At 43.5% G+C, this 54,104-nt stretch carries 54 protein-coding genes, 1 riboswitch and 1 other annotated feature; of the genes, 13 read left to right on the top strand and 41 right to left on the bottom strand.

Annotated features, from left to right (window positions below; translation table 11 throughout):
* Positions 1-113 precede the first annotated feature (113 nt).
* Positions 114-1,550, bottom strand: a complete 1,437-nt coding sequence (gene gndA / locus ACG95_RS05335) for an NADP-dependent phosphogluconate dehydrogenase (protein ID WP_047999526.1) — start codon at positions 1,548-1,550, stop codon at positions 114-116.
* A 295-nt stretch (positions 1,551-1,845) separates the two neighbouring features.
* On the opposite strand from gndA, the gene ACG95_RS05330 reads away from it, so the two are divergent.
* Positions 1,846-2,835: a cation diffusion facilitator family transporter gene (locus tag ACG95_RS05330; protein WP_047999525.1), complete on the top strand. Its 990-nt coding sequence runs from the start codon at positions 1,846-1,848 to the stop codon at positions 2,833-2,835.
* 80 nt (positions 2,836-2,915) lie between these two features.
* Here the strand turns inward: ACG95_RS05330 and rpmF are convergent, their stop codons facing one another.
* From rpmF to ACG95_RS05285, 10 genes are all read right to left on the bottom strand, one after another.
* A complete protein-coding gene (rpmF, locus tag ACG95_RS14175; RefSeq protein ID WP_082137307.1) occupies positions 2,916-3,095 on the bottom strand; it encodes a 50S ribosomal protein L32 in 180 nt (59 codons plus the stop codon).
* A 61-nt stretch (positions 3,096-3,156) separates the two neighbouring features.
* Positions 3,157-3,711, bottom strand: a complete 555-nt coding sequence (locus ACG95_RS05325; protein ID WP_047999524.1) for a YceD family protein — start codon at positions 3,709-3,711, stop codon at positions 3,157-3,159.
* Positions 3,712-3,839: 128 nt separating this feature from the next.
* Positions 3,840-4,988, bottom strand: coding sequence for a nucleotidyltransferase (locus ACG95_RS05320; protein ID WP_047999523.1), 1,149 nt, complete (start codon positions 4,986-4,988; stop codon positions 3,840-3,842).
* A 14-nt stretch (positions 4,989-5,002) separates the two neighbouring features.
* Complete coding sequence (locus ACG95_RS05315; protein WP_047999522.1) at positions 5,003-5,737, bottom strand: class I SAM-dependent DNA methyltransferase; 735 nt, start codon at positions 5,735-5,737, stop codon at positions 5,003-5,005.
* On the bottom strand, positions 5,734-6,090 hold the full coding sequence (gene rsfS, locus ACG95_RS05310; protein ID WP_047999521.1) for a ribosome silencing factor: 357 nt from the start codon (positions 6,088-6,090) through the stop codon (positions 5,734-5,736). The genes ACG95_RS05315 and rsfS overlap by 4 nt, the downstream gene beginning before the upstream one ends.
* Positions 6,091-6,107: 17 nt before the next feature.
* Positions 6,108-6,725 (bottom strand): bis(5'-nucleosyl)-tetraphosphatase (symmetrical) YqeK, encoded by a 618-nt coding sequence (gene yqeK / locus ACG95_RS05305; protein WP_047999520.1) that lies wholly within the window; start codon positions 6,723-6,725, stop codon positions 6,108-6,110.
* Positions 6,709-7,344 carry a nicotinate-nucleotide adenylyltransferase gene (locus ACG95_RS05300; RefSeq protein ID WP_047999519.1) on the bottom strand — a complete coding sequence of 212 codons (636 nt, stop codon included), beginning with the start codon at positions 7,342-7,344 and terminating at the stop codon, positions 6,709-6,711. Before ACG95_RS05300 ends, yqeK begins: the two co-directional genes overlap by 17 nt.
* Before the next feature lie 12 nt (positions 7,345-7,356).
* Positions 7,357-7,671: a ribosome assembly RNA-binding protein YhbY gene (yhbY, locus tag ACG95_RS05295; RefSeq protein ID WP_047999518.1), complete on the bottom strand. Its 315-nt coding sequence runs from the start codon at positions 7,669-7,671 to the stop codon at positions 7,357-7,359.
* A gap of 43 nt (positions 7,672-7,714) precedes the next feature.
* The gene (gene yqeH, locus ACG95_RS05290) at positions 7,715-8,848 is read right to left on the bottom strand and encodes a ribosome biogenesis GTPase YqeH (RefSeq protein ID WP_047999517.1); all 1,134 of its coding nucleotides are present in this window, start codon (positions 8,846-8,848) and stop codon (positions 7,715-7,717) included.
* Positions 8,848-9,375, bottom strand: coding sequence for a YqeG family HAD IIIA-type phosphatase (locus ACG95_RS05285; RefSeq protein WP_047999516.1), 528 nt, complete (start codon positions 9,373-9,375; stop codon positions 8,848-8,850). Before ACG95_RS05285 ends, yqeH begins: the two co-directional genes overlap by 1 nt.
* A 427-nt stretch (positions 9,376-9,802) precedes the next feature.
* Here ACG95_RS05285 and ACG95_RS05280 point away from each other — a divergent pair, with 427 nt between their 5' ends.
* The 3 genes from ACG95_RS05280 to ACG95_RS05270 all read left to right on the top strand — a co-directional run bounded on the left by ACG95_RS05280 (position 9,803) and on the right by ACG95_RS05270 (position 12,194).
* Entirely contained in the window at positions 9,803-10,294 is a 492-nt protein-coding gene (locus ACG95_RS05280) for a hypothetical protein (protein ID WP_237756459.1), read from the top strand.
* Positions 10,295-10,297: 3 nt separating this feature from the next.
* Positions 10,298-11,611 (top strand): glycosyltransferase family 2 protein, encoded by a 1,314-nt coding sequence (locus ACG95_RS05275; protein ID WP_047999515.1) that lies wholly within the window; start codon positions 10,298-10,300, stop codon positions 11,609-11,611.
* Between the two features lie 238 nt (positions 11,612-11,849).
* Entirely contained in the window at positions 11,850-12,194 is a 345-nt protein-coding gene (locus ACG95_RS05270) for a hypothetical protein (protein ID WP_047999514.1), read from the top strand.
* Positions 12,195-12,405: 211 nt separating this feature from the next.
* Here the strand turns inward: ACG95_RS05270 and ACG95_RS05265 are convergent, their stop codons facing one another.
* From ACG95_RS05265 to msrA, 18 genes are all read right to left on the bottom strand, one after another.
* Positions 12,406-14,166: a hypothetical protein gene (locus ACG95_RS05265; protein ID WP_047999513.1), complete on the bottom strand. Its 1,761-nt coding sequence runs from the start codon at positions 14,164-14,166 to the stop codon at positions 12,406-12,408.
* A 343-nt stretch (positions 14,167-14,509) separates the two neighbouring features.
* The gene (gene rplT / locus ACG95_RS05260; protein ID WP_047999512.1) at positions 14,510-14,866 is read right to left on the bottom strand and encodes a 50S ribosomal protein L20; all 357 of its coding nucleotides are present in this window, start codon (positions 14,864-14,866) and stop codon (positions 14,510-14,512) included.
* Positions 14,867-14,902: 36 nt separating this feature from the next.
* On the bottom strand, positions 14,903-15,097 hold the full coding sequence (gene rpmI, locus ACG95_RS05255) for a 50S ribosomal protein L35 (RefSeq protein WP_047999511.1): 195 nt from the start codon (positions 15,095-15,097) through the stop codon (positions 14,903-14,905).
* 22 nt (positions 15,098-15,119) lie between these two features.
* Positions 15,120-15,641, bottom strand: coding sequence for a translation initiation factor IF-3 (infC, locus tag ACG95_RS05250; RefSeq protein ID WP_152668289.1), 522 nt, complete (start codon positions 15,639-15,641; stop codon positions 15,120-15,122).
* Positions 15,642-15,666: 25 nt separating this feature from the next.
* Positions 15,667-15,790, bottom strand: a sequence feature (ribosomal protein L20 leader region).
* A gap of 56 nt (positions 15,791-15,846) precedes the next feature.
* Positions 15,847-17,811 (bottom strand): threonine--tRNA ligase, encoded by a 1,965-nt coding sequence (thrS, locus tag ACG95_RS05245; RefSeq protein ID WP_047999509.1) that lies wholly within the window; start codon positions 17,809-17,811, stop codon positions 15,847-15,849.
* A gap of 334 nt (positions 17,812-18,145) precedes the next feature.
* Complete coding sequence (gene dnaI, locus ACG95_RS05240) at positions 18,146-19,081, bottom strand: primosomal protein DnaI (protein ID WP_047999508.1); 936 nt, start codon at positions 19,079-19,081, stop codon at positions 18,146-18,148.
* A gap of 3 nt (positions 19,082-19,084) precedes the next feature.
* Positions 19,085-20,482: a replication initiation and membrane attachment family protein gene (locus ACG95_RS05235; RefSeq protein WP_047999507.1), complete on the bottom strand. Its 1,398-nt coding sequence runs from the start codon at positions 20,480-20,482 to the stop codon at positions 19,085-19,087.
* Between the two features lie 21 nt (positions 20,483-20,503).
* The gene (nrdR, locus tag ACG95_RS05230; RefSeq protein WP_047999506.1) at positions 20,504-21,016 is read right to left on the bottom strand and encodes a transcriptional regulator NrdR; all 513 of its coding nucleotides are present in this window, start codon (positions 21,014-21,016) and stop codon (positions 20,504-20,506) included.
* Between the two features lie 37 nt (positions 21,017-21,053).
* Positions 21,054-21,647, bottom strand: coding sequence for a dephospho-CoA kinase (coaE, locus tag ACG95_RS05225; RefSeq protein ID WP_047999505.1), 594 nt, complete (start codon positions 21,645-21,647; stop codon positions 21,054-21,056).
* Between the two features lie 8 nt (positions 21,648-21,655).
* The gene (gene mutM, locus ACG95_RS05220) at positions 21,656-22,480 is read right to left on the bottom strand and encodes a bifunctional DNA-formamidopyrimidine glycosylase/DNA-(apurinic or apyrimidinic site) lyase (protein WP_047999504.1); all 825 of its coding nucleotides are present in this window, start codon (positions 22,478-22,480) and stop codon (positions 21,656-21,658) included.
* An 11-nt stretch (positions 22,481-22,491) separates the two neighbouring features.
* The gene (gene polA, locus ACG95_RS05215; protein WP_047999503.1) at positions 22,492-25,140 is read right to left on the bottom strand and encodes a DNA polymerase I; all 2,649 of its coding nucleotides are present in this window, start codon (positions 25,138-25,140) and stop codon (positions 22,492-22,494) included.
* A 242-nt stretch (positions 25,141-25,382) separates the two neighbouring features.
* Positions 25,383-26,099 (bottom strand): Bax inhibitor-1/YccA family protein, encoded by a 717-nt coding sequence (locus ACG95_RS05210; RefSeq protein ID WP_047999502.1) that lies wholly within the window; start codon positions 26,097-26,099, stop codon positions 25,383-25,385.
* A gap of 271 nt (positions 26,100-26,370) precedes the next feature.
* Positions 26,371-26,583 (bottom strand): helix-turn-helix domain-containing protein, encoded by a 213-nt coding sequence (locus tag ACG95_RS05205; RefSeq protein ID WP_152668288.1) that lies wholly within the window; start codon positions 26,581-26,583, stop codon positions 26,371-26,373.
* Between the two features lie 19 nt (positions 26,584-26,602).
* Entirely contained in the window at positions 26,603-27,178 is a 576-nt protein-coding gene (locus tag ACG95_RS05200) for a DUF2975 domain-containing protein (RefSeq protein WP_047999500.1), read from the bottom strand.
* Positions 27,179-27,368: 190 nt separating this feature from the next.
* On the bottom strand, positions 27,369-28,679 hold the full coding sequence (gene murC / locus ACG95_RS05195; protein ID WP_047999499.1) for a UDP-N-acetylmuramate--L-alanine ligase: 1,311 nt from the start codon (positions 28,677-28,679) through the stop codon (positions 27,369-27,371).
* Between the two features lie 62 nt (positions 28,680-28,741).
* The gene (locus tag ACG95_RS05190; RefSeq protein ID WP_047999498.1) at positions 28,742-31,525 is read right to left on the bottom strand and encodes a DNA translocase FtsK; all 2,784 of its coding nucleotides are present in this window, start codon (positions 31,523-31,525) and stop codon (positions 28,742-28,744) included.
* A gap of 30 nt (positions 31,526-31,555) precedes the next feature.
* A complete protein-coding gene (ytpR, locus tag ACG95_RS05185) occupies positions 31,556-32,197 on the bottom strand; it encodes a YtpR family tRNA-binding protein (RefSeq protein ID WP_047999497.1) in 642 nt (213 codons plus the stop codon).
* Positions 32,198-32,607: 410 nt separating this feature from the next.
* A complete protein-coding gene (msrA, locus tag ACG95_RS05180) occupies positions 32,608-33,423 on the bottom strand; it encodes a peptide-methionine (S)-S-oxide reductase MsrA (protein ID WP_047999496.1) in 816 nt (271 codons plus the stop codon).
* 269 nt (positions 33,424-33,692) lie between these two features.
* On the opposite strand from msrA, the gene ACG95_RS05175 reads away from it, so the two are divergent.
* Positions 33,693-34,016, top strand: coding sequence for a PepSY domain-containing protein (locus tag ACG95_RS05175; protein WP_047999495.1), 324 nt, complete (start codon positions 33,693-33,695; stop codon positions 34,014-34,016).
* Positions 34,017-34,182: 166 nt separating this feature from the next.
* Here ACG95_RS05175 and trmB read toward each other — a convergent pair whose 3' ends face one another.
* The 4 genes from trmB to ACG95_RS05155 all read right to left on the bottom strand — a co-directional run bounded on the left by trmB (position 34,183) and on the right by ACG95_RS05155 (position 37,884).
* Positions 34,183-34,827: a tRNA (guanosine(46)-N7)-methyltransferase TrmB gene (gene trmB, locus ACG95_RS05170; protein ID WP_047999494.1), complete on the bottom strand. Its 645-nt coding sequence runs from the start codon at positions 34,825-34,827 to the stop codon at positions 34,183-34,185.
* A 216-nt stretch (positions 34,828-35,043) separates the two neighbouring features.
* Positions 35,044-35,829 (bottom strand): phosphotransferase family protein, encoded by a 786-nt coding sequence (locus ACG95_RS05165; protein WP_047999493.1) that lies wholly within the window; start codon positions 35,827-35,829, stop codon positions 35,044-35,046.
* A 119-nt stretch (positions 35,830-35,948) separates the two neighbouring features.
* Complete coding sequence (locus ACG95_RS05160) at positions 35,949-37,154, bottom strand: ABC transporter permease (protein ID WP_047999492.1); 1,206 nt, start codon at positions 37,152-37,154, stop codon at positions 35,949-35,951.
* Positions 37,147-37,884, bottom strand: a complete 738-nt coding sequence (locus ACG95_RS05155) for an ABC transporter ATP-binding protein (RefSeq protein ID WP_047999491.1) — start codon at positions 37,882-37,884, stop codon at positions 37,147-37,149. The genes ACG95_RS05160 and ACG95_RS05155 overlap by 8 nt, the downstream gene beginning before the upstream one ends.
* 193 nt (positions 37,885-38,077) lie before the next feature.
* On the opposite strand from ACG95_RS05155, the gene ACG95_RS05150 reads away from it, so the two are divergent.
* From ACG95_RS05150 to ACG95_RS05140, 3 genes are all read left to right on the top strand, one after another.
* Positions 38,078-38,530 carry an HIT family protein gene (locus ACG95_RS05150; protein WP_047999490.1) on the top strand — a complete coding sequence of 151 codons (453 nt, stop codon included), beginning with the start codon at positions 38,078-38,080 and terminating at the stop codon, positions 38,528-38,530.
* Positions 38,531-38,539: 9 nt separating this feature from the next.
* Positions 38,540-38,881, top strand: coding sequence for a hypothetical protein (locus tag ACG95_RS05145; RefSeq protein ID WP_047999489.1), 342 nt, complete (start codon positions 38,540-38,542; stop codon positions 38,879-38,881).
* Between the two features lie 232 nt (positions 38,882-39,113).
* Complete coding sequence (locus ACG95_RS05140; protein ID WP_047999488.1) at positions 39,114-40,013, top strand: peptidylprolyl isomerase PrsA; 900 nt, start codon at positions 39,114-39,116, stop codon at positions 40,011-40,013.
* A gap of 96 nt (positions 40,014-40,109) precedes the next feature.
* On the opposite strand, the gene ACG95_RS05135 is transcribed toward ACG95_RS05140, so the two are convergent.
* Entirely contained in the window at positions 40,110-40,958 is an 849-nt protein-coding gene (locus ACG95_RS05135) for an alpha/beta fold hydrolase (protein WP_047999487.1), read from the bottom strand.
* Between the two features lie 125 nt (positions 40,959-41,083).
* Between ACG95_RS05135 and ACG95_RS05130 the strand changes: the two genes are divergently transcribed.
* Together ACG95_RS05130 and ACG95_RS05125 are read left to right on the top strand one after the other, a co-directional pair.
* Positions 41,084-41,956 carry a LysR family transcriptional regulator gene (locus ACG95_RS05130; RefSeq protein WP_047999486.1) on the top strand — a complete coding sequence of 291 codons (873 nt, stop codon included), beginning with the start codon at positions 41,084-41,086 and terminating at the stop codon, positions 41,954-41,956.
* A gap of 76 nt (positions 41,957-42,032) precedes the next feature.
* The gene (locus tag ACG95_RS05125) at positions 42,033-42,425 is read left to right on the top strand and encodes a tautomerase family protein (protein ID WP_047999485.1); all 393 of its coding nucleotides are present in this window, start codon (positions 42,033-42,035) and stop codon (positions 42,423-42,425) included.
* Positions 42,426-42,500: 75 nt separating this feature from the next.
* Here the strand turns inward: ACG95_RS05125 and ribH are convergent, their stop codons facing one another.
* The 5 genes from ribH to ACG95_RS14735 are packed head-to-tail and all read right to left on the bottom strand — an operon-like array spanning position 42,501 to position 45,850.
* Positions 42,501-42,965: a 6,7-dimethyl-8-ribityllumazine synthase gene (gene ribH / locus ACG95_RS05120; protein ID WP_047999484.1), complete on the bottom strand. Its 465-nt coding sequence runs from the start codon at positions 42,963-42,965 to the stop codon at positions 42,501-42,503.
* A complete protein-coding gene (locus ACG95_RS05115) occupies positions 42,965-44,179 on the bottom strand; it encodes a bifunctional 3,4-dihydroxy-2-butanone-4-phosphate synthase/GTP cyclohydrolase II (protein ID WP_047999483.1) in 1,215 nt (404 codons plus the stop codon). Before ACG95_RS05115 ends, ribH begins: the two co-directional genes overlap by 1 nt.
* The gene (locus ACG95_RS05110) at positions 44,179-44,781 is read right to left on the bottom strand and encodes a riboflavin synthase (protein WP_047999482.1); all 603 of its coding nucleotides are present in this window, start codon (positions 44,779-44,781) and stop codon (positions 44,179-44,181) included. Before ACG95_RS05110 ends, ACG95_RS05115 begins: the two co-directional genes overlap by 1 nt.
* On the bottom strand, positions 44,782-45,618 hold the full coding sequence (ribD, locus tag ACG95_RS05105) for a bifunctional diaminohydroxyphosphoribosylaminopyrimidine deaminase/5-amino-6-(5-phosphoribosylamino)uracil reductase RibD (RefSeq protein WP_237756458.1): 837 nt from the start codon (positions 45,616-45,618) through the stop codon (positions 44,782-44,784). It lies immediately after the preceding gene.
* Positions 45,566-45,850 carry a bifunctional diaminohydroxyphosphoribosylaminopyrimidine deaminase/5-amino-6-(5-phosphoribosylamino)uracil reductase RibD gene (locus ACG95_RS14735; protein WP_237756457.1) on the bottom strand — a complete coding sequence of 95 codons (285 nt, stop codon included), beginning with the start codon at positions 45,848-45,850 and terminating at the stop codon, positions 45,566-45,568. The genes ribD and ACG95_RS14735 overlap by 53 nt, the downstream gene beginning before the upstream one ends.
* 152 nt (positions 45,851-46,002) lie before the next feature.
* Positions 46,003-46,133: riboswitch (FMN riboswitch) on the bottom strand.
* Positions 46,134-46,384: 251 nt separating this feature from the next.
* Between ACG95_RS14735 and ACG95_RS05100 the strand changes: the two genes are divergently transcribed.
* Complete coding sequence (locus tag ACG95_RS05100; RefSeq protein WP_047999481.1) at positions 46,385-48,946, top strand: YfhO family protein; 2,562 nt, start codon at positions 46,385-46,387, stop codon at positions 48,944-48,946.
* 845 nt (positions 48,947-49,791) lie between these two features.
* On the opposite strand, the gene ACG95_RS05095 is transcribed toward ACG95_RS05100, so the two are convergent.
* Both ACG95_RS05095 and ACG95_RS05090 read right to left on the bottom strand, forming a co-directional pair.
* Positions 49,792-51,777, bottom strand: coding sequence for a hypothetical protein (locus ACG95_RS05095; RefSeq protein ID WP_082137306.1), 1,986 nt, complete (start codon positions 51,775-51,777; stop codon positions 49,792-49,794).
* Entirely contained in the window at positions 51,774-52,772 is a 999-nt protein-coding gene (locus tag ACG95_RS05090) for a glycosyltransferase family 2 protein (RefSeq protein WP_047999480.1), read from the bottom strand. The genes ACG95_RS05095 and ACG95_RS05090 overlap by 4 nt, the downstream gene beginning before the upstream one ends.
* Positions 52,773-53,028: 256 nt before the next feature.
* Here ACG95_RS05090 and ACG95_RS14520 point away from each other — a divergent pair, with 256 nt between their 5' ends.
* Both ACG95_RS14520 and ACG95_RS05080 read left to right on the top strand, forming a co-directional pair.
* Positions 53,029-53,376 (top strand): hypothetical protein, encoded by a 348-nt coding sequence (locus ACG95_RS14520; RefSeq protein ID WP_047999479.1) that lies wholly within the window; start codon positions 53,029-53,031, stop codon positions 53,374-53,376.
* A gap of 31 nt (positions 53,377-53,407) precedes the next feature.
* Positions 53,408-54,104, top strand: a 697-nt coding sequence (locus ACG95_RS05080) for a YhgE/Pip family protein (RefSeq protein ID WP_202812189.1), incomplete at its 3' end; no start/stop codon positions are given.

The raw sequence follows: 54,104 nt of genomic DNA, 5'->3' as shown, positions 1-54,104 counted from the left end.
GAGCTAGTACTGCCCACTGGAGGCGAAAGTTTGAACTTTTATCTTTAATGAAAAAAATCCGCCGCCAACGATCGAAGTGATCGTCAGCAGCGGATTCATCATTTAATTAATCTTTATTGTTCTTCGTACCAGCTGTAGTGGTATAACCCTTCGCGGTCAGTCCGTTCGTAGGTATGTGCACCAAAGTAGTCACGTTGTGCTTGTAATAAGTTAGCAGGCAAGACTTCGGCCCGGTATGAGTCGTAGTATGACAATGCCGCACTGAATGATGGTACTGGCACGCCAGCTTGGATTGCTAAGCTTAGAACTTCACGAGTTGATTGTTGGTACTTAGCTGCTATATCAGTAAAGTAGTCATCCATCAACAAGTTGTTTAAGTCTGGTTTCTTGTCAAAAGCATCGGTGATATTTTGTAAGAATTGGGCCCGGATGATACATCCAGCACGCCAGATTTGGGCTAATTCGCCGAACTTCAAGTCCCAGTCGTAGTGCTTAGAAGCAAAACGAAGTTGTTCGAAGCCTTGCGCGTAACTCATAATCTTACTGAAGTACAATGCTTGGCGAATCTTTTCAACTAATTCTTCTTTAGCAGGTAATTCTAAGTCACCCTTAGGACCAGCTAATTTCTTAGAAGCAGCAACCCGTTCGTTCTTCATCATTGAGATGTAACGAGCGTAAACGGCTTCGGTGATAACAGATTGTGGTACTTGGACGTTCAAGGCATCTTCTGAACTCCACTTACCAGTACCCTTGTTGTTCCCACGATCTAAGATCATGTCAACGATAGGCTTCGTCTTGTCGTCGCCTAAGTCATCTTTACGTGACAAGATGTCAGCAGTGATTTCGATCAAGTAACTACTTAATTCACCCTTGTTCCAGTCAGTGAAGATCGTTGACATTTCATCAACAGATAAACCAGCAACGTTACGCATAATGTTGTATGATTCGTCGATTAATTCTTCATCACCGTATTCGATACCATTGTGAACCATCTTAACGTAGTGACCAGCACCGTTAGGGCCGATGTACGTTACACATGGTGCGCCGTCTTGAGGAGCCTTAGCAGAAATCTTTTCTAAGATTGGTGCAACGAGGTCGTAAGCTTCCTTTTGACCACCTGGCATTAGTGATGGGCCTTGTAAGGCACCTAATTCACCACCGGAAACTCCCATACCAATAAAGTTGATACCGGATTTGTCTAAACGAGCATTCCGAGCCATCGTATCGTTAAAGTTGGTGTTACCACCATCAATTAAGACGTCACCCTTATCTAATAATGGTAACAATTCATCAATAACAGCGTCAGTTGGCTTGCCAGCTTTGACCATCATGATGATCCGACGTGGTGTTTCAAGTGAAGCAACGAAGTCTTCAATCTTGTAACTTGGAACTAATTGCTTGTCGGCGTGGTCAGCAACGACCTTTTCCGTCTTAGCAGCAGTTCGGTTGAAGATAGCGACATTGTAGCCGCGACTTTCAATATTCAACGCCAGGTTTTTACCCATGACGGCCATACCAATAACACCAATTTGTGGTTTTTCATTACTCATTAGTTGATTGCCTCCCAAATTTTATTACGCCCCTATCGTACCAAAAAACGATTCAAGATTAAAGTATCTTGAGTCAATATTTAAAATTAATTTCATTTCCATTCATCATTTAAGAAATTAATTTTCATAACCATTGCTTTAGGTAAAAGTTACCTTACCATACGAACGAATTCGGCTGACAAGCGCTTCAGTCTCGTGCTAACCTTGCCGTAGTTTTAGTCACTATCAACTTAACACTGCCTATCAGCGATTCCGTTAATCATGATACTCATCTATATAGAAAGAAGACAGACATATGAGCTCATCGTCTCAGCCTCAGCCAGATTGGCAACAGATCCAACAACCGGTCGTTATTCAGCTCAAAAACGCGCGTCACCACCTTTGGGGTAACGTCGCAGTATACTTGGGTCTTTTCGTCGTTGAATTTGTTACATCGCGATTAGGCCACTCACAGACCCTACGCGCAGACGCCTTCAATAACCTATCCGGTATTTTCTCAACCAGTTTACTGATGACGGGTCTCTTTATCGCTAGCCGAACCCATGATGATGACCTTATGGGTGCACCAATTGCACTGGCTGAACAACGTCAATTAGGACCGCGTATCCAGCAATCACGTTTCCGGTTTGAAACCATCTATACGTTACTTGCTGGCGCCATTATGGCAGCCATTGCCTCAAACATTATTATCCAAGGTAGTTTTAAACTCCTAGTCCGAACCAAGCAACCATTACCCACATCGATCGCCGGCATTGCCGCCACCTTTTCATTCACAACCTTACTTATCCTATGGTACTTTAATCACCACTGGAGTCGCAAACTCAAGAACGCCGCACTTATGGCTGCTAGTCGCGACTCCTTCACCGATGCACTGACCAGCCTGACGACCATTATAACCATTATTGTGACCACTATTTTCAAAGTAACATGGTTCGACAGCACTATTAGTATTGTTTTAGGACTTTATATTCTCAACACCGGCATCAAGATTTTCCGTGAAAGCAGTTTGAACCTCGTTGACTACTTTGACCCCGTCCTAGAAGCTCGGTACCAGGAACGACTCATGAAACTACCCGCAGTCCATGCCGTACCATTTTTAAAAGCCCATTACGACGGCAACCTGATTATGTTGCGCGTCTTAATCAGGGTGCGTCCACAAATGACGGCTGAAGCAATCACTGACCTGACTCGCACCATCAACCAAATTATGTGGGCGGAATACGGCATTATGGAAACTGACGTCATGATCACAACGATAAAAGTAAACACAAAAAAACCCGCCTAAGCGAGTTTTTTAAGATCGTATTATTGTAAGGAAAAATTCCATGCGCCATGGCCGCTATGCAATTTTTCATCAACTAACAATTAGTTGTTTACTGCAACGACCTGCTTACCATTGTAAAATCCACAACTTGGACAAACATGGTGTGATACACGTAATTCGCCGCAATTTGGACATGCTGACAAATTAGGTGTAGCTAATTTGATATGACCACGACGGTTGCGTTTACGCATCTTTGAAGTTCTTCTCTTAGGAACAGCCATTTCTACGTACACCTCCTTCAAATGAATTCACATAATGTGTTTTTTGATACGCTCAGCTAACTTAATCCTTATCTTCCTGATCAGGGAACAGGTTTTTTAACTTAGCTAAACGCGGATCAACAGTTTTAAGTTCTGCAGCTTGCAACGCTAGGTCGTCCTCACTAAGGACTTCCCACCCCTTACCAGTTGGTAGTGGGCTTCCGTCTTTTTCAGCTTCAGAAAGAATCTGCATGGGGATATGAATTAAAATATTATCCTCCACAGCGACATCAAAATCTAAAATATCATCCTCTGGTATGAAAACGACTGTATCAGTCTCCTCGTCAAAACGACTGAGGTCCGTACCTTCGGGAACATGATATTCTGTCATTTGAAAGGCCAGCGGAACATCCACTGGCGTCAGCGAACGACTGGATGGCAATGTTAACAGTGCCTCAATCTTCGCCGTGATTAGCACATTATCCTTACTGTAACTAGCTAAACCCTTCACGTGGACGGACTTAACATCAATTATTTCAGGATAACGCGTCATCAGGGAGTGTTTTACATCCAATGCTTCATCAAACTGAAGTGGCGTTTCACGGTAACTTTTAAGCTGTGAAAGGGACCATTTCATTTAAAAACCTCCTAATGCAACGTGATAAATTATACCTGTGTAAAAAACCTTTGTCAATGTTTTTTCCTTGACAGGCGTAAAAGCCCGCCACTGTTCATAACCATACCAAGAAAATCATCGTTGGTCAATCAATCGTCACTAGTTATCCGCCAAGGTTTGCGATACAAGTCTTGTGATTGACCATTTAATAACTGATAGACACGCCCTGCCCGATAATCCAAATTCAAGGCGTGCTGCCGCAACTTCTGATCAATCTTCGTGTAAAGCGGTAATGGCAATTGTTTCTTAACTTGATGTAGATAGGCTTGTCCAGTTGGATTAAATCCGAGCACCCGCACGTAATTATTAGCTTGTGCCGTCTTAATCTCTGCCTTGGTTAGTTGTAACAACGCTGCCGTTGCCACTCGTTGTAAGCGTGTGTACGTATAGCGTTTAGATTTAACTCGTTGAATAAAGTCATCAAAACTAGTCGCATGCTGAACCATTTCCTGCATCCGATACTCCAGCCCCTCTGCCATCTGATCGTACTGTGCACTATGGGCAACATCGACCGTTAACAACTGGTACTGAAGCATGGGCCAAAAATCGGCCCACTGCTGCAAACGTTGACTCTGGAGCGCCCGTAACGTCGCTGGTGGTACTACTGGCGCAATTGCTGTCCAATCCTGCTTAAAAGCCGCCTGACGAACCGCAGTACCACTGGCAAATCGATTACCAGCCATAATCGTTTCCGTCCCGTGATCAGCTTGTTGCCGTTTGATGGGTAAAAGCTTCATCGGTCGTGTCAACGCCTGATTAGCCGTATAGTAGCAAAAGCTCAACATGTCGTTAGCCGCCGTCAGCGAGACGCCAGTAGCCGCTTGTAACGCATGATTGAATTGGGTCGCGTAAGTCGCATTATAACGACTAAACGCCCCGTTTTGTGCGGCAATCGTCGCCGTTAAGCGTTCAAAATCCAAGTCTGGATGTTCAGCGCCAAAGACGACACTATTGCAATTCAACGCACTCAATAGCTCAATCCCACCCTGCGCAAATAAATGTGCGGGTTGGGTGGCAAAAAAGACTGGTAGCTCAATCACTAAGTCAGCCCCATTTTGCAAAGCTAACTGAGCGCGCGTCCACTTATCCAAAATAGCAGGCTCACCGCGCTGTAACCAATTCCCACTCATCACAACGACCGTGCAATCCGCATTCGTCAGCTTTTTAGCTTGTTGTAAGTGATAACGATGACCATTATGGAGCGGATTATATTCAGTTATCAACCCCACTGCCTGCATCGCGTTAACCTCCGTTACTTATGACACTTGAAGAACCAGCGCGTCGTTTCGGCCGTTGGTGTTTGTTGTCCAAAATCAGCCGTCACCGTCACGTCGCTAAACCCAGCTGCTTTCAGCGCTTGTTGATAGGCTGCTAATTCATAGGTCCGTTCTTGATGAAGTTCACTCACTTCATCAAAAGCTTGTTTTTCTTCATTATAGATAAAGAAGGTCAGATCATGTTCCGCACTGTGTGGAATCTCACCCGCATAGCTCGTCCACATGAAGGCTCTTTCTTCATCACGATAGTTATACATATAACCTGGATACACGTCATCCGTTTGGTGCGGCGTGATCACGTCGAACAAAAACTGCCCGTCCGCTGTTAAATGCTGGGCCACTTGTTCAAAAGCTTTTTGAACCGTTTCAATATCTGGTAAGTAGCAGAAAGAGTCGGCAAAACAAGTCACCGCATCAAACGTCCCAATCTCAGATAAATCCAGCATGTCCCCTTGTAATAATGGTATGGTGACTGCCGCTTCCTCAACGTGTTCTTGTGCTAACGCCAGCATATTCTCTGACAAATCCAAACCCGTTACATGGTAGCCAGCTTGTGCCAAGGATACGCCAAGTCGGCCAGTCCCACAGGCTAATTCTAATAATTGACCTGACTGATCAGGCAACTCGCGACGGACAAAATCCAGCCATTGTTCGTACATGGCTGGATCAAAGAGTTCGTCGTAAAGTTCGGCAAACGTCTGGTAGATCATGCGTTTACCCATTGGTCGACGTCAACTAGTGGTGCGTCTGACCATAATTTTTCTAAGTTATAGTGTGCACGTGCGTCCTTTTGGAAGACGTGCACAACAACGTCACCAGCATCGATTAAGACCCATTCACCAGAAAGACGTCCTTCAACACTCTTAACGTCAGAGCCGGCTTTGCGGATAAAGTCAACAATGTTGTCACCAATTGCTTGTACTTGACGCTTAGAGTCTGCTGAGACGATGACAAAGTAGTCTGCCATTAAGCTTACTTCGGCTACGTCTAAAGCGACAATATCGTCGCCTCGTTTGTCATCTGCTGCTTCAACTGTTAATTGTAATAATTCTTTGCTATCCATAAAAATCTCCCTTAAATTTATTTTGCGTATTGTGGTGTAATCCCACCGACCCAGGCGTTATAAGTTGCTAACGTTTGTGGGTAGACAGGCGCGCCTTTTTGAACCAAATAATCCAACGTGTGCTGAATTTGAAATTTGACGCCATCAGCTAACGACTTAGCCGTCACCTGGCGGGCTTCTTCAACACCCGGAAAATCCCGAGCGGGTTCAATAAAGTCGGCCATGAAAATAATCTGGTCAAGCTTTGTCATGTAAGGCGCGCCGACCGTGTGTAACCGAACTGCATTTAGAATGGCTTCATTATAAATCTTGAGTTCATCTTTAATCAGCTCAGCACCTACGTAACCGTGCCAAACACCATTCCCGTATAATACGAGTGCTGGGTCCATCCCCCGCGTCTTAATCAGATCAATAAAAGTCTGATCATCACGTTGCTTGGCATAGTCGTGTAGCAAGCCAGCGATTCCGGCAAGCTCCACGTCAACACCATTAGCTTCTGCAAGCTCACGAGCCGTTGCTTCAACTCGAAGACAATGCTGGTAACGTTTATCCGTTAATTGTGCCGCAACCTTCGCCATTAATTCAGCATGGGTATACGGTACGATATTTTCTGAATACTCAATCGATGTGCTCATATAATTGATGCTCCTTTATATATGCAGCCACAGCTTCCGGTACTAAGTAACGTACCGAATGCCCCCGACTAATTTTTTGCCGAATCTGAGTAGAACTGATATCAATCAATGGTGCATCCACCCAAATCACAGGATAGTGACTCGTCGTTGGGTAACCCGTTCGTTTGATACCAACAAAGGTTACAAGCTTCACTAAGTCATCAATGTGATACCACGTGTGTAAGTAATCGACCATATCACCGCCAATAATAAAGTAATACTGCGTGTCAGGATGTTCGGCTTTCAACGCCTTCATCGTCTCATAAGTATAACTTTTACCACCGCGATTGATCTCCGCCGTCTCTAATCGAAATAACGGATTATCCACGATAGCCTCTTGAACCATATTGGCTCGATCTTCCACCGCGATCGTCTTCTTCTCATCCACGTGTGGCGGCTGGGCATCAGGCATGAAACGCACCTCGTCTAACCCCAACTGATCACCAACCTGTTGTGCCATAATCAAATGTCCTAAATGCGGTGGGTTAAACGTGCCACCTAAAATACCAACACGGCGACGCGGTATATCCGTCACCGTTTCCGTCAGAACTTTTGTCGCTGTTTGATTAACCTTCTGCACCGGTCATTCCTCCTATAGCTTGGCAACTTTCAATGAGTAGCGCTGGTCTTCTTCATGACTAGCTGGTAAATACAGAACCAATACGCGGCCGATAGTTTGAACAACCGTAATCGCCGTATTTTGTTCGATGGCTTCTTTAACTTCAGTCGTTGTAACGTCAGAATTTTGTAAAATATTGACCTTGATCAATTCACGTTTATCAATAGCACCGGTTAATTGAGTCAACCATTCTGCTGACAAGCCGTTTTTACCTACTGCAAATAGTGGGTGCATGTGGTGGGCTTCACCACGTAAATAATGCTTTTGTTTTCCGCGTAATTTTTCCATTAAATTAAATTTACTCCTATTGAAAATAGTTTAACTATTTTTATTATTTATTAATCATTGCTGCGCGCGTCAATACCGCCACGCCCTTAGGTGCCCAAGCGGCTACCCGCGTGTTCGCAGCAACTGTAACCCAACCAAGACCTTCAAAAACAATATCGCTAGTCTCAGTTACTTTGAATTCATGACGAACCAATGGTGGGAAATCTTTGATAGCATCACCAGTTGGCGGTGTGATCAATTCACCAACGTGCTTCGTGTAGAAATTCTCGGCGTTCTCAGTCCGCGTCCGGTGCAGTGGTAAATTATTATCCACGTAGACCGTCCCAGTAGCTTTAATCGCATCGACAATATCTAAACGAGCGACCCCACCAAGAAAGAGCGTCTGCCCGTTACCTAATTGGTAACCCTTAGGCCGAATCTCTCGTTGTGGTGACACTAGTTTCAAATCATTACCAGTCAAAAAATGCGCCATTTGTTCTGGATGAATAATCCCAGGTGTGTCGACCATCATGTGACCGTCATCCAATGGAATTTCAATCTTATCCAGCGTCGTTCCTGGGAAACGAGACGTCGTAATCAGATCCTTCAAACCAGTATTACTACGAATGATACTGTTAATCAAAGTTGATTTACCAACGTTAGTAACCCCAACTACGTAGACATCACGGCCGCGACGATACTTTTCGATCATCTTCAACAGATCATCGATCGTATTGCCCTTTTTGGCACTCGTCAAAGCCACGTCAACTGGCTTAATCCCTTGTGACCGAACTTGTTGGTTCATCCATTCACGCAACTTCGTCCGACGAACCTGGCGAGGTAAGATGTCTTCTTTATTCCCAACCAGCAAGACTGGGTTATCACCAACGAAGCGTTGGAGCCCTGGAATAATACTCCCATTTAAGTCAAAAATATCAACCACGTAAACTACGAGGGCGTCAGCATCACGAATCGTTGCTAATAAGCGACGAAAATCGTCATCGGTCAAACCAACCGGTACAATTTCGTTATAGTGCCGTAAACGGAAACACCGCTGGCAGTATAAGTCCTGTTCATCATTAGCTAGTGACTTTTGAAGGGCACTATTTGGTGTATACCCTGCTGCTTCTGGATCCGTTGTTTGAATAGCTGCGCCACAGCCAATACAATATAAAGTTTCTTCAGATGTTTCACTCACTACTTAAGTTCCTCCTGAAAATGCATTTCTGGATATAGATGTGCTAATCGCAATTTGATAAAGCGTTCAAAGAAGCGGTTAATCCGCGTATTCCAAGCGTCAGTTGTCACAATTGGTTTGACCAAGATACTGGCGACACCTGCTAAATGGGAAGCCCACATATCTGTAATATACTGGTCACCCACCATCACAACTTCGTTCTTACGTAAACCAAGGTTCCGACGCGCTTTACCGATTCCAAACGGTAGCGGCTTCAACGCCCGTGAAACGAATGGTAAGTCCAAGGTTGACAACGCTTTGGCAATCCGCGGTTCCGAATTATTAGAGACCACGACTACCGGAATGCCGGCATCCTGCAAGGCATGGAGCCATTGCTTGAGCTCAGGGGTGCCATCCGGATTATCCCACGCAATCAGGGTGTTATCAAGATCGGTAAATACCGCCTTTATGCCTTGCGCCCGTAGTTGTGCCGGCGTAACGTTATTGATTGCGGAAATCATCCAAGTTGGTTTAAATTGCTTAATCATCTTTATCCCCTTCGCTTCTCGCTAGATTACTGGGTTAGCTATTGTACCCTACTAGCCCATTTTATCATACTGATTACTGAAATTCCGGTACAAATCACTCATTGTGCCGGCCTTTAGCATCAGTTACAGTAAATTTTAGTCATCTTTATATCATAATTTGTTTTATAAAAATAAGCAACCATAATTCTCTATATGACCTCATCTATGCGCCAATCATGTGCAGTTAATCACTGTACCCGCTCAATCAACACTGAAGTCACTTATCAACCAAGTACTCAATTGCCATAACCATCAAGCGTCTTAACCTCGTTGCGCCTATTAAATCGATTCTATAAACTTACCGAATTATGTTCACAAGCTTTGACGATAAGCGTATCATGATTGCAAGTAAGCAAATTACTACTATATATATTAGGAGGTTTATTCTATGGAAAAGATGGAGAAAAAAGACGTCATGGAAAAATATGTGACCGACAAGTATTTCTCTAAGGGCCACTGGTGGACAACTATTTGGCAGACCTTAGTTGCGATCATCGCTTGGATCTGCGTGGCCATCCCAGTCTATTGGACGATCTCATCAACTTTGTTAGCAAGCAATACCCATTTTCTACATGCTTGGAAATACGAGGAAGGTAAGACGCTGTTCTACTTCTTTGACCGCTTCTTCATTATTGCGTTTATTTTAATTGCTATTATCGTTATTATTTCAACGATTCACAATAATCACCGGGTCAAGGAACACATTAGTAAGGAACGCCAATATGATCACGAACAACTGGCTATCCGTAAACGTCGTCTCAATAATTTCTATACGGAACGGTTCGGTCAAGAAACATTCCGGCAACACGTTAAACACTACACCGTCGATCCTGAACAAAACTTGGATGTTGACGCCATTCAGAAACTATACGAGGATTAGTCCATGGAAATATTACAGACGTTAAAGCCATTTGAGAGCATTTGGAACTTTGTCCTACTACTACTGGTCTCCTACCCAATTCTAGGCGCCTTTGCGTGGTTTGTCGGCGTACTCTGTTACCAATTGATCTATCGTCATCGCCATACTGACGACGTTGAATTCAGAGAGTTAACTCCCGCCGAGCAACCACTGATCACGATCATGATTCCAGCGCACAACGAGGAAGTCATGATTGAACATACCATCGACTATCTCATGAATAATTTGAACTACGAACATTACGAAGTTCTAGTCACTGATGACGGCTCAACCGATGATACCCCTGCAATTCTTGAACGGTTGCAAGGCGTCTATGAAAATCTCCGGGTCATCACCATTCGCAAGAACCAAGGAAAGGCTCACGCCTTCAACGTGGGGGTCAGTTTTGCCCGCGGGGAATTCATTCTCAGTAACGATGCGGATTCCATTCCTGAACCCGATGCGCTTTGGAAATACATGAGTTACTTCATGGGTGAAGAACACGTTAATACCGCAGCGGTTACGGCTAACATGGACGTTCAAAACCGTAGTACCATGATCGCCAAGTCCCAAACCGTTGAATTTTCAAGTATCGTCGGTGTGATCAAACGTAGTCAAGTTAGTGCGTTAGGCAATATGTATGCTTACAGTGGTGCTAATACCATGTATCGACGCGATGCCTTGATTGACGTCGGCCTCTTCCGGCAAGATCGAGCTACTGAGGATATCAGTATCGCTTGGGATCACCAACTGAATGGTTGGACAACCGTTTTTTCACCGGACATCCTCTTCTATATGAACGTCCCAGAAAACCTGAAAGCCCTCTACAATCAGCGTAAGCGCTGGGCTAAAGGTGGAACTGAAGTACTAATGACCAACTTCCGACGTGTGATCACACAGCCTCACAAGTACCTTAAACAGTGGGCCTTCATTCTTGATCAAACGTTAAGTATTATCTGGTCACTGTTCTTCTTCGTTTCAACAATCGTCTTTATCCTCTCGTTCATTAGCTTTTTCTTTACAGGTAACTATGAACGGGTCTATCACATGTTCTGTATGGCCTTCATCTTCGTTACTTTCGAGATGTTCGCCGGACTATTGCAACTACTGTCCGCATTAATCGTCGATGACCGTGGGCGTAAATTGAAGTATTTGATCTTCATGCCAATATACATGTTAATTTACTGGCAAGTTAACGCCCTCGCCTTAGTAATGACATTGATCCCAGCCATTAAGACCATTTTAGGTTACGGTAGCGGAACCTGGGTTAGTCCAGTTCGTAAGCATCACACTGAATAAATATATGGTTCCATTGAAAAGAGTCTAATTAGGCTCTTTTTTATTTGCACCCACTCGCAGTACAGTATGCACATTCGATAGCTTGTTTATCAGTTTTCATAAAACAATTAATATTTTCAAGAGTATTTTCATTTTTAACTAGTATCTTCGTTAAACTTACGATATACTTAATTAGTTCTAGGGGTTGACCAAATACTGACGTCAATAAAAGCTGCAATTTTTTGGAGGAATTACAATCATGGAAGAAAACGGGAATCAAGTACCAGCAGAGGTTAAAGGATGGAACTGGGGCGCCTTCATGTACAACTTTATTTGGGGCATCGGTAACCGAACTTACTTACCACTTTTAACACTTATTCCAATTTTTAACATCGTTTGGATTTTTGTCGTAGGCTTCAAGGGAAACCAATGGGCTTGGCAAAAAGGCGACTACAAAGATGTTGCAACTTTCAAAGCAGTTCAAGCAACTTGGAATCGTGCTGGTTTAGTTCAATTTATTATTGCAATTGTTATCGCAGCACTCTATTTCTTCTTTATTGGGACCATTATTTCTGCGCTATTTTCTATGGGTTCAAGTTACTAAATAGCGCGTTTGCTTCGAGCCTGGAATTTTCATTCCGGGCTCTTTTTTGATTTTAGGAACTATATTCTCAGTCAAACAGACTACTTTCATCATTAAATTGGTCTTCTAATCAGCAACGTGAATCTAGCTTTAATAAAAGAGCAGGTCAGTATTTTCAACATTGAAAACACTGACCTGCTCTTTTATTAAACTTCTCAGACAACTTGTTTAATTACGACTGTTCTGACGACAGCTTGGACCGATTCGCAAGTCCCAATAGCATCAGAGCAACAACATAAGTTAAAAATGTTATCAGCAACACCCAACCATGCCGTGAGTTGTTAGCAATAGAAACTACAATCTTACTGTGGCCCTTAGGCACCTTAACTTTCAGCTGTCCCTGCGAACGACGATATGTGACAGATCGCCCATTGACCTTAATCTGATAATTAACATTATTGTACCCAATAACTGGAAGTTTCACAGTCTTGGCACTCTTTTTTTGATGATACGTGAAGCTTACACTTTGATCAGTGGCTGCCGTCGCCTTAAACTTGCTTGCGCCGCGATTGTCAAAGTTTACTGTTGCTTTATTCAAACGATTAGCACTACCAAATCCTGGGTCTTTCTTCAACTCTGAAGCTATGTCTTGAGTACCATCCAGCTTCTTCATATGATAATCAGGTAACGTCATGAGATTAACATTTCTATAGTAATTTTTTCTGGTTAAGTGCCGAATATCTCTCCTTTGAACAAGATTATTCGGTTGTTGATGCGTCTGTGCCCACTGATAGTCAGTCTTATTCTGACTATGAAAATGAATCACACCAGCTAAGCCGATTGCAACAACAACTAAGCTCATAAAAATTGCAGCAGGTCTTGAATGCCAGTTTATTTGATTCAAATACAAAATTAAGCTAATCGATACACATACTGCAACAATGGTAATGAAGCGCATCGTAAATTGAATGAGCATAGCAGGCGTGTTGATCAACGCCTCAGATTGAAACCAATTTTGAGCTAAAACAAAAACAGTTGTAGCACCAATTATCCAATATTGCCAAGAACCCTTAGCATGCACCAAAAGCTGCCCTACTAAAAATAACATAATGAGCATTAACGCAATACCCATATGAGCACCAATGGCTGATTCTGAGATATCATTAGTTATTATCTTTGTAAATTCACGAGCCGGATCTAATGCATACAAAGTTGGTGTTGGCGAAACCATCTTATTATGAAGCATCCAACTAACAACGTTATAAAGTGAGTAACTAGCCATTAATAATGCAAGCCCCGCACCGGCAAATAAAGATTTAACCTCTGAAAACGTAATTTTACGAAAGACTAAGCGAATAATTTCAAAAATTATGATAAGGCCAGCAAACATCACTAATGACAACACGTGTGAATTTGCTACCAAGCTCATGCCCAACGCCAGCAAAATAATGCCATTTTTTTCGTGATTCCAAATCTTGAACATACCTAACATGACCAGCGGTAGAAAAGCATACCCAAATGCTTCGCCAAGCGCCACCCGAGTATACATTAATTGAAAATGGTAGGCATTAAATTGATAAGTGATCACGCCAAGCCAAATAATTAATCGATTACGGCCTAAGTATTTAGCTAACCAATAAGTATTAACGGTCGTAATAATGTTCATGATTAAGAATCCAGCTGCCAATCCTGACATGGGATTGTGCAGAATAAACCGAGGAATCACATAAATCATCATTGTCAGCCATGGATACATGGCATTCATGGCAACGCCTTGATTTCCAAACCCGATAAAGTTAACTAGACTGGGCAATCGTCCAGCCTTAAACGCTTGATACAGTGATTCCAAGCGTGCAAGATGAATAGATCCATCATTATTGATAGCAAAATAATGCCCACTGAATGCTGGATACGTTGCGATGAAAGCTAGCGCTAAAACAAATAAAGTCGTTACAACCGGTTGTAACTGTTTCCTAAACTTTGATGATACCATTTACTGAATTCCCCTCGTCCCCCTGATGACTCATTTCAGTATAAGCCACCATTATCTACTAGATTATTTCTATAATTAGCCTTGTCACTTATTCGACTAAATATCAATACTTAGCCAGTATGCCCATTTTTCTGAAACAATCATTTTTCAGGTCATCACTGTACGTCTAAATATTATTGTATCATATAAATATCCTTACATATATGTGGTTCCATTTTTCAATTCTACATAAATTGAGTAACTTGGCGCTTTTACACGACCCACTAGTAATATATAAAAGGACGAACACCCCAGAGGCTGTCCGTCCTTTTATGTCAGGGAAAACTCCCCAAATTATTTTTAATTAAGCAAGTGCTTGCTTAGCGGTTTCAGTTAAAGCAGTGAAAGCTGCCATATCGTTAACTGCTAAATCAGCGAGCATCTTACGGTTCATGTCAACGTTAGCTAACTTCAAACCGTGCATTAATTGGCTGTAGCTCATGTCGTTCATACGGGCTGCGGCGTTGATACGCGCAATCCAAAGACGACGGAAGTCACTCTTACGCTTGCGACGATCGCGGAAAGAGTATTGGTACGACTTCATTACTTGGTCCTTAGCAACCTTAAATTGGATATGCTTAGCACCGCGGTAACCTTTAGCTAATTTTAAAATACGTTTGCGACGTTTACGTGTTACTGTTCCACCTTTTACTCGAGCCATGTTATTTCCTCCTAGATTTAACTAAAACGTTGTGAATTATTTTTGTAATAACTTGTGGTATGTTTTAACCATTGGCTTTTCAATAATAGCCGTACCACGTAATTGGCGACGTTGTTTCTTAGTCTTACCATGGAAACGGTGGCTAGTAAAAGCATTGGCACTGATAATGTTACCCTTTGCAGTTACCTTAAAACGTTTTGCAGCTGCACGGTTTGTCTTTTGTTTTGGCATAATCAATAATCCTCCTAAAAATTTACTTAGTTGCTTTTGGTGCTAGTACTAAGAACATGCTTCGGCCATCCATCTTTGGATAAGCTTCAACGGAAGCAAATTCTTTAGTAGCTTCAATCATCCGGTTTAAAACTTGACGACCAATATCCTTATGGGTAATGGCACGACCCTTAAACCGAATGGAAACACGAACTTTATCACCTTTTGCTAAGAACTTCTCAGCATGGTTTAGCTTCGTATTAAAGTCATTAGTATCAATAGTTGGACTCAAGCGGACTTCTTTAAGACTGACCACTTTTTGGTTCTTACGGGCTTCGCGTTCCTTCTTTTGCAATTCGAAACGGTATTTCCCATAATCCATGATTCTAGCTACTGGTGGTTTTGACTTTGGTGCAACTAATACTAGATCCAAGTTCTCGTCTTCAGCAATTTGCATCGCGTCTTCTCGTGACTTAACACCTAATTGTTCACCATCGCTGGCGATCAAGCGTACTTCGCGAGCACGGATACCGTCATTAACAATCGAATCTTTAGCTATGGTAATTCACCTCCGTAAAATTCTAGAGAAATTCACAAAAAAAGAGCGGGCGCATACTACGCCCGCTCAACCCCGTTAATGGGAATCAATTCATCGTTCATCTGCCCGATAACATCTGTTACCAAGGCGAGAAGCGGGTGCTTCTGCTTTTTTTCTCAACTCCAATATATTAACAGTGATTTTAACCCTTGTCAACAGATTGCGTGAAAAATTATTTACTAGCACCACGACTGTAATGCTTGATTTCTTGTGTGATGGCGCCAACGAATAAGTCGACCCCTTCTGATTCGGTACGTTCTTCCCCGTACTTACGAACAGAAACACTACCACTGGCAACTTCTTGATCACCAACAACTAACAAGTATGGCACTTTCTTCGTTTGTGATTCACGAATCTTGTAACCCATCTTTTCGTTACGGTCATCGATACTTACGCGAACACCAGCTTCTGCTAAACGACGACGAACTGTTTCAGCGTAATCGCCGTGAGCACCGTTGTTAACTGGGATGATCGTTACTTGCTTAGGTGCTAACCAAGTTGGGAAAGCGCCCTTGTACATTTCAGTCAAGTAAGCCACGAAACGTTCCATCGTTGACACAAGGCCACGGTGAATCATAACTGGACGATGTTCTTCACCATCAGCACCAACGTACTTCAAGTCGAAGCGTTCTGGTAATAAGAAGCCCAATTGGATAGTTGATAAGGTTTCTTCACCACCAAGTGCAGTCTTCGTTTGAACGTCTAACTTAGGACCGTAGAAAGCAGCTTCGCCTTCAGCTTCAAAGTAGTCTAAGCCCATGTCATCCATAGCAGACTTCAACATCTTTTGGCTACGTTCCCACATTGCATCGTTGTCGAAGTACTTTTCTTTGTTCTCAGGGTCGCGGTAACTCAAACGGAAACGGTAATCTGAAATATCAAAGTCTTCGTATACTTCAACCATCAAACTCAAGATATTCTTGAATTCTTCTTCGATCTGATCCAAGGCAACGAATGTGTGACCATCGTTCAAGGTCATTTCACGAACACGTGATAACCCAGTCAAGGCACCAGATTTTTCGTAACGGTGCATCATCCCAAGTTCAGCGATCCGTAATGGTAATTCACGGTATGAGCGAATATGGTGATTGTACACTTGGATATGTGAAGGACAGTTCATTGGACGTAATTCAAGCTGTTCGCCATCACCCATGTCCATTGGTGGGAACATATCTTCACGGTAGTGATCCCAGTGACCAGATTGCTTGTAAACGTCTAAGTTAGCAAGAACTGGTGTGTAAACGTGTTGGTAGCCGTTAGCGACTTCCTTGTCGACGATGTAACGTTCGATCTGACGACGGATCGTAGCACCATTTGGCATCCAGTAAGGAAGACCATTACCGACCTTAGGATCAACGAAGAAGAGGTCTAAATCGTTACCGATAACACGGTGATCACGATCACGAGCTTCTTGACGACGTTTCAAGTCAGCATCTAAGTCCTTTTGCTTCAAGAAAGCAGTCCCGTAGATCCGTTGTAGCATTGGATTGCTGGACTTGCCTTGCCAGTATGCACCGGCAACGGACAATAGCTTGAAGACTTTGACCTTACCCGTTGTTGCTAATACAGCACCGTTGGATAGATCAACGAAATCACCCTGCTTGTAAACGACGACTTGACCATCGTTAGCTTCAGCTTGTTCGTTAACTAAGTCTTGTTGGTAAGGATTGTCACCAACTAAAGCTAAAGCGTCTGCCTTAGCTAAAACTTCGCGTTCGATTGGTAAGTCTTGCTTGATGATAGCAGCCATCTTGATACTGATTGCTTCCAAATCATCCTTGCTAACTTGCTTACCATTTTCTTCTGGATTGTCGGTATCAAAGAAGAAACCGTTGGCATTACCAGCACCACTCCCAAAGTTGATGTGTGGGAATAACTGTTGAACGGCGTTTGCTAATACTTGCGCAGCCGTTTGCCGTAAGACGTTCAAACCGTCTTCGCTATCTGCGGCGATGATTTCGATCGTCCCATCGATTGTCAGTGGTTGGCGATAGTCCACAATCTGATCGTTGAACTTACCTGCAACTGATCGTTTAGCCAATGAAGGACTAATTGACTTTGCAATTTCTTCCGTCGTAACACCGGCATCAAATTGCTTTTCAGCACCATCTGGGAACTTAACATTAATACTTGCCATATACTTGACACTCTCCTTATATTTGACCCACTCACCAGAACACCGCGCCGGGACGACAAAAAAGTCCCTAATGCCAGACTAAACTAGCATTAGGGACGTCATTGACGTGGTTCCACCCGATTTTTCAGTACGCCTTACGACGCACTGACTCATTAGCGCTAATAACGGAAGCGTTCCGGCTCAATTGAGCTTATTCACAAAAGTGGTACACCGTTCACCCGGTCCAAGGCTTCCAGAACAAGGCCTTGATCTCTGTAATCCATGATGAATAGCGCGTGTCTTTTGTATCTGTATCTCATTAAACCACTTTTACGTTAAAAGTCAACTAGTGATTTTATTGGCCATCATCTAAACGACGATTACGACCAACCATTGCAATTTCACCAGCAAGATAACGAACCCGTTGCATAATCCGCTGGGCCTTGATTGGTTCTTCATCACCCTTTTGTGAGAGCGTTAGGTAACCATCCTGCAATTCTTGCATGGAAAAGTTCGATGAAAAACACGTTGGTAATTCTTCTTGCATCCGATACTCCAGGATAACACCTAAAACGTCGTCACGAATCCAAGTTGATGACGCGTCCGCACCAATATCATCGATCATCAGAATCGGTGCCCGTTTAATGGCATCGACCTTGTCAGCCGAGGTATTGTTACTGATCGAACGTTTCATCTCAACTGCAAAACTTGGAAAATGGATTAACGTGGTGTTAAACCCTTTAGCAGCCAAGGCATTCGCCATCGCACCTAATAGATAAGTCTTACCGACACCGAACGAGCCATATAAGTACAACCCCCGGTGAAAACGTTTAGGCGCCTGTGTGTAAGCATCGATGAAGTCGAGTGCTGCCATCAAAGCAGTCGCCCGGTCGCCATCCTGTTCGTAGGTCTTCAAATCTGCCGTCTGGATACCCTTAGGCATACTGATTGACCGTACCCGATGTTGTAATTCCCGCGCTGCCTGCTGTTCCTGCAACTGAGGTGTTGGGTGGTACGCAATATCAATCAAATGATTGCTCATGATTAACGCTGGTTGATACCCCGGTGCCTGAGTTGGTTCGTGGCGTGCAATTTTACGTTTCTCTTCACAGAACTCATAGAGTTTAGCCGCAGAACGTTCCAACGCATCGCTCGACAATTCCTCTTGATGAGCGGCTAAAAACTGACGAACATCTGGATCCTGATAAACGGTGGTCATCAATTCTTCATAACGACTAGTCAAATTACGACGATTCATCAATACCCGTAACGTTTCTGAGATATTCTCCATTTTTTAGTCCTCCTTTTCTGAATTCGATTCCAACTTAGCAACCCGTTCAGCAAGCTGTTTCCGTTGTGCAGCCGTCAACTGATTAGCAGGCTGCTTTTTAGTCCCCGTCTCAGTCTCTTTCTTCGCCCACTCCGGAATAATTTCCTTACGAGTTGGACGGTTGTTAGACTTACGACGAGTGGCCGGTTGCTTAGGCTGCTGACGCTGCTTAAGATAAGTCAATGCTGCTTCTGGTGTCGTAATCCCATGCTGTTGCCAATCATTAGCAACCGTCTCCAGCAGATTACGATTCAGTGCCGCTAATTCACGGTTCTGTAGCAGATAGTAAATCACCATATTGATCACCGCATTCGGCAGTACACCGCGACCAATCAAGTCATGAACTAAACGGTTCTCACCGCTCGTTACAAAACCATGCTTTTCTTGCTTGATTGCATTTAAAAAGTCATATGGTGCCGCTGATTTTGCGTAATCGACTAACTGTTGTTCAGGTTGTGACAATTGGCTCGTCTTACCGGCTTCAACAGTCGTTGCTGGCTCACTAGTCGCACTGACTTGAACTGGCTGAATCGGTGCTGTGGGGCGTTCATAGCGTCGCGCAATCAACAGCTTCAGCTGATTCTCATCGAATTGCCCGGTTGTTAGACTGGCTACTTCACTGATCAGCTTCGCCATCTCAATCTCACTAATGCCGTAAACACGACTTTCCGTCACAATCAATTGCCGTGAACTAGCGACTTGTTTCAGATCAACGTAATTTTGCTTCAAGATTTGGCCCAATAACTGCCAATCAAAATCATCATCACTGAGTACTGGCGACGTCGCTTCCGCGGGTTCACCGGCTGCTAACTGCGCCCGTACTTTTTGAACAGATAGTGGCGTCGTTGTCACCTTTTGGCTATCTACGTGAAAGACCTCTAAGATGTTAGCCGTCACGTTCTTAGCCGCCCGTAAGTCGATCTGACTAGGTGTAAAATCACTGGCTAATTGCTGGTAACGAAGCTCACCCACCGTATCTAACAATAGAACACTGAGTAAGTCGTCCGCAAAGAACTGTAAAGCTGGCAACGGCAACTGGAGTTGATAAATATAGACAGTGCCCAATTCATCTTCTTGATAATAACTTTGAAGTAGACCAGTCGCCTCTAACTTACGCCGAGCAGCTAACACCGTTGGCAAGTCAGCACCTAAGATTCCGAGTAATTCAGCGTGACTTCGACGATTACTCAATTCATTTTCCGTACTCTGAAGGCCGCGTAAAGCCGCGTAAAGACTGTATGCCAGCGGACCAATTAATGGCAAATACAGTTCGGCCAAGACGGTCTGTTGGACTGCACTCAACGCTGACACACTAGAAACAACTAACCCGGTCTTGGGCGTTAATGGTTCGTCATTTGGCATGTTGTTCACCATTCTTTTTCACTAATCTTTTTTCGTTTTAGGTGCAGTTACGGACTTAGGTTGCTTTGCTAGCTTGACCTTGTCACGTTCCATCATGTCTTGTAATTCATTTAAGAAGACGTGCATATCTTTGAACTGACGATAGACACTAGCGAAACGGATGTATGAAATCTCATCAATATCTGCTAATTGTTCCATCACGTATTCACCGATGACCTGACTAGAAATTTCATTTTCGCCAAGTGCACGGATCTTGTTTTCAACACCGTCAACGACACCAGTCATGGTTTCCATGCTGACCGGCCGTTTTTCAGCGGAACGAATAATCCCACGTAAGACCTTTTCACGGTTGAACTCTTCACGAGCACCGTTTTTCTTGATTACTAATAACGGGGTGGCTTCAACCCGTTCAAACGTTGTGAAACGGAAGCCACAGTTTTCGCATTCCCGACGGCGGCGAATCACGCGACCATCATCTGTTGGTCGGCTATCGACAACGCGGGAACCATTATGGTGGCAATGTGGACATTGCATTAATTTTCACCTCATTATTTACATCTAACGATTAGTATTACTTTATAGTTTTCAGCCATTTTAACACGGCTGCCCTGGTTTTATCAATGTTAGCGCCGTTATCGATCACTACATCGGCCTGTGCCACCTTTTCAGCCAGCGGTAACTGACTGTCGATTCGCGCCTGTGCGGCCTGCTGAGACAACTGATTACGAGACATCAATCGTTGCAATACAACATCTGAAGGTGCGTTGACAACAAGCACTTGATCACAAACGTGCTGCCAACCACTCTCAAACAGTAACGGAACATCTAAGATAATTGCTGCAGGGTGTGACTGTCCAGCTGCTACAATCGCTTCAAACATTGCGTACTGAATGGGTAGACTAGTAATCGCCGTCAATTCGGCTAAAGCCTGATTATCATTAAAAACTAGCCGTCCTAACCAAGCACGATTGAGACTACCATCTGCTAACAAGGCTTGTGGTCCAAAGTGAGCCGCAATTTTTTGCGTTGTTGGCTGTCCCGGCCCCTCAACTTGCCAAGCAATTTTATCCGCATCGACAATTGGTAAGCCATTACTTGCCAAAAGTTTAGACACTGTTGATTTTCCAGTGGCGATACCACCTGTTAACCCAATCAATTTTGTCATCTTTGCGCCTACAATTGTTGTTCTAACGGACAGAAATGAGTCCCCCGTTGTGCAACTTTGATTTTCTCAATCATCGTGCCACAACGTTCACAGGGTTCACCTTCACGGCCATAGACGTGCAAGTGATTCTGGAACTGACCAGCTTCACCAAACGCCGTTGAGAAAGAATGCACGGTCGTTCCATGCCCCTTGATGGCCATCGCCATTTCATCAATGATATTTTGACGCAACGTCTCAATTTCATCTTCAGTCAATGAATTAGCTGGTCGCATGGGATGAATCTTACTCATCCACAAGACTTCATCAGCGTAGATATTACCGATTCCCGCAATTTTACTCTGGTCCAGCAAGAGTGGTTTGATCATCTTCTTAGATTTACTGAAGATTTCCTGCATATAAGCCGCCGTCAACTGCTCTGCCACTGGTTCTGGCCCAATCGTTCTCAGACCAGCAACTGTGACTTCTTCGCCAGTTGGCACCAACGTCATCCGACCGAATTTGCGCGTATCGTTATACCACAAGTCACGATCATCCGTTAAATGAAAAACGACGTGCGTGTGCTTAGTGATTTCGGTACCACTTGAGACAACGTTGTATTTACCTTCCATCCGCAAGTGTGAGACCATCGTCAACCCGTTACTGAAACGGAATAGCAAATACTTGCCCCGCCGATCAACAGTTTTAATCGTTTGATTGATCAATCGCCGCTTAAAGCTTTCAGTATCGTTATTGATAATCTTTGGCCAGTAAACGTCGATCCCGGCAATTGTGGCCCCTTTAACGAGGCGATTCAATCCCCGCCGAACGGTTTCAACTTCTGGTAATTCAGGCATGTTGATTCCCCCTATTTGGCATCGTACCAAGTATCACCGTAGTGACTTTCAACCTTCAAAGGTACAGCCAATTCGACGGCGGAATCCATCACGCTTGGTACTAATTTTTCTAAAATTGGAATTTCTTCTTTTGGTGCTTCAAAGATCAATTCATCATGTACTTGTAATAACATCGTGGCTTTGAGCCCAGCTTCTTTAAGCTTGTCCTGCATCTTGATCATGGCAATCTTGATGATATCAGCGGCACTCCCTTGAATTGGCGTATTCATCGCCGTCCGTTCAGCGAATGAGCGTTGGTTAAAGCTCTTCGAATTAATATCTGGTAAGTAACGACGACGGTGCGAAATCGTTTCAACATAGCCCTGTTCTTCAGCCTTTTTAACGATGTCTTCCATGTAGGCCTTAACACCTGGATATTCCACAAAATAAGCATCGATAAAGCTCTTGGCTTGTTTACGCGTAATACCGATATTCTGTGAAAGACCATAGTCACTAATTCCGTAGACGATTCCGAAGTTAACGGCCTTAGCTTGACGCCGAATATTTGGGGTCACGTCTTCTGGGGATTTGAGGTTAAAGATTCGCATCGCTGTTGCCGCATGAATATCATCGCCGGCTTTAAAGGCTGCCTGCATATTTTCATCGTCAGTGATGTGAGCTAAAACGCGTAGTTCAATCTGAGAATAGTCAGATGAGAAGATCTGCCAACCTTCATGGCTTGGCACAAAGGCTTGGCGAATACGACGGCCTTCCTCTAAACGAACTGGAATATTCTGAAGGTTAGGATCAACTGAAGATAAGCGGCCCGTTTGCGTTAGCGTCTGTAAATAACGCGTGTGCACCTTTTGATCCGTTGAGTGAATGGCTTCTAGCAAGCCCACAACGTAGGTCGACTGAATCTTGGAAATCTGACGATACTGTAAGATGTTCGCCACGATTGGCGCTTCTGGTGCTAACTTCTCTAACACATCCACCGCCGTTGAATAACCGGTCTTAGTCTTCTTGATAACTGGCAACTTCATCTCTTCGAATAAGATGTGTCCCAATTGCTTAGGCGAGTTAATGTTGAACTCTTCACCCGCTTCTTGGTAGATGACCTGTTCAATTTCACTGAGTCGTTCCTTGAACTGGCTACCCATAGCTTTTAGATGACCACTGTCAACGGTAATTCCGGCAATTTCCATCTGGGCTAAAACGATTGCCATTGGTTTTTCAATATCATCATACAATTGGGCCTGTTCGTTATCGTCCAATTCTTTAATCAGTTTTGGTTTTAATGCGTCAATGGCAACCAATTTCCGTGCAAGGTGGCTAAAGAAGACGTCATCCTCATCTGGAATGGCACGTTTAACACCCTTACCATAGACCATTTCATCAGTTGGCAAGTCGAAGTAATCATGTTGTTCAGCCAAGCTGCCGAGATCGTTACTGTTATCGTTAGTATCCAGCAAATATGAGACTAGTAATAAATCAAAATCGACAGCACCCAGCTGAATGCCTAGACGGTTAAGACCAACTGTAGTCCGTTTCATATCAAACACATCTTTGACAATTGTTTGACTGCTTAGAATGTCTGCAACAGCTGGCATCATCAATAATTCAACATCACGACTGATATACCATTTACCTGCCGCACCGATTGCAAATCCTGCAAAGGCAGACGTGTGATAATTAGCAGCTGGCATCTCCAAGTAAAAGTCAACGTGATCCGTCAACTGAGCTAACTCATTGACATTTTGTTTTGTCAAAACGGTATAGTCGATTGGCTGCGCTGGTTCATCACTCTGTACTTTTAACTTCTTCAAGAATGATTGGAAATCCATCTCTTGATAGAATGCGGTCAACTCGTCCAACTTAGGGCCTTCATAAGTCAAGTCGGCCAACTGAATCGCAATCGGTGCATCGCGTTTGATCGTTGCTAATACCTTAGCACGTGCTGCTTGCTCACGATCTTCAATCAGATGTTCCTTCATCTTGCTCTTCTTCATCGCATCCACGTTCTCGTAGATACCTTCCATTGAGCCATATTCCTTCAAAAGCTTCAAAGCCGTCTTTTCACCGACTTTAGTGACACCCGGATAGTTATCAGAGGTATCACCAGTAAGGCCCTTCATGTCGATAATCTGCAATGGTGTAATACCTAATTTTTCTTCAACGTGAGCTGGCGTATAGCGTTCGACTTCCGAAACGCCCTTAACCGTTACTGCCACAGTGGTGTTGTCAGTCGTCAACTGAGTCAAGTCACGGTCACCAGTAACGATGGTCGTCGTATAACCTTCTTGATCAGCTTGCCCAGCAATCGTGCCAATAATGTCATCAGCTTCAAAATCTTTTAATTCGTAATGTTGAATCCCATACGCATCCAATAATTTCTTAATGTATGGCATCTGTTCAGAAAATTCACCCGGTGTTTTGGAGCGACCACCCTTGTAGTCATCATACATTGCCGTTCGAAACGTTGTTTTACCAGCATCAAAAGCCACCAGCATATCGGTGGGTTCAACTGCCTTGATCATGTGGTCGAGCATCGTATTGAAGCCATAAACGGCGTTGGTATGCAGTCCATCCGCATTGGTGAAACGGTCCAATTGGTTATGCAACGCAAAGAACGCTCGAAATGCGACACTGTTACCATCAATTAGTAATAATTTTTTTGCCATTAGTTTGCTCCCTTATCTCTTATATTTAAGTCGTCATTAACATCATTTCATCGCAACGTTAACCATTAAAATGACTAATCTTTTGAATAGATCAAACTGCGATGAGTACCCCTATAATTGTACCAAAAAAACGTTCCAAACGGGGGTTCGACAGTCTAAAAGTGTCGAACAATGCCGCTTTTTTCGTCAAAAAAGGGATTATGACGAAGTAGCCATAATCCCTTTAAAAGTTATCTTAATAATTAGTCGCGGCTTGCGCCACCAAAGATTCGAACAAAGTACATGAACAAGTTAACGAAGTCCAAGTACAATGATAAAGCACCAGAAACCGCTAAACCAGTCGATGAAACTTGATCACCATATTGCATGTACATATTCCGCATGTTGTTAGCATCCCACATCGATAAGCCAGCAAAGATTAACACACCAATGTATGAGAACACGTAGCTGATCATTGCACTCTGTAAGAACATGTTAACGATCGATGCAACGATCAAACCAATCAAAGCAGCAAATAAATGGGTTCCTAAGCGTGAAATATCACGTTTAGTTGTCGTCCCGATAACGGCCATCGTCCCAAAGACTGCGGTAGCGGCAAAGAATGCCCCGGTAATCACAGCGCTAGTGTACAATGCCAACGTAATTGAGATTTCAACCCCAAAGACGATTGCAAAGAGCATCAATAGCGTGAAACTCATTGCCGGGTTACGGTTAACATTGGACTGAATCCCGCCGATCATCGCAAACATGCTGACAATGAAGATCATCAAGAAAATCAATGGGTGTTGACCAAAAGCAGCGTAAATCTGTGCTTTGAAAACGGTCATTGATAAGTACACCGTAATCGCTGAAACTAATACAGCTAATGTCATGAAGCCGTACATCTTAGCTAAGAAACTACGTAACCCCACTTGCGTATTAATGGTTTGGGGTTGTGGATCATTTTGAAAATTATTCATAGAATCCCTCTTTCACCTAAAATTTAACTATTCGTTATCACTTCTGAGTTGAAGTTACTATTGAGTTGACTACGTGTCACTAACGTTTATCCCGTTAGCGACCACGTCACACTAGTTTTTCAATCAAACGTCTATGACCAGCCATCCCAATCAGTCACCTCAACTTTCTAATCATAGTTTATCAAATTAGTCAGGGAAGGTAAAATAGTTTGTGCTTGTATGTTATATAAGAATTTCTTCTGTTTGCCATTATAGATGTGCCCCATCTGATCTATGCCTCTTCATCCGCGACGTAACTAATAACATCCCCCGGTTGGCATTCAAGCACTTCACAGATCTTAGCTAATGTGCTGAACCGGACAGCCTTAGCCTTACCCGTCTTCAGGATTGAAATATTGGCAGGCGTAATCCCCACCAACTCAGCTAACTCACCGGTTGTGACACCACGTTGGGCCATAACGATATTTAACGTTATTTTTATCACACTCTCAGCACCTTTCTGCTTAAATTATTGAATCATTTTCGGTTTTCATTGCAACAGCACGAGTGTATAACGTGTAGATGATGCCATAAATCACAATAATCATTATTCCAATATAAACTGAATCCCAATTATCATTAAAGTCACCATTATTTATCCGATATAGCCAACTTGCTGTTAGTTGATTAGCCATAGCCGTGAATAACGACCCAGCAATCACCCACAGTTGAGCCTTAATCATTTTCTTAAGTGATTGAACATTTTCGCTCGCAAAATAATCTCGTTCAATAATATTTGCTAGAATCACACGTAACGAAATAATTGTTAGAATAGCACCAACCACACTTAAAAGCATACCAATTACTAATAACACTGTATAAATCCCCGTTGGAAAACTAGCAATCGCTGCTTGACTGGCAACATGATGCGTCACAGGCATAAGAAAATCTGAACCATGTAAAATATTGTCATTCATACCCCCGCTAAAATACATAAACACGTATTCCGCTGGTGTTAAAAGCATTATAAATGCCCCAATCAGCGCAAGTAACAACGTAAAATTTAAGATATGAATCCCATCATTCAATAGTTTACTCATAATAATAACATCCCCTTTTTATTCTTTACCAATAAAAATATATCGATAAACGATAATCAATTATTATTTATCGATAATTGCAACTGGTTAATATTGATAAATTTATAAACAAAAAAAGGGTGTTACTGGAAGTAATTTACTTCGAGTAACACCCTTTCACACTAGCAAGTCTTAATCACTCACAAAATGCTTATTTCATTTGGTCTTCATAGACCTTTTCATACTTTTGAATGTCCCCAGCGCCCATGAATACAGCAACGGCGTTATGGTATGCCGTCAATGCTGACATATCATCCACCGTAATGATTTCGCCGCCATTTGGTAACTTAGCTGCTAAATCCTTGGATGAGACGTCACCAGATTGTTCGCGTGCTGAACTGAAGATGTTAGTTAAGAAGACGTGGTCCGCCTTGCTAAGACTGCTTGCGAAGCCGTCCATCAACGCCTTTGTCCGTGAGTACGTATGTGGTTGGAAAACTGCCAAAATTTCCTTATCTGGATATTTTTGACGAGCCGCATCCAAGGTTGCTTTAATCTCAGACGGGTGATGAGCGTAGTCATCGATCATGACCATGTCGCCAATTTGGTGTTCTGAGAAACGGCGTTTAACGCCACTAAAATCAAGTAATTCACGACGAATTTCGTCTAAATTAACTTTTTCGAAGTAAGCGACCGCAATCACAGCCGTACTGTTAAGTACGTTGTGTTCACCAAACAATGGCACTTCAAATTCACCCAATGATTCATCATGGTACATCACTTCAAATGAAGAACCCTTAGTCGTACGTTTGATATTCACTGCTTGGAAATCATCACGGTCACTAGTCCCGTAATAATAGATTGGCGTATCAACGTCAAGGTTGCGTAAGCTTTCGTCATCGCCCCAAGCAAAGATACCCTTCTTAACTTGGTTACCAAACTGCTTAAAGGCGTCTTGAACGTCCGCCAAATCCTTGTAATAGTCAGGATGATCAAAATCAACGTTGGTCATGATGGCATAATCTGGATGGTAAGCAGCAAAGTGACGACGGTATTCGTCCGCTTCAAACACGAAGAAGCGGGCATCTGGTGTTCCTTTACCCGTCCCATCACCGATCAAATAACTCGTTGGTGCAATATGACTCAATACGTGTGAAAGTAACCCAGTTGTTGAAGTCTTACCGTGAGTTCCGGCAACGCCAATACTGGTAAAACCTTCCATCAATTTACCTAAAAATTCATGGTAGCGATAAACGGGCAAGCCCATTTCACGCGCCTTTTTGATTTCAGGATGATCATCTGTAAATGAGTTCCCAGCAATGACCGTTAATCCCTCATGAATATTAGCTTCAGAGAATGGTAACATCTTGATGCCAGCTTCAGCTAACCCCTTTTGCGTAAAAGTATATTGTTCAATATCTGAACCTTCGACTTGGTAACCCTTGTCATGCAAAATTAGTGCTAACGAACTCATTCCTGAGCCTTTAATCCCAACAAAATAATAAACCGTTGCTTTATCCATTATGCTAATAATCTCCCATATCCGCAATTCATCACCCAAGCAGTGAATCGTTTATTTTTTAATTATGAATCGGCCTGCATCTTCGCTAAATCAGCCGCAGTGAAATAAATATCACGTGGCTTCGAACCCTTAGCCGCAGAAATATAGCCTTGGTTCTCTAAATCATCAATGATATTAGCCGCTCGATTATAACCAACTGAGAAGTTCCGTTGCAACTTAGACGTTGACATCGTATCTTCATCCGCAATGTAAGCTAAAACTTCAGGCATTAACTCATCCTGATTACGAGCTGCCTCTTCGTGTTTCATTAAACTATCCGGTTGAAATTCATAATGTGGACCCGCCTGATCACGTACAAACTGCGTGATACTATCAATCTCACTGTCCACAAAAGTTCCTTGTAGTCGTACAGGGGTACTCTGGCCATTACCCAAGTAGAGCATATCGCCCCGCCCTAGTAATCGTTCCGCCCCACTCGCGTCAAGAATCGTCCGCGAATCAATCTGACTGGCTACCATGAAGGCAACCCGTGTCGGAATATTATTTTTAATTAACCCAGTCACCACGTCGACACTTGGCCGTTGGGTTGCCACTAGTAAGTGAATCCCAGCAGCACGTGCTTTTTGTGTAATCCGGGCAATGTAATCCTGAACTTCACTGGAAGCGACCATCATCAAAACGGCCAATTCGTCGATCACAATGACGATGTATGGTAATTTCAGCCCATGCTCGTTATGTTCTTCAGCAAGCTTGTTGAATTGCTCAATATTTCGAGCACCACCCGCTGCCAGTTTATCGTAACGATTATCCATTTCATCAACAACCCATTTAAGCGCTGCTGATGCGGCTTTTGGTTCAGAAATCACTGGTGCCAACAAGTGTGGAATTTCATTATACGGCGCTAATTCCACGGCCTTTGGATCAATCAATAATAACTTAACTTCCTGCGGGTTAGCCTTATACAGAATTGAAACTAGAATACTGTTAATAAAGACTGATTTACCAGAACCAGTTGCCCCCGCAATCAGTCCGTGAGGCATCTTACGCAGATCAGTTACTTGTGGCTGACCAAATAGATCCACCCCTAAAGCCACTGTTAACGGTGACTTACTTTCCCGGAATTTATCGGAATCTAGTACTTCCGACAACATAACGGGACGCGACTTGAGGTTGGGAATTTCAATTCCGACCGTGTTACGACCAGGAATTGGCGCTTCGATGCGAATATCCTTTGCCGCTAATGCTAATTTTAAATCATCATTTAAATTCGTTATTTTGCTAACTTTAACACCGCGCGCCAATTTAACTTGGAACTGCGTCACGGTTGGTCCGATTGTCCAGTCAATCACGTTCGCATTCACGCCGAACGCATCTAATGATTCGTCCAAGGCGCTGGCCTTCTGTTCGATCCAATCATCCATTTCGGACTCATTAGGAATAACGGGCGCTTTCAACAGATCCAGTGGTGGTAAATGATAAGCCGCTAACTCACGATCCGTCATGACTGGCGCTACTGACTCACTCTCATGAACGGGCATCGTAACGTCTTCTTCGGTAACCGAATTAGCATTTACGGCACTCGATACAGCTACATTCGTTGGCTGTACCACCGCACGACTTGGCGTCGACACCGTTTGTTCTGAACGAGGAGCCACCGTACTGGTTGGTGTTGGTCGCATCCCGACTGGTTGATAAGGCTCATCATCAGGTTCCGCCACCTCGCTAGTATCACTGGTAGGCTTATCTTTGAATAACGCCAAATCCGATTGAGCATCATGTTCAGCCGTCATGATAGCGTCTAAAGATAAACCAAGCCCATGAACTGGCTTAGCTGTCGTGTCGTCTTCATCTGCCGTCAGCGTAGTCTTCAAAGCACTAGCTTCATTAACTGCTGCAGCAGACGCTGCTAATTCTGGTGCGTGTGGTTCAAACACCGTAATTGCCGCAACCACTGACTCAACTAATGGTGCACTAGCAGATACCGCATTGATAGCTGCAGCTGATTCAGCCAACTCTGGTTGGGTTGGTTCGAATACTTCAGTTGCTGCTGCACTCGTTACCACCGCTGACTCATCACTACTAGTTGCATTACTCATGGCAGCCGACTCAGCTAATTCTGGCTGTGTTGGTTCAAACGTTTCCGTTGCCATACTAGTAATGACCCTATCAAGTGCCGCACTCGTTAGTTGTTCAACTGGTGCCGCTGATTCAGCCGCCATCGATTCAACGACCTGACTCACTTGGCTATTTATTGTCACTAAATTAAGCGCAGCGGCTGACGCAGCCATTTCTGGGTGCGTTGGCTCGAACACTTCCGTTGCCGCAGCTGGGACGACCTGACTAAGAGCTTCCGATTCAGTATTCGCCGTCACTGCTTGAGACTCAGCTTCTGAGTCAGTCGTGGCCATTGAAGACGCTGACACTGGTTGCTGTAAATCAACTACCGGCATATCCATAGTTTGAGCGTCCGCAAACAACATAAATGTCGCTGCTGACTTATGCAAACTCGCTTCAATCGCTAAGTAGTTGCGTTTATCAGGCGATTGAATAATACCGCCGTTCGTCAAAGCTGCACTTAGCTGTGAAGGAACCCGTGACGGATGAAAACTACCATGGGTGCCACCATTGAATAACGTGCTGCTCTCGGCACTAGTCGCCTGACTAGCTGATGCTGCCTGGCTAGTCACAGCTGCATGACTAAGTGGCACCGCCGTGGCGCTAACTGGCCGTGCTTGTGAGCTAGCAGAGGTCGCCGCGCTACTTGATTGACTGGCCGCTGAATTATTTACTTGTGGTTTACTGGTTCGATATTTCCGGAAAAACGCCGGGCCATCATAATGGTTCATTTGCAATCATCCTAGTTTTTAATGTCAATCTTAAGCGTTGAATAAAGTTTGGGCACGTTCAAAATCAAACGCAGCACCGACTGGTTGATAATCAGCTGGTAAAATCAAAGCACCTGGTTGTTGTGGTGCGTTTGGTAAGTTTAATTCGCGACCAGATACGATCATCCCGTTACTAGCAACACCACGAAGTTCACCAGGCCAAATAATCAAACCATCAGGCATCATGGCACCGACTTTAGCGACAACGACTAAAATATCTGCTTGCATGTTAGGTGAACCACTGACGATCTGTAGTGACTCATCCGTACCAACATTTATCTTGGTCACTTTTAAATGATCAGACTTAGGATGTTCCTCAGCTGATTCCACGTAACCAACAACAAATTTAGGATCTGTATCTAATTCTAATTCTGGTTCAAAATCATTTGCTTGTAATAGTTGATTTAATTGGGCAACTTGTTCGGCTGTTAAGTTAACTTGGCCGTTAACGTCAATCGTACCTAACGTCTTTGAAACTTCAAAGAAATTGTAGCCAAGGGTATTCCCAGTTGCAACATCACTAATACGTGTTACATTGGCATGCGTTTCAATAGTTTGGGTGTCCGTATCTGCTCGTAAAACGGCGATTAACGTGTCACCTAATTCGGTTGGATTATAACTTGTAATTAACATGTGAAACCCCTTTGCTCTCATTTTTGCGTTCAATTCTTAATTATAACGTATTTTTCATCATTCATACTGTTTAATTACGACTTTTATTCGTAAAAATTAGCCAATCTGTATCACTTTTATCCCAGCAAACGCTGAGACTCCCAGACGGCCACAGTTTCATTTACTATTTTACCATATCGTAACGTGGTTCTGGGCACCCAACCAAATTGTTATTGATCCTTAAAAGACCGGTCCCCATGACACGATTTCTTGGCTGACGGGCGCGGAGAATTAAGCACTGATACTAATTTTCATTCAATACTCACTGTTAAATCAATGGTTTAAGTTATTTCGGGACTTTCAACCTTTAGACAGTAACCAAAAAAGCGTCTTTCCATTATGGCTGACGCTCAAATACTTATTTCCTTAATTCAATGTCTTTTCACTAACCACTGCAGATGGTGCTGCAACCATAAGTAGCGGTGGCGAGAACTTTCCATACGCCGATAACGCTGTGGTTGCTTTTGATAAAAATTCTGATGATAATTTTCAGCGGGCCAAAACGTCACCAATGGTTCAACCGTCACCACGATTGGTTGATGATAATGACCAGCTTCAATCACGCGCTGTTTTGAGGCCTCAGCAATTGTCCGCTGTTCTTCACTATTCACAAAGATGATCGGTCGATACTGCGTCCCACGATCATCAATCTGACCGTGATCATCGGTTGGATCTATCAATTGCCAATAAATCGCCACCAGCTCCGTATAAGTCACTTGACGGCTATCATATAGGATCTCCACGGCCTCCACGTGACCAGTTGTTTGACTGCTAACCTGTTCGTAAGTCGGTTGTGCTAATTGACCGCCCGTGTAACCTGAAATAACGGCTATGATGCCCGGTCGTTGATCGAATGGCTCGACCATGCACCAAAAACAACCGCCAGCGAAAACGGCTCGCTCTTGAAACGGCGGATCTGGCGCATCATGTCGTGCCACCAGATTATCTGCTTGCTCCGGCGCTTTACCCGTCAGCTCAAGGTAAAAATCCATGACGTCCGGCGTTAGACTGTCACGAGTCGCTAACGGTCGTAAATCCGCCATCAATCGATCCATACGGCCCTGAAAACTAATTGACACCTCATCCGGTTTAGCTTTTACCAATAATTGTCGTTCCCAATCGCGGGTCGCCGGGTTCAGAATTAGATTGTAAAGTTGCTGCTCCACAGCTGCTTGATCATATTTCATCACCAGTCCCCCTTGTATCACACTGTTATTGTCTGTATTTTAGCAATTTATTAGGCACGACACCATTAAATAGATTTAAATCAGCATAATCGCTAGAGTGATCAAACCATTCCTCACACTATCACCGCTATTGCCATTAACCCCATCAATCAAACCCTTGCTAGCAACGACCGTTTCTGTTATATTTCTTTGTATTATTGTCAATCATTGGTATACTGAATTTAAAATACAAATCCCAAGTCAAGTTTGTTGAAAGGAGACGCAACAACATGAATAAACAATTACAGTACGGCGGTTTATTAGCAGTTGGAATGGCTGGCATCGCTGGGGGCTTTTCCGTTGGCGGCCTACTAAAACGGTTGCGCCGTCCAACCCCTAATCAAATCTTGAATCAGGTCAAGCGAGCCTTTCTAAAAGAAGCGCCCATCGAAGGTTCTTGGATCGAAATGAAGAAAGCACCCTTGCAGAAGTTCGCCTTACGAACTGACGTCTACTATGGCGGTATCACACGTTATGAAGACGGCCAATTGGTTCAGTACGAATTCTTAGCTGATGCTAACACCGGTAGTATCCTCGATATCTATCGTCTCTAAAACAACTAACATTAAAGCCCTCAGATTGAATGCGAATTCGCGTTTAATCTGAGGACTTTTTATTCAGCTGGCCTTAAGTCAAGAAAGCGTTCTAGTCGACCATTTTAATTCTCAAAAAAACTAGTTGGCCTGGTTATATACCAAATTCCAACTAGTTTTAGTTTACTTATTTAGAAGCAAAAGTTGCAATGATCTTGTAGATTGGACCAAATTGACTGAATTTTTGTTCATATTCAGTTTCAACGTTATCTTCTGGTGTCGCCACCGCGTGTAGATCTAACCAAACTTGTTCGAACTGGAGACCAAAGTTGTTCATACTGGTCAATGAGAATTCAAACAAGCCCCGGTTATCAGTCTTAAATTCGATCTGACCATCAGCTTTCAAGACTTCTTGATAGCTAGATAAGAACGACTTATACGTCAAACGACGCTTTTCATGCCGTGACTTAGGCCATGGATCGGAGAAGTTCAAGTACAAGCGATCAACTTCGTGTGGTTCGAAGAAAGCCGTCACTGCTTGACCGTCCGCGTGTGCTAATTGCACGTTTGGTAAAGGTTCGTCAACCAGCTTCTTCAGAATAATTGCAATGACGGACGTTTGAATCTCAATCGCCACGTAATTGATCTCTGGATGCCGTTTAGCGAGTTCTAAGATGAACTGGCCCTTACCACTACCGACTTCAATCTGAAGCGGCTGTTGCTTTTCAAAACGGCTCTGCCAGTGTCCCTTTAGTTGGGTTGGATCTTCCGTAATTAATTCTGGGTGCGCCGCAATCAGTTTGGGTGCCCACGGTTTGTTTCTAACACGCATATTTGATACTCCTTATTCTTTTCCATAAAATAGCCTTTGGGACAAAACCCAAAGGCTTCTTGATTTCAAAATATTTATAGCCGAAACGTGGAACAAAAGGCTGCTCCCTCCGCTTAGCTACAGAACACGAACGATTAAAAACACACAATCAGTCATGTTTCTAGGCTATGCTCGGTAGCAACCCGCCTTTTGTCCCACTCTCGTTTGGTTTTGTCATTAAATATCATATTGAACCAATTCTTCTAAGAAGATGATTTCGTGGTTCATCTGATGATATTGATTACGATAATAATTATCTTTAATATTCAGTAATAAGTTAATCTTCGCATACCAGCCAACGCGGGTCCGCAGTGCGGCTCCCATCGTCTCGCCATACTCGCTAAACCAAGCTTGCCAGTCAGCCAACGGGACGTATTCACAAAGTAGCATACTGATATCGGAAGCTGGATCTGCAAAGCGCGCGGAATCCCAATCAACCAAATATAGCTGTTGGTGATCAGATAGCAACCAGTTCTTATGGTTTAAATCACCGTGACAGACACAGTAATCAGCTACTGGCAACGTTGGCAAACTGTCTTTTAACTCGTCTACGACACGGGCCATTAACGGATGGTGTCGTAAATCATCAGGCAAGTCCTGTAAATACTGTTGAATAAAGGCTTGTGGTCGAGCCACTTGCCCACCAACTTTGGTTAACATCCGGTGAAGCAACTCGGAATTGTGCACGCGTGCCAATAAATGCGCTACTTCAGGCAGCCGCATTTGTTGCTTCGTTAAAGTTTGACCATTCAACCACTCTTGCGCAGTAAGCGTATCACCACTGGATATGCGTTTCGTCCAGATTAATCGCGGGGTAATTTCTTCCATCGACAGCGCCGCTAAAAACGGCGAAGCGTTACGTTTTAAAAATAATCGTTGCTGATTTTTTTTGCCCATGAACGCTTTGTTCGTGTTGCCATAGATCGGAACCACGTCCCAACCGTCATCAAGTTCGAAATTCATCAACCCCACTCCTCTCAAAAAATTATTTATTGCTTCGTAATTATTTAACTTAACAATCACATTTTATAGACGAAAAGCCAATTCGTCAAGTCCTTTTTAACCCTTGACCTAACAAGCTTTTAAGCCAGTCGCATCCGCGCATACCAAGTAACTAAGAGATAGATTTCTATCGCGTTAATTACCAATAAAATCCCGACTTGAACTAACGGTGCGTTGCTTATCCAAAAAGCCAACGTAAACACGATTCCAGTCATACTGAGAACATTGCGAAGCAAACGTTGAAAGTTAATTAACCGCGTTTTGGCCGCTACCGGATAAATGTGCGTAAATACGATACTATCGTATTGCTTATAAAACGGCAACAGTTGAAAGCCAATTAGATAGATAAAGATCACGTCGAGAACTATCGCTAACCAACCATGACCACTAAAGTAAAGTAGGACTGCACCGATAACGGTTAACCGTGCAACCAAGCCACTGAACTCAGTTCCACGCAGCATGCCACGAGTATATAGGTAGCTAAACGTGTGTCTTTGGTCACTCGGTACCCACCGTAATAGCCAGTCCAAATAGTGACGGCGTTTGACACTTCCCTGAACCATTGGTACGTCAGTAAAGAGATTAAAGAACCGGTAAATGCCAAGCATCCGGTTAGCTTCACGTTTAATATCATCACGCCATGCCACAACACTTTGTGACCATACGCGCTGATGCCAGTACCGTTGCCCAATCGCTAAGACAAGCGCTAATGCCGCACCAAGCCACGGTGTAACCGCTAAGCCCACCGCAATAATGGCTAATGATAATAAGCCCGTCAGCACTCGCGCCCAACGTTCAGTCGCAGGGTTTAAACTGTACAATCGTGTGACCGACAAAGTCAACTGACTATCTTTTAAAGCTAACTGAGCCACTAGCAATGCCAATAAGGCCCAGCCAGTAATATGATTAATGATCATTAGTAGTGGGATCACTAACCCAATCAATACAACCTGTACCAATTGTGCCAACCACCAGCTATAACGCCAAGCATGGACTAGGTAGGCATGTAAATCTCGTTCACGAGGTAATAGGAAAACTGCATCCGCCGGTTCTAGTAAGGTTGCGATATGACTAATTTCAAGTCCCAACCATAACACCAACCCAATTCCGACCGTTATCCAGACATCGTGTGGACCGATCGTCTTCAACCAATTTGAATAAGCAAGCCCTAGTCCCCCAACGAAAAACATCAGTGCAATCACAAAATGGTCGTTAAAGACTAAGCGTAAATATCGAAGCATCTGCCGTAAATGCCGCTGTAGCCGAGTTTGAAATAAATCACTCATCGCGGGTCACCCCGGTCAATGAAAGATAAATATCGTTGAGCGATTCACCAGCATCCGGATAGTTAGCCTTGATCTCAGCAAAAGTTCCCTGCGTCTGAACTTCACCCGCATGCAACAAAACAAACTTATCACAGGCTTTTTCAGCAGTATCCAGCACGTGAGTCGACATTAAGACAGCCGCGCCCTGTTGCTTAACATCTGCAATCAGCTTTAATAAATCATGAACAGCCAACGGGTCCAACCCAAGAAATGGTTCATCAATGATAAATAACTTTGCGTTAGTGATGAATGCACAAACGATCATGACTTTCTGTTTCATTCCCTTGGAAAAATTCGCGGGAAACCAATCTAACTTGTTAGCTAAGCGGAATGTTTTTAATAATTCCGTTGCGCGCTGCCAGGCCTTTTCCTGATCAAGACCATAGGCTAGCATCGTCATTTCTAAATGTTCTTTTAAAGTTAATTCTTCATATAATACGGGTGTTTCTGGGATGTACGCAATTTGCGCTTTGTAAGCTTGGGGATCTTGCGCTAGCGTGACGTCATTCAAGGCAATCGTGCCCTTCATCGGCGTCAATAACCCAATAATATGGTTGATGGTCGTTGACTTACCAGCCCCATTCAACCCAATCAGTCCCACCAATTCACCAGGTGCAACTTCAAAACTAATATCTTTTAAGACGGGAATCTGCGAATAACCACCGACTAAGTGTTTTACCGCTAATGTCATAACATTAACCTCTTTCTGTGTGGTATAAGTGTTTTCTATTATAGCATAGCACCACGTTTGGCTAACGGATTGCTCTCCTCAAACCACGACTCTTTAACTTATCTTCACCTTATTTGAGACACTGTCCATCCTTTTGGTTGCCCAGACAGCAATAGTGTATAATGAAACAAATACTAAAAAAGAAGGTTATCACATGACAGCTTTTGAACCTAAACTCGATGACGATTGTCTCTTCTGCAAGATCATTAAGGGTGACATTCCAAGTTACACCATCTATGAAGACGATGTTGTTAAAGCCTTTTTAGATATTTCACAAGGAACCCCTGGCCATACTCTGGTTATTCCTAAAACACACGTTACCGACATCTTTGATTACGATCACGACCTCGCTAGCGTTGTTTTTGCCCGAATTCCTGAAATTGCTCGTGCCATCAAAGCCTCAGATGATAATATCATCGGTATGAATATCGTTAATAATAACGGCGCCGTTGCTTATCAGTCCGTCTTCCACTCTCACTTTCACTTGATTCCAAGATATAGTGACAAGGATGACTTCCGAATGATCTTCAAGGATAATGCGAAAAAATACAATGAAACTGACTATACTCGGCTACAGAACGCCATTAAAACAGAGTTAGCTCACTAGGAGGTCCCCATGGCAAAATTCATGCGTAACAGTCTGATTGGCCTTGGCGTTAGCGCCACTGCCTATATGCTCATTAATCAGAAAACACCAAAAGCGCTCTATCTTGACATTAAGACGTACGTTCAAGACGTCATGGATGCGGCTGACAACTTACAGTCAGCTCGCGAAGAGTTCAGCGATGCTCAGAGTAACTTGAGTGTTCAAATGACCAACGCAGCTAAGGTTTTTGACGAAATTCAAACTGAGGTTGATAAATTCCAATTCAAGATCGAACCCCACATGGCGATTATCAAGAAACGATCTGATCACCTCCAAGCTACTTTAGATCATCTAGCCGAACCTAAAGCGTAATCTAATTATCGTGCCTTCCTAATTGGAGCACGATTTTTTGTTAGTTATCCGGTCAAAGCCCGTTTTATCAGGAAATTCCGGTAGAACAGGCTGTAATTATGAAGAGGATGTGAATTCTCTGAAAATTTTGTAAAGATTCTCATATGACTGCAGCAACGTTGCCAGATATGGTATAGTAGTCTGTGAAGTCTGCTAGCGCAGAACGATTTCAAGAATAGGATGTGTTTTAGGTATGAAGAAATGGCTCATTGCCCTTGCCGGTGTTTTGTTAACCTTCACCTTAGCTGGTTGTGGTAGCAAAACAGTAGCATCAACTTCCGGTGGTAAGATTACCGAAAGTCAATATTACAGTAGTATGAAGGGAACTTCATCTGGTAAACAAGTTTTACAACAGATGATTTTGAACAAAGTTCTTGAAAAAGAATACGGTTCTAAAGTTTCTAGTAAAGCTGTGACGAAACAGTACGATAGCTACAAGTCACAATACGGTAGTTCATTCTCAACTGTTTTATCACAAAACGGTTTAACTGCTAAGTCCTTCAAGGAACAATTACGTTCTAACTTATTATTGAAGGAAGCCGTTAAAGACAAGGTTAAGATTACTGATAGCGCCTTGAAGAAGCAATGGAAATCATACGAACCAAAAGTTACGGTTCAACACATTCTCGTTGCCAAATCTTCAACTGCTGACGATGTCTTAACTGCCTTGAAGAAGGATTCTAGCGAAGCTAACTTCACTAAGTTAGCTAAGAAGTATTCTACTGATACGACAACTAAGAGTGATGGCGGTAAGTTATCAGCCTTTGATAACACCAACACCAGCTATTCTTCTAAATTCTTGACCGCTGCCTTTAAGTTGAAGAACGGTGAATACACCACTTCTGCTGTTAAGACCAGCAACGGTTACGAAATCATCCGGATGATCAAGAACCCTGGTAAGGGTAAGATGTCTGATCACACCGCTGATTTGAAGAAGCAAATCTGGGATAACGATATGAGCGACTCAACTGTCTTGCATAACGTTGTTACTAAGGTGCTTAAGAGTGGTAACGTTTCTATCAAGGATAGCGACTTGAAAGATATTCTTTCTTCATACCTTTCAACCTCTTCATCATCATCAAGCTCTAACTAATCATTAAAACAAACTAACCCCGCAACTTCAATGGAAGTTACGGGCGTTTTTGTTTACAATCTTATTTCCTGAGATGCTTATCAAAGTCTCCGGATACTAATTAGATACGGTCCACTTATCCAAGATCAATTGACCAATTGTCTGCCAGTGCGATTCCAGTACGAAGTGGCCACCATCCAATAGGTGCACTTCAGCGTTAGCATCATCCTTTAAGAATGCTTGTGCCCCCTGATAGACAAAGCTAGGATCGTTCTTCCCCCACGCAGCGATTAATTCCGGTTGATTATCGCGCAGATACTGCTGAAAACGTGGGTAGTTTTTAACATTATTTTGATAATCGAAAATCAAATCAGACTGACGTTCAGCGTAATCTGGTAATTCTGTGTAATGAATATCTAGCGTGTAGCCATCTGGGGACACACTCCCTGGCTGTTCACCACCTAGATACTGTCCTTTAATCGTTGCCGCTTTGAATGCAGTTTGATATTGTTGCCGTAGTTCGGCGGTTGGGTGCTGCCAATACGTTTGGCGATCAGCCCACTTGGCACCGAGCCCTTCCTGATAAATATTACCATTTTGGCTGACAATACCTAGGATCCGTTCTGGATGACGAGCGGCTAATTCAAAACCGATTGGGGCACCGTAATCAAAGACGTATAAGTAGAATTGTTTAACGTTTAACGCACTAAGAAAGCCATCAACGTAGTTCGTCAAGTTATCAAAGGTATAGTCAAAATCTGTGTGTAATGGTGCCGCAGACTGACCGAAACCAATAAAATCTGGGGCTAAAACATGAAAGCTCTGGGCTAGCATGGGCATCAGGTTACGGAACAAATGGCTGGCCGTTGGAAATCCGTGTAGCAATAAGAAGGTTGGTTTGGTTGGATCCCCATCCTCGCGATAAAAAGTATCTAAGCCGTTAACATTGATTGTTTTAAATTCCATGATTAATTCCTCACTTTTTTATTTAGTTACTTGAATAAGGCTATTATGGCACTCTTTTGATATATAATAAAATACGAAATCAAGAATATAGTCATCCATAATTTATATAGCAGGAGTGAACAACCATGATTACTATCGATATCCTTAAAATGTTTATCACAATCGCCCAACAGGGTAGCATCTCAGCAGCCGCAAGTGAACTCGGTTATGCCCAGTCCAATCTATCCACTAAAGTACAACAACTAGAGACTGCCGTCAGCGCCCAGTTATTTTATCGAACCAATCGTGGTATTAAACTAACCAGCCCCGGACAAACCTTCTATGAACAAGCTATTAAGATTGTTCAACTAACCGAAAATGCGATTAACGAGCTACAACACTCCCAAACGATTCAGGGCGATTTGCATATTGGGACGCTTCAAACCGCTGCCACAACTTTTCTACCGCAGCAGCTAGCCCAATTTCATCAAACTAATCCAGATGTTAACTTAACGCTGACCACCGGAACCACCCTCGCTAGTATCACGCACGTTCGTAACTACGAACTCGATGGCGCAATCATCGCCGGTAACATCGATGATCCAGATTTAACCGTACTTCCAATCACAACTGACGAGCTCTGCCTGATTGCAGCAGCGGGGATGCAACCCACGTTAACGGACCATGACTTACTGGTTTTTCCAACCGGTTGTTCCTACCGACAAGTGTTAGAACGATGGTTAGATACTGAACACGTCAGCCTACACCACGCCATCGAATTCGACTATCTGAATGCCATCATTGCAAGCGTCAGTGCCGGTCTCGGCATCAGCGTTTTACCTAAACGTGTTGTTGAACCTTACTTAGCGACTAATGTCATTCAAAGCTTTCCGTTACCTACCGCACTTGCCACCTTGCCAGTCTCATTTGTCTACCGGCAGGATTACGTCAGTGGACCAGCATTTAAAGCCTTTATTGCAGGATTAAGTCCAGCAGCTATCAACAATCAAGATAGCTAGTATTCGATATTAATATTTTTAAGATCACTAATAAACGCGTATACTTTAAACCATCATCAATCAGGAGGTCATTTAAATGCCATTAATGCGTATCGATATGTACCGCGGTCGTAGTAAGTCCGCTATCAAACAGATTTTAGATATCACTTATCAAGTTGCGACTGAAGAGTTTCACCTATTACCACGCGATCGCTACCAGATTGTCACTCAGCACGATCCAGAAGAAATGATCATTGAGGACGTTGGCTTGGGCTTTCAACGGACCCACGACTTCTTAATGATCAGCTTAACTTCTAGTCCCCGTAAAGTGGAAGACAAACAGCGCTTCTATCAACGCGTCGTCGCAGAATTACATGATCAAACTGGCATCGCACCAGCGGATGTGATGATTAACATCACGCCAAACACCAGAGAAGATTGGAGTTTTGGTGATGGCGAAGCCCAATTCTTGAACGGAAAGCTGAATTAATCTCGTCATAACAAACACAAATGCCGTGGAAAAACCATAATTGGTTTTCCCACGGCATTTTACTCATCAAATAGCTTATGCTAAGGTACGCTGTAAATTAATTGTTTCTAATAAACTAACTGCACAATCAGCACCCTTATTGCCACCCTTAAAGCCAGCTCGATCCATCGCCTGTTCAATCGTGTCAGTCGTCAAAACACCGAACATCACTGGAATATCGGCTGCCAAGCTGACCGTCGCAATTCCGTTAGCGACCCCGTTGCAGACATAGTCAAAGTGTGCTGTCTCGCCACGAATCACCGCACCCAACGCAATCAAACCATCGTAGCGACCAGTTGCTGCCATCCGTTGAACCGTGAGTGGAATCTCAAACGCTCCGGGTACCCACGCCACGTCAATTGCTTCTGCCGCAACGCCATGTCGCTGCAGATCATCAATGGCTCCCGCAAGCAATTTTGCCGTCACAAATTCATTGAAGCGTGCGACAACAATTCCGACTTTTATTCCTGTACCTGTGTAATTACCCTTAAATGTTGTCATTAGTGCTCCTCCGTTAAAGTTAATTGATGATGAAACCGATCGCGTTTAGTCGCTAAATAGTCCTTATCATGACTATTAGCGGGCACTTCCAAAGGTACGCGTTCAACAACTTCAATGCCAGCCGCCGTTAATTGCTGAACCTTATCTGGATTATTAGTCATTAGCCGTACCCGCGTGATACCTAGCTGTCGTAAAATCAGGGATGCCGTGTCATATCGCCGTTCATCTGGTTGAAAACCAAGTTGAACATTAGCATCGTAAGTATCGACACCTTGTTCCTGTAGAGCATACGCTGCTAATTTATTAGCTAAACCAATACCGCGTCCCTCTTGTCGTAGATAGATCAAGACGCCCCGTTGTTTGTCATTAATCAGTCGCAATGCCTGGTGTAACTGTTCACCACAATCACAACGCTGCGAACCAAACACGTCACCGGTCATACACTCCGAATGCAACCGAACTAGGACTGGCTCTTCATCCGTCAGGTTCCCTTTCTGTAATGCCAACGGTAATACAGCTTGACCAGGCACCTGAAAACCAGTGAGCTGAAAATCTCCGATAGTCGTCGGTAGCTGAACAGTCTCAGTTGTATTTAAATGAACGCGTTGTGTCTGGACTAGGTACCTATTTAAATCTTCGATGGTAATCATCGGTAATTGTAGTCCCTCAGCCAGTGCTTTAAGATCCTTACGGCGCGCCATTTGGCCATTCTTTTTGATAATCTCACAGATGTAAGCCGCTGGAGTCGCACCCGTTAATTTAGCTAATTCAACGGCCGCTTCCGTATGTCCGCGACGTTCCAATAATCCGCCTGCGCGTGCAACCAATGGAAAGATGTGCCCTGGATGATAAAAGTCTGTTGCCAGACTCGATGAATCCGCCAACGCTTGAATAGTTGTTGCCCGATCTGCCGCTGAGATTCCCGTCGTCGTGGTGTGATGGTCCGTTGAGATCGTAAAGGCCGTCCCAAACGCATCCCGTTCAGTTGTCATCGGCATTAAGTGTAGTCTGTCAGCAATCGTTGGTGCAATCGGCACACACAATAGGCCTCTAGCTGATGTAATCATCCGGTTAACTGTGGCCGTCGTTGCTTTAGCTGCCAAACCAACCATGTCACCCTCGGCTTCTCGAGTTTCATCATCTGCCACAATAATTAGACCACCATTTTTTAATGTTGCTACGGCGCGTTCAACTTTTTCAATCACATTAGCCATTATTCGACACCTCCACTAACCCTTTGTCGGGCAACGTATTTTCCCAAAATATCCGTTTCAATGTTAACCTGATCGCCAACTTGTACTGAACCCAATGTGGTCACTGCTTGTGAGTGTGGAATCAAGTCAACCTCAAACTCATCATCATTGATCGCAACAATGGTCAAACTGACGCCATCCACTGCAATCGATCCTTTGACAACAACTAATGATCGATAGGCTACTGGCAAACTGATCAATAATCTAATGGCATGCTCATCCGCAATGCGTGCCCGAACACGACCACAATAGTCGACATGGCCTTGCACAATGTGACCGTCCAAATGATCGTTAATCTGTAAAGCACGTTCCAAATTAACGGCAGTGCCACTCGTTAAAGTCTGTAAACTGGTACGTCGAACAGTTTCTGGCATCACCGCAACAGTGAACGTCTCCTCTTGACTAGCGGTCACCGTCAAACACACCCCATTCACCGCAATACTAGCCCCAATCTGTAACGTAGGCGTCACGATAACTGGTGCCTTGATCGTAAGTGTTAACTCGGTTGCATGACGTTTGATTTCATGGACCTCACCTTTAGTTTGAACAATTCCTGAAAACATCTACGCGTCCACCTTTCTTAGTGCCCGTATCCGAATATCCGCCCCTAACCGCGTTAACTGTAGCGCATCAAACTGTAATTGATGCACCGTTGCTTGGTGGCTAAATGCTGCTGGCAAAGCTGTGCCACCTAATAGTGTTGGCGACATATAGCTAATCCATTCGTCCACTAACCCTTCTTCAATAAATTGGGCTTGGATATGAGCGCCACCCTCAACCAATAATGATTGCCAGCCCTGTTCAACACAAAGCATCCTAACTTTAGCCGGGGTCCAATCCGCAACACTCACATGGACGTGTGCTAATTCATTTAATTGCGCATCAGTCGCAGAAGCATGACGGCACAGTAACCACGTTTCCGCAGTATCAGTTAACAACTGTTTTCTCTGTGCCACTGCACTCGTATTTAAAAGCACCAATCGAACGGGTGGATGTGCCATAGCCGTTAAACGAACGGTTAACTGTGGATCGTCAATTTCAAGTGTTCGTTCCCCAATCAGCAAGGCGTGATACTGCGTTCTCAAACGCTGACTATCAACGTAACTCTCGTGATTAGAGATCATTGTTCGCGTTGAGGACTCATCATTGATTTTACCGTCCAAAGTCATGGCAGTCTTCAGTGTTACCCATGGCCGTTGCTGCGTATAAAAACAATCATAGTGCGGGTTCAGCTGTCCAACCTGATCTTCCAAACAGCCAGTAATAACTTCAACACCGTGAGCTACTAGATAGGCTCGACCTTTACCAGCAACCACAGCGTGAGGATCTAATTGTCCAATCACAACTTTACTGATTCCAGCTGCTTGTGACCCGCTCGCAACACGGCGGCGTTTTTCCATGGTGCGAACACGGCTCTAACGTCACTATCAAAGTTGCACCCCGCGTCTGATCTGACGTTAGGTGTGCCAGCGCATCCACCTCAGCGTGAGCACCGCCAAAGTAGTGGTGATAGCCCTGCGCAATCACACGGCCATCTTTGACTACGACCGCACCTACTTGAGGATTACGATAAGTCGCTGGGCCACCCAATCGGGCCTGATAGATTGCTTGTTGCATGTAATCTGTTAACATTTGTGCACCTCCAAAAATAAAAACACCCGCTTATCAGAATCGATAATCGGGTGTTTAAGAGATTGCCAAATAGATTTCACCAGTAGAAAACACCAAAAAGAACCCCTTAAAAGGTCATTTTGTAGCCACTACTGCCTAATAGTTTAAGCAATAATTTTCTTCTCCCATCCAGACTATACTGTCGGTCCCAGACTTGCACTGGGTCAACCGCTTACGCGGGTCACGGACTTCAACCTAAGTTGTTACCGTCGGTCGGGAATTGCACCCTGCCCCGAAGAAATCGTATTTAGTTTTCGCTCTTTATCAAATCACTTTACCAACTAATTGTCAACAAGCGCATCTATTCGAAGCCCACCTTATGCTGTGTTAAACTTGTGAATACATTGATAACTAAACACTTAATTGCCATGATTAACCATTAGCAGGATCAGTTAATTCTTAGAAATTTTCAGAAAACTCTCGTTTGACCTAAATGGTTTTCCCAGTTAACCACGGTATAATTGAACCTATTATTGATATCGGAGTTGAATACAAATGCAAACAAAAATCAGGGGTCATCGATGGCAGGTGCCAGTAGTTGCAGGCATGCTCGCCATTGTTATTATGGGAATCGTTTTCGCTGTTCAGGGAATTACGCCATTCGGAAATCATAACTTACTCATTAGCGATATGGGCGGTCAATACTTATCCTTTTTCACTGCTTACCGTCATGCAATACTGACCCATAGTTTTCAACTATACTCATTTTCACAATCGCTGGGCGGTAACGCGCTTCCTACTATTGCCTATTATTTACTAAGCCCCTTTAACTTAATCATTCTTTTATTCCCTGCGGCCAATATTCCGACCGGCCTCAGTGTCCTGATTATGTTAAAGATTGCAGCGATTGCCATTACGATGACGATTTTCTTACAGAATCATTTCTATACAAGTAGATGGTCAACCGCAATTTTCGGACTAGCTTTCAGTCTGTCAGGCTTCGTTGCCTTGAATTACTTCACCATCATGTGGTTAGATGCCCTTATCTGGTTACCCTTAGTAATTGATGGTCTCGACCACTTAATTAAAACGGGGCATCCCGCTCGTTTCTTTGGCTGGTTATGGGTCAGCATCATCACGGATTACTATCTCGGTTACATGACCGTCCTGTTCGTCATCTATTATTTCATCTACCAACTATTTGAATTAAAAACACCAAACGCCTCTATCTGGCAAACTTGTAAGCAGCAATCAAAATTAATCCGTAACGTCATTCTGACCACCCTGTTTAGTGGTCTCAGTACGATGTTTCTCTTAATCCCCACTGGCCTCGGAATGCTTACTACGGCAAAATCAGCTGTTAAGCTTAGTAGTTACCTCCCAATTCCCGAATTCGGTCTATCCGTCTTCAGTCAATTGGGCTTAGGTGCTAATAGTTTTGCAACCCGGTTGTCGCATGCACCTACACTTTTTAGTAGTACACTAGTCGTTTTATTAGCACTGGCCTACTTTGTTCATCCCTTAATTAAAAAGGGGCACAAAAAGCACGTTGCTGGACTATTGATTGCCCTATTTCTAAGTATGGAAATTCGAACTATCGATACTATGTGGCACATGTTCCAACGTCCCGCAGGATTTCCATACCGTAATGCGTTCTTCTTCAGTTTTGTCCTGATAATGGTTGCCTTTGAGGCTTGGCAAGCTGATCCTCAAAAAATTGCGCTTAAATGGCGTTGGCAGCTGCCGACACTGCTGGCCGGATTGCTCATTATCGGCTGGTTCGTGCAACTATCCAGTGCTGATCTACTGGCAATCTCAACCTTATTACTCAGTTTAATTGCTGTGATAGCTACTGCGTTAGCACTATTTACAACCATCAATCGCCAGCAACAGTTATTACTAGCCGGGATCGTGATTGCAGAACTCGGAACCAATAGTTACTTAACGATGCAAAACACCTCATACGGTAACGAAAGTGCCTATATTCAAGCCTACAAGCGCGAATACCAACAGATGCAAACGGTCAACGATCCTGATGGTCAGCTGTACCGTGTAGAAAATCAGAATACCTTGATCAATCAGGCCTTTAGCTACAATAGTAAATACCGTAACTACAATGACCCGATGCTCTTTAACTTCCATGACATCACTTATTACAGTTCAACTTTTACTAATCAAACTCGGTTAATGCTTAAGTCGCTCGGACTCTATTCTAAAAATGTCCGTCGTGTCAGCTCTGAAGGGCTTAACCCAGTCAGTGAGTTACTGCTAGATATTAAATACGATGTTCAATTGAACGTTACCGGTAGTGCCAACACCAGCATGCGTAGCAATAATGGTCTCGGCTTCGTCGTCTCAAACGCGTTTAAACAACTTTCATTACAAGCCAACAGCGCGCTAGCTAATCAGGAGAAAATCTTACAGAGCCTGCAACCTAGTAAGACACCTTACTTTGCTAGTGCTACCGTACTCAATGACAAGGTCAAATCTGATCCCAGTGCAACTACTTACGGTTACCTTCACACCGTCCAATTGAGAATGAACAATACCGGTTCACTCTACTATAACGACACGTTGGGTAATTCTAAATTCTCAACAATGCGCGTGAACGGCCACCTTGTCCCAACTAAGTTCAACGCTGACGGTGCCATCGTATCTCGTTACCTTGGTGACTTCACTAAGGGTACTGTAGTCACCCTAACAGTCAAACGCACTCAGCCGATACTAGGTACCCACGTTCACATTGCGAGTCTCAACCAAGCCAAATTCAATCAAGTTAAACAGTCCTTATTAGCCAGTCGTTTCACCCCGACTTACCACGTTACGGGAACGCAAACCGTTGTTAGTGGTCAAATAACGAATCGTTCTAATCAAAAATGGCTATACATCGCAATCCCTGCTGATAAGGGTTGGAGCGCTACCGTTAATGGTCAGGCCGTAACACCGCAAACTGTAATTGGCGGTATGACCGCTTTACCAATCCAGGCAGGTAAGAATCAGATTCAAATGACTTACCACGTACCTGGATTACGTCCCGGTGTTATCATTTCATTAATCAGTCTGGTGAGTTTCGGCTTATTGAATGTTTGGTTTCGTAGACGTAAACAGCAAGACTAATAACTAATTAACCGCACCATCACCTTAGCAACATCAATAAAATAAGTTGGTCGCTCTTGAATTGATCGTATAACGATTCAAGAGCGATTTTTTTATTTAATATCATTGATACGGGACAGTAATCTGCCCATTTGATAACACACTATACTGGCTGACCACAGCAATCCGCCGTCACTCAAGCCTTCAAGAAATCCCTTTAAGCACAGTATAATGTATAACCCAAACTTAATCACAGCGCTCAATAGAATGACTTAAATCACCTTAAAATCCTGCTTTACCACGCTATTATCGGCAGACCTGTTGAGGATCCAATTTTTGGTCTTAACACCCAGTCGAATCATAACAAATTTGATAATTGCACTAGTAGTTGCTACTAACAATTTCAAGCAGAATATAACTTTCTCTACTTGACTATTCCATTCAACAGATTTAAATCAACAACCCACTTTCTGATAAAATTTCAGATAACATTCAGACAATCTGAATGGCGGGGTTAGCTAAATAACATGATAATAGAGTTGTTCCCTAATTGTTGAAGGAATTAGGGATCCTTCTCCGTATTAACAGTTTTACCTTAGCTACATTTCTAATAACTCACTCCGCAGGTAAGTTAGACTATTTAGTTAAGTTGCTGATTGGACAGCTTGTCCAGTCAGTTTTTTTGTGTTCATTAATCTAAACTAAATAGCTCAAAAAACTAGACTAATCAAATGACTGATTAGTCTAGTTTAATTGAATATAATTCAGTTGTCGTAAGCTCCGTCTAGCCGTTACCGTCAGATGACGATCATTCCTCCTTTTCGGATTTAGGTGCCCACCAAACCGCAACTATCGTGGCACTTAAACTAACTAGCATCACACCCCACAGACACCGCGCTGCTGGTTAGCGTTTTTGGTTGTTGCAACTGCCGCTGAACAAAATACTGGATATAGGCTTGATTAGTCTTTGTTATCTGACCTGAACTAGGATTGTATGCCGCAACCATCGCACCATACGCTGTTGGCGACTGACCGATATTCTTAATCGTTAACTTTAACGTCCCCGTCTGCGCGTTTGAATAGTGCAAATTGGTTAACTGCTTAGTCGTACCGGTCCATCGTTTGATCAACTGATTATGTCGGCGCAGCTGAATGGTCACTCGACCACGACCATTTTTTGGTGTCAACTGAATGGTATTGCTAAGACCGCTAGTCGGCATCGTAACGACAACTTGCTGACCCACTTGAAGCGTCTTAAAAGTAGGCTGGATATAAATCCCGTTACCTTGCCGACCAACCACTTCATTTTTAATTAGCGTCGTTTGGCTCGTCTGCCACAAACTCACCATGCTAAAGCCAGCCAATACGATTGCAGTCCACGTCAGCTGCCGCCGTCCGTGCGCTTGTCGATGCCATACTGGTAGTTCACTGCCAGCAAGGATACTTAATAGCATCAGTCCTGGTAAAATTGGCAAGGCATAGCGCCCTTCGACCTCCCATAAGATAACATGGAAAAACATCAGTCCGAGCGTTGTTAATGAAATGAAGAAGATTGGCCAATCATTACGCTTTAAGAGCACCCAGATTCCTTGTACGAGCATCGTCAAATAGATGACTTGGCTCATAGTAACTAACCAAAACTGAATTTGACGTTGGTTATTTTGATACCAGCCAGGCGCATGTATCCACTGCGTCGTTAACTTAAAGCTATCAAAGTTACCCGTCGCCCAGAAGATGCGAAACTTCTTCAACAAATGCACGATTGTTCCACTAACACCCATTTGTTGCAGGCGCTGACTGATCATCGTTTTAGTTTGAGCCTGCTTAGCTACTGCCGTTTTAGTGTCCTTGACTGCTCGGAAATCACTGCCCTGATATTGACCACTACTCTTAGGATTTAAACTCATTGCAACCCAGCTGGTCGTTGGTAAGGCTACGTTGACATTCTGTTGGTAACCAGCCCGTTGCTGAGCAATCTTCATGGCGCCCATCATTAAAGCCAACGTGACAATGGCACTCACTAACCAACTAGCAACTTGACGCCAAGTTAACCGATGCTGAATGCCTAATACGACAACGATGATCAACATCGCAATCCATAAAATAATCAAGTTGGATTTCATGACTAGGCCAAAGGCAACCAACAACCCATTCAGTAGTTGTAGTAGCCAACGTCGCCAATTATTTTGATGTAAACTGGCTATCAACAACGCCAAGCTATCAACCATTATTGGTAATACCAAGAAGTCCGTATAGGCAAACAAACTATACGCATAGATTGGCACACTGACTAGCCATATCACTAACAAGGCCAGTGCCCCTGGCTGCCAACGTCGCCAACGCTTTAGTAAATATAAGCCACTAACTAAACCCGTATCGACCCAGATAAATCTGAGTCCATTCAAGATAGTCCAAGGCGTTGCTACAAAACTGATAATGTGCTTGATCAATGTCGCCTCTAGCAACACGAAATTAACATTATTGGGATAGATCATAAAGTAATGCGCCCAAACATGCTTTCCTTGTGCCAGTGCAATCGCCTGATTACGGACAAAGAAAGCATCTGCACGGCCCACATCGATAAAATTAATGGCAACAGCCAACTGTGCAATGATTATTAATCCCACAGTCGCCCAGAGCAACCAGCGATAAGTCCGTTCTGAGCACTGGCGTAACCAAGCGCGTCCTGCATTCAGAACAATTAATAGGCCTAGTACCAACACTAAAATAACGGCTGGCGAAGGCCAATCTGGGTCGCCTAAAAAGTTAACCGGTTGGAGCCATGCGACTAAAAGTGCGCATCCTAAGAAACCAGCGGTTAACCAATTAACGCCCCTTACGAGCGACTTCATCCGCGTACCCGTTGCTGTTGAGCCAACACTGCTGGTCGTTGTGCTACCGTATAATCATCAGTCTCAATAATATAGCGTGGACGGTGTTTAACTTCAGCAAAGATCTTGCCTACGTATTCACCAACAATGCTGATTCCAATCAACTGAACACCACCCAGGAACCACAGACTGGTCATCAATGAGGCCCAGCCATCGACAGTCGTACCGAAAAGGCCTTTGATAAAGGCGTACAACATCATACCCAAGCTGATCACACTAATAACGATCCCCACTGACAGAATGGCTTTGATTGGTGCAATCGAAAATGAGGTCACCCCATCCATTGCAAATGCTAACATCTTGCGAAATGGATACTTTGATTTACCAGCAAACCGGGGCTTGCGCTGATAATAAAGTTTGGTTGTCGGAAAACCTAGTTGTGGGATAATTCCCCGTAAGAATAAGTTAGTTTCAGAATAACGCATCAGCGCGTTGACGGCCCGATGACTCAATAGTCGGAAGTCCGCGTGATCAGGTACTAATTGAACCCCAATGCGCCCCATCAAACTGTAAAAGGTCTCGGCCGTCCAACGTTTAAAACGTGAATCCGTGGTACGGTCATTACGGACACCGAGGACAATGTCGCTACCCTCGTTGAACTTCATCACCATTTCTGGAATCACATTAGGATCATCCTGAAGATCAGCGTCAATGGTAATCACGGCATCCGACGTTGCAGCGGCCGTTTTCATTCCAGCCATTAACGCATTCTGGTGACCAAAATTACGACTGAACTTAATTCCTGTAAAAATAGCAGCTTGCTTCTCTAAACCCTTAATAATTTCCCAGGTTTTATCTTTACTACCATCATCAACAAACAACAATTTGCTGGCAGAACTGATTTGATTCTTTTGAATTAACTGATTTAAGATTCCACCCAATACCTTGGAAGACTCTGGTAAGACTTCTTCTTCGTTATAGCAAGGTACAATAATTGTTAAGCGTGCTTTATTCATTGTAACTACCCCCTGTAATATGCCTGATACTAGCCATTATTAAAGAACAATCGGCTAACTTGCAACCAAGTATAGGCGTCTCGCCACTAAGACAACAGTAGTTCAATTTGAACGTTATCTGAACTTTTTTCAGATAACGATTTCATTACTAGTAATTAATCGTAAATCATGGATTATTAGTGTTAGTTATGTCACAATCTTAACTAACTTAATAATTGTATAACTATTATTTCCATAATCTTAAGGAGTAATCTAATTGAATATAAAAAAAGTGAGTCTTATTAGCGTTTCAATTGTGGCTATCGTTGTACTTGGCGAACTTGTTTTTCACAAAACAGTCGCCGACCAAACCGCAGGCGCCTCGACTTGGAGCGTCGAACGCGATGGCACTAGTATTTCACCTGCCGTTCAAACTAACAGCCAGTTCAGTAAAAGCTTATTAAAAGGCTATCCACACTTAAAAAATACTTTAGATCAAGATTCCGCACCAGAATTTTATGTTATTCCCGGCCTCAAAACGACTAAAAGCATCAATAGTAGTACCGGTGCTACCGCGATTGATCGTGATATGGACCCCCAAGGATTGGCAGTCACTTCTAAATAGTAGTATCCAGATGGGAACGGGGCTGACAACGATGCAACAAAAGATTCCAGCCAGCCCAACAACCTTACCGATTAAACAGGGACTTGCTAAAGTAGCAGCCGCCAATACGCAAATCAATGCTGGCGAAACTAAATCCGGGTTGGCAATGACCAAGTTGACTGCGGGTAACACCGCAATCGCGACTAAACTCCTATCCGGCTCTCAAAAACTCAGCAAAATTCATGCCAATAGCCACAATGCCTACTACCTTGCAAATCCAGTTAAAACAACCCTTACTGACGAATCTAAAGTTCCTAATAACGGGACTGGGATGGCACCATTCGCCATTTCACTTGGTATTTTCGTTGGCGGGATTGGCCTTGGTACCATGTTTGATGGTTATAAACCATTCAAGAACCCTAAAAACTTTTTCACTTGGTGGGCCAGCAAAGCGTCAATCATTGCCACTGTTGGTGTGATTCAATCCGTCTTACTTTACGGAACACTGAACAGATTCTTAGGGCTTAAGACGCAATCTAACCCACGCTTATTCTTGCTGATACTACTTGGTGCGTGGACGTTCCTATCGATCATCTTTGCACTCGAAATTTTACTTGGTGCGGTAGGGACTTGGCTAGTAACCATCTTCTTAGTCTTACAAATTTCATCTTCAACGGGCCTATACCCAATTCAATTGACTAGTAACATGGCCAGCAATCTCAGAACGTGTTTGGATACTTTGACATTCG

The organism is Lactiplantibacillus herbarum, from assembly GCF_001039045.1.
GTDB classification, from domain to species: Bacteria; Bacillota; Bacilli; order Lactobacillales; family Lactobacillaceae; genus Lactiplantibacillus; species Lactiplantibacillus herbarum.
The sequence above is the reverse complement of the archived record's forward strand: the minus strand, read 5'-3'. Positions and strand labels throughout refer to the sequence as shown.

Coding starts and splice junctions, on each gene's coding strand:
- gndA (WP_047999526.1), bottom strand. CDS start 1,550: ATGAGTAATGAAAAACCACAAATTGGTGTTATTGGTATGGCCGTCATG.
- ACG95_RS05330 (WP_047999525.1), top strand. CDS start 1,846: ATGAGCTCATCGTCTCAGCCTCAGCCAGATTGGCAACAGATCCAACAA.
- rpmF (WP_082137307.1), bottom strand. CDS start 3,095: ATGGCTGTTCCTAAGAGAAGAACTTCAAAGATGCGTAAACGCAACCGT.
- ACG95_RS05325 (WP_047999524.1), bottom strand. CDS start 3,711: ATGAAATGGTCCCTTTCACAGCTTAAAAGTTACCGTGAAACGCCACTT.
- ACG95_RS05320 (WP_047999523.1), bottom strand. CDS start 4,988: ATGCAGGCAGTGGGGTTGATAACTGAATATAATCCGCTCCATAATGGT.
- ACG95_RS05315 (WP_047999522.1), bottom strand. CDS start 5,737: ATGATCTACCAGACGTTTGCCGAACTTTACGACGAACTCTTTGATCCA.
- rsfS (WP_047999521.1), bottom strand. CDS start 6,090: ATGGATAGCAAAGAATTATTACAATTAACAGTTGAAGCAGCAGATGAC.
- yqeK (WP_047999520.1), bottom strand. CDS start 6,725: ATGAGCACATCGATTGAGTATTCAGAAAATATCGTACCGTATACCCAT.
- yhbY (WP_047999518.1), bottom strand. CDS start 7,671: ATGGAAAAATTACGCGGAAAACAAAAGCATTATTTACGTGGTGAAGCC.
- ACG95_RS05285 (WP_047999516.1), bottom strand. CDS start 9,375: ATGATTAAGCAATTTAAACCAACTTGGATGATTTCCGCAATCAATAAC.
- ACG95_RS05280 (WP_237756459.1), top strand. CDS start 9,803: ATGGAAAAGATGGAGAAAAAAGACGTCATGGAAAAATATGTGACCGAC.
- ACG95_RS05275 (WP_047999515.1), top strand. CDS start 10,298: ATGGAAATATTACAGACGTTAAAGCCATTTGAGAGCATTTGGAACTTT.
- ACG95_RS05270 (WP_047999514.1), top strand. CDS start 11,850: ATGGAAGAAAACGGGAATCAAGTACCAGCAGAGGTTAAAGGATGGAAC.
- ACG95_RS05265 (WP_047999513.1), bottom strand. CDS start 14,166: ATGGTATCATCAAAGTTTAGGAAACAGTTACAACCGGTTGTAACGACT.
- rplT (WP_047999512.1), bottom strand. CDS start 14,866: ATGGCTCGAGTAAAAGGTGGAACAGTAACACGTAAACGTCGCAAACGT.
- rpmI (WP_047999511.1), bottom strand. CDS start 15,097: ATGCCAAAACAAAAGACAAACCGTGCAGCTGCAAAACGTTTTAAGGTA.
- thrS (WP_047999509.1), bottom strand. CDS start 17,811: ATGGCAAGTATTAATGTTAAGTTCCCAGATGGTGCTGAAAAGCAATTT.
- dnaI (WP_047999508.1), bottom strand. CDS start 19,081: ATGGAGAATATCTCAGAAACGTTACGGGTATTGATGAATCGTCGTAAT.
- ACG95_RS05235 (WP_047999507.1), bottom strand. CDS start 20,482: ATGCCAAATGACGAACCATTAACGCCCAAGACCGGGTTAGTTGTTTCT.
- nrdR (WP_047999506.1), bottom strand. CDS start 21,016: ATGCAATGTCCACATTGCCACCATAATGGTTCCCGCGTTGTCGATAGC.
- coaE (WP_047999505.1), bottom strand. CDS start 21,647: ATGACAAAATTGATTGGGTTAACAGGTGGTATCGCCACTGGAAAATCA.
- mutM (WP_047999504.1), bottom strand. CDS start 22,480: ATGCCTGAATTACCAGAAGTTGAAACCGTTCGGCGGGGATTGAATCGC.
- polA (WP_047999503.1), bottom strand. CDS start 25,140: ATGGCAAAAAAATTATTACTAATTGATGGTAACAGTGTCGCATTTCGA.
- ACG95_RS05210 (WP_047999502.1), bottom strand. CDS start 26,099: ATGAATAATTTTCAAAATGATCCACAACCCCAAACCATTAATACGCAA.
- ACG95_RS05200 (WP_047999500.1), bottom strand. CDS start 27,178: ATGAGTAAACTATTGAATGATGGGATTCATATCTTAAATTTTACGTTG.
- murC (WP_047999499.1), bottom strand. CDS start 28,679: ATGGATAAAGCAACGGTTTATTATTTTGTTGGGATTAAAGGCTCAGGA.
- ACG95_RS05190 (WP_047999498.1), bottom strand. CDS start 31,525: ATGAACCATTATGATGGCCCGGCGTTTTTCCGGAAATATCGAACCAGT.
- ytpR (WP_047999497.1), bottom strand. CDS start 32,197: ATGTTAATTACAAGTTATAATCCAACCGAATTAGGTGACACGTTAATC.
- msrA (WP_047999496.1), bottom strand. CDS start 33,423: ATGAAATATGATCAAGCAGCTGTGGAGCAGCAACTTTACAATCTAATT.
- ACG95_RS05175 (WP_047999495.1), top strand. CDS start 33,693: ATGAATAAACAATTACAGTACGGCGGTTTATTAGCAGTTGGAATGGCT.
- trmB (WP_047999494.1), bottom strand. CDS start 34,827: ATGCGTGTTAGAAACAAACCGTGGGCACCCAAACTGATTGCGGCGCAC.
- ACG95_RS05165 (WP_047999493.1), bottom strand. CDS start 35,829: ATGAATTTCGAACTTGATGACGGTTGGGACGTGGTTCCGATCTATGGC.
- ACG95_RS05160 (WP_047999492.1), bottom strand. CDS start 37,154: ATGAGTGATTTATTTCAAACTCGGCTACAGCGGCATTTACGGCAGATG.
- ACG95_RS05155 (WP_047999491.1), bottom strand. CDS start 37,884: ATGACATTAGCGGTAAAACACTTAGTCGGTGGTTATTCGCAGATTCCC.
- ACG95_RS05150 (WP_047999490.1), top strand. CDS start 38,078: ATGACAGCTTTTGAACCTAAACTCGATGACGATTGTCTCTTCTGCAAG.
- ACG95_RS05145 (WP_047999489.1), top strand. CDS start 38,540: ATGGCAAAATTCATGCGTAACAGTCTGATTGGCCTTGGCGTTAGCGCC.
- ACG95_RS05140 (WP_047999488.1), top strand. CDS start 39,114: ATGAAGAAATGGCTCATTGCCCTTGCCGGTGTTTTGTTAACCTTCACC.
- ACG95_RS05135 (WP_047999487.1), bottom strand. CDS start 40,958: ATGGAATTTAAAACAATCAATGTTAACGGCTTAGATACTTTTTATCGC.
- ACG95_RS05130 (WP_047999486.1), top strand. CDS start 41,084: ATGATTACTATCGATATCCTTAAAATGTTTATCACAATCGCCCAACAG.
- ACG95_RS05125 (WP_047999485.1), top strand. CDS start 42,033: ATGCCATTAATGCGTATCGATATGTACCGCGGTCGTAGTAAGTCCGCT.
- ribH (WP_047999484.1), bottom strand. CDS start 42,965: ATGACAACATTTAAGGGTAATTACACAGGTACAGGAATAAAAGTCGGA.
- ACG95_RS05115 (WP_047999483.1), bottom strand. CDS start 44,179: ATGGCTAATGTGATTGAAAAAGTTGAACGCGCCGTAGCAACATTAAAA.
- ACG95_RS05110 (WP_047999482.1), bottom strand. CDS start 44,781: ATGTTTTCAGGAATTGTTCAAACTAAAGGTGAGGTCCATGAAATCAAA.
- ribD (WP_237756458.1), bottom strand. CDS start 45,618: ATGGAAAAACGCCGCCGTGTTGCGAGCGGGTCACAAGCAGCTGGAATC.
- ACG95_RS14735 (WP_237756457.1), bottom strand. CDS start 45,850: ATGTTAACAGATTACATGCAACAAGCAATCTATCAGGCCCGATTGGGT.
- ACG95_RS05100 (WP_047999481.1), top strand. CDS start 46,385: ATGCAAACAAAAATCAGGGGTCATCGATGGCAGGTGCCAGTAGTTGCA.
- ACG95_RS05095 (WP_082137306.1), bottom strand. CDS start 51,777: ATGAAGTCGCTCGTAAGGGGCGTTAATTGGTTAACCGCTGGTTTCTTA.
- ACG95_RS05090 (WP_047999480.1), bottom strand. CDS start 52,772: ATGAATAAAGCACGCTTAACAATTATTGTACCTTGCTATAACGAAGAA.